The sequence below is a fragment of the Rhodococcus sp. KRD197 genome (assembly GCF_017168235.1).
Classification (GTDB): domain Bacteria; phylum Actinomycetota; class Actinomycetes; order Mycobacteriales; family Mycobacteriaceae; genus Rhodococcoides.
Window position 1 is genome coordinate 467,153 of record NZ_JABFAO010000011.1, and the last position, 57,671, is coordinate 524,823.

53 protein-coding genes and 2 tRNA genes (2 of these 55 running past the window's edge) are annotated in these 57,671 nt (G+C 64.5%); 17 read left to right on the forward strand and 38 right to left on the reverse strand.

All coding sequences use genetic code 11. The annotated features are described in order from the left end of the window. The 14 genes from smc to J1M86_RS18060 form a co-directional block, all read right to left on the reverse strand. Positions 1-2,920: the 5' portion of a chromosome segregation protein SMC gene (gene smc, locus J1M86_RS17995; RefSeq protein WP_206510853.1), read on the reverse strand. The gene continues 713 nt to the left of window position 1, outside the view; only the first 2,920 of its 3,633 coding nucleotides appear in the window; its start codon is at positions 2,918-2,920; the stop codon falls past the left edge of the window. A 50-nt stretch (positions 2,921-2,970) separates the two neighbouring features. Further along, positions 2,971-3,246 carry an acylphosphatase gene (locus tag J1M86_RS18000; protein WP_075840131.1) on the reverse strand — a complete coding sequence of 92 codons (276 nt, stop codon included), beginning with the start codon at positions 3,244-3,246 and terminating at the stop codon, positions 2,971-2,973. Continuing rightward, positions 3,243-4,154: an SMP-30/gluconolactonase/LRE family protein gene (locus tag J1M86_RS18005; protein ID WP_307786672.1), complete on the reverse strand. Its 912-nt coding sequence runs from the start codon at positions 4,152-4,154 to the stop codon at positions 3,243-3,245. Before J1M86_RS18005 ends, J1M86_RS18000 begins: the two co-directional genes overlap by 4 nt. Position 4,155: 1 nt before the next feature. Continuing rightward, positions 4,156-4,602, reverse strand: coding sequence for an OsmC family protein (locus J1M86_RS18010; protein ID WP_075840133.1), 447 nt, complete (start codon positions 4,600-4,602; stop codon positions 4,156-4,158). A gap of 37 nt (positions 4,603-4,639) precedes the next feature. Continuing rightward, complete coding sequence (gene mutM / locus J1M86_RS18015) at positions 4,640-5,506, reverse strand: bifunctional DNA-formamidopyrimidine glycosylase/DNA-(apurinic or apyrimidinic site) lyase (protein ID WP_075840134.1); 867 nt, start codon at positions 5,504-5,506, stop codon at positions 4,640-4,642. Beyond that, positions 5,499-6,272 carry a ribonuclease III gene (rnc, locus tag J1M86_RS18020; protein WP_075840135.1) on the reverse strand — a complete coding sequence of 258 codons (774 nt, stop codon included), beginning with the start codon at positions 6,270-6,272 and terminating at the stop codon, positions 5,499-5,501. The genes mutM and rnc overlap by 8 nt, the downstream gene beginning before the upstream one ends. Before the next feature lie 31 nt (positions 6,273-6,303). Further along, positions 6,304-6,486: a 50S ribosomal protein L32 gene (gene rpmF / locus J1M86_RS18025; protein WP_075840136.1), complete on the reverse strand. Its 183-nt coding sequence runs from the start codon at positions 6,484-6,486 to the stop codon at positions 6,304-6,306. 2 nt (positions 6,487-6,488) lie between these two features. After that, the gene (locus tag J1M86_RS18030; RefSeq protein WP_230554977.1) at positions 6,489-7,097 is read right to left on the reverse strand and encodes a DUF177 domain-containing protein; all 609 of its coding nucleotides are present in this window, start codon (positions 7,095-7,097) and stop codon (positions 6,489-6,491) included. A 118-nt stretch (positions 7,098-7,215) separates the two neighbouring features. Beyond that, on the reverse strand, positions 7,216-7,983 hold the full coding sequence (locus tag J1M86_RS18035) for a DivIVA domain-containing protein (RefSeq protein ID WP_206511112.1): 768 nt from the start codon (positions 7,981-7,983) through the stop codon (positions 7,216-7,218). Positions 7,984-8,103: 120 nt separating this feature from the next. Next, positions 8,104-8,592 carry a pantetheine-phosphate adenylyltransferase gene (coaD, locus tag J1M86_RS18040; RefSeq protein ID WP_206510854.1) on the reverse strand — a complete coding sequence of 163 codons (489 nt, stop codon included), beginning with the start codon at positions 8,590-8,592 and terminating at the stop codon, positions 8,104-8,106. A gap of 39 nt (positions 8,593-8,631) precedes the next feature. Next, entirely contained in the window at positions 8,632-9,204 is a 573-nt protein-coding gene (rsmD, locus tag J1M86_RS18045) for a 16S rRNA (guanine(966)-N(2))-methyltransferase RsmD (RefSeq protein WP_075840138.1), read from the reverse strand. Positions 9,205-9,228: 24 nt separating this feature from the next. Continuing rightward, a complete protein-coding gene (locus J1M86_RS18050; protein ID WP_206510855.1) occupies positions 9,229-12,636 on the reverse strand; it encodes a pyruvate carboxylase in 3,408 nt (1,135 codons plus the stop codon). Positions 12,637-12,747: 111 nt separating this feature from the next. After that, positions 12,748-15,024 carry an ATP-dependent DNA helicase RecG gene (gene recG, locus J1M86_RS18055; RefSeq protein WP_206510856.1) on the reverse strand — a complete coding sequence of 759 codons (2,277 nt, stop codon included), beginning with the start codon at positions 15,022-15,024 and terminating at the stop codon, positions 12,748-12,750. Positions 15,025-15,067: 43 nt separating this feature from the next. After that, positions 15,068-16,843 (reverse strand): DAK2 domain-containing protein, encoded by a 1,776-nt coding sequence (locus J1M86_RS18060; RefSeq protein ID WP_075840140.1) that lies wholly within the window; start codon positions 16,841-16,843, stop codon positions 15,068-15,070. A 222-nt stretch (positions 16,844-17,065) separates the two neighbouring features. Here J1M86_RS18060 and rpmB point away from each other — a divergent pair, with 222 nt between their 5' ends. Beyond that, complete coding sequence (gene rpmB, locus J1M86_RS18065; protein ID WP_008717389.1) at positions 17,066-17,257, forward strand: 50S ribosomal protein L28; 192 nt, start codon at positions 17,066-17,068, stop codon at positions 17,255-17,257. Positions 17,258-17,363: 106 nt separating this feature from the next. Then, the gene (locus J1M86_RS18070) at positions 17,364-18,152 is read left to right on the forward strand and encodes an enoyl-CoA hydratase/isomerase family protein (protein ID WP_206510857.1); all 789 of its coding nucleotides are present in this window, start codon (positions 17,364-17,366) and stop codon (positions 18,150-18,152) included. A gap of 13 nt (positions 18,153-18,165) precedes the next feature. Here the strand turns inward: J1M86_RS18070 and J1M86_RS18075 are convergent, their stop codons facing one another. Then, complete coding sequence (locus J1M86_RS18075) at positions 18,166-18,858, reverse strand: uracil-DNA glycosylase (RefSeq protein ID WP_075840141.1); 693 nt, start codon at positions 18,856-18,858, stop codon at positions 18,166-18,168. A 48-nt stretch (positions 18,859-18,906) separates the two neighbouring features. Continuing rightward, complete coding sequence (locus J1M86_RS18080) at positions 18,907-19,893, reverse strand: thiamine-phosphate kinase (RefSeq protein ID WP_206511113.1); 987 nt, start codon at positions 19,891-19,893, stop codon at positions 18,907-18,909. Between the two features lie 170 nt (positions 19,894-20,063). Between J1M86_RS18080 and J1M86_RS18085 the strand changes: the two genes are divergently transcribed. After that, a complete protein-coding gene (locus J1M86_RS18085) occupies positions 20,064-20,309 on the forward strand; it encodes an Lrp/AsnC ligand binding domain-containing protein (protein WP_075840143.1) in 246 nt (81 codons plus the stop codon). Positions 20,310-20,332: 23 nt separating this feature from the next. Next, positions 20,333-20,977, forward strand: coding sequence for a DUF3515 domain-containing protein (locus J1M86_RS18090; RefSeq protein ID WP_206510858.1), 645 nt, complete (start codon positions 20,333-20,335; stop codon positions 20,975-20,977). A gap of 11 nt (positions 20,978-20,988) precedes the next feature. On the opposite strand, the gene J1M86_RS18095 is transcribed toward J1M86_RS18090, so the two are convergent. Together J1M86_RS18095 and J1M86_RS18100 are read right to left on the reverse strand one after the other, a co-directional pair. Continuing rightward, the gene (locus tag J1M86_RS18095; RefSeq protein WP_206510859.1) at positions 20,989-22,095 is read right to left on the reverse strand and encodes a D-alanine--D-alanine ligase family protein; all 1,107 of its coding nucleotides are present in this window, start codon (positions 22,093-22,095) and stop codon (positions 20,989-20,991) included. A 33-nt stretch (positions 22,096-22,128) separates the two neighbouring features. Beyond that, on the reverse strand, positions 22,129-23,127 hold the full coding sequence (locus tag J1M86_RS18100) for an NAD(P)H-dependent glycerol-3-phosphate dehydrogenase (protein WP_206510860.1): 999 nt from the start codon (positions 23,125-23,127) through the stop codon (positions 22,129-22,131). A 136-nt stretch (positions 23,128-23,263) separates the two neighbouring features. On the opposite strand from J1M86_RS18100, the gene cofC reads away from it, so the two are divergent. The 3 genes from cofC to J1M86_RS18115 all read left to right on the forward strand — a co-directional run bounded on the left by cofC (position 23,264) and on the right by J1M86_RS18115 (position 27,144). Next, entirely contained in the window at positions 23,264-23,914 is a 651-nt protein-coding gene (cofC, locus tag J1M86_RS18105; RefSeq protein ID WP_307786673.1) for a 2-phospho-L-lactate guanylyltransferase, read from the forward strand. 81 nt (positions 23,915-23,995) lie between these two features. Continuing rightward, positions 23,996-26,215: an RNA degradosome polyphosphate kinase gene (locus tag J1M86_RS18110; protein ID WP_206510862.1), complete on the forward strand. Its 2,220-nt coding sequence runs from the start codon at positions 23,996-23,998 to the stop codon at positions 26,213-26,215. Further along, positions 26,215-27,144, forward strand: a complete 930-nt coding sequence (locus J1M86_RS18115) for a bifunctional NUDIX hydrolase/histidine phosphatase family protein (RefSeq protein ID WP_206510863.1) — start codon at positions 26,215-26,217, stop codon at positions 27,142-27,144. The genes J1M86_RS18110 and J1M86_RS18115 overlap by 1 nt, the downstream gene beginning before the upstream one ends. Before the next feature lie 109 nt (positions 27,145-27,253). Here J1M86_RS18115 and J1M86_RS18120 read toward each other — a convergent pair whose 3' ends face one another. The 3 genes from J1M86_RS18120 to leuC form a co-directional block, all read right to left on the reverse strand. Further along, positions 27,254-27,952: an HU family DNA-binding protein gene (locus tag J1M86_RS18120; protein ID WP_075840146.1), complete on the reverse strand. Its 699-nt coding sequence runs from the start codon at positions 27,950-27,952 to the stop codon at positions 27,254-27,256. Between the two features lie 149 nt (positions 27,953-28,101). Further along, on the reverse strand, positions 28,102-28,719 hold the full coding sequence (leuD, locus tag J1M86_RS18125) for a 3-isopropylmalate dehydratase small subunit (RefSeq protein ID WP_075840147.1): 618 nt from the start codon (positions 28,717-28,719) through the stop codon (positions 28,102-28,104). 70 nt (positions 28,720-28,789) lie between these two features. Then, positions 28,790-30,214: a 3-isopropylmalate dehydratase large subunit gene (gene leuC / locus J1M86_RS18130; protein WP_075840148.1), complete on the reverse strand. Its 1,425-nt coding sequence runs from the start codon at positions 30,212-30,214 to the stop codon at positions 28,790-28,792. 147 nt (positions 30,215-30,361) lie between these two features. On the opposite strand from leuC, the gene J1M86_RS18135 reads away from it, so the two are divergent. The 3 genes from J1M86_RS18135 (at position 30,362) to J1M86_RS18145 (ending at position 31,918) form a co-directional block, all read left to right on the forward strand. Continuing rightward, positions 30,362-31,063, forward strand: a complete 702-nt coding sequence (locus tag J1M86_RS18135) for an IclR family transcriptional regulator (protein WP_075840149.1) — start codon at positions 30,362-30,364, stop codon at positions 31,061-31,063. Between the two features lie 68 nt (positions 31,064-31,131). After that, entirely contained in the window at positions 31,132-31,635 is a 504-nt protein-coding gene (locus tag J1M86_RS18140) for a pyridoxamine 5'-phosphate oxidase family protein (protein ID WP_075840150.1), read from the forward strand. Positions 31,636-31,720: 85 nt separating this feature from the next. Continuing rightward, the gene (locus J1M86_RS18145; protein ID WP_075840235.1) at positions 31,721-31,918 is read left to right on the forward strand and encodes a DUF5302 domain-containing protein; all 198 of its coding nucleotides are present in this window, start codon (positions 31,721-31,723) and stop codon (positions 31,916-31,918) included. Between the two features lie 66 nt (positions 31,919-31,984). On the opposite strand, the gene J1M86_RS18150 is transcribed toward J1M86_RS18145, so the two are convergent. The 5 genes from J1M86_RS18150 to J1M86_RS18170 form a co-directional block, all read right to left on the reverse strand. Continuing rightward, positions 31,985-32,057: transfer RNA gene (locus J1M86_RS18150), tRNA-Glu, on the reverse strand. Positions 32,058-32,178: 121 nt separating this feature from the next. Next, positions 32,179-32,250 (reverse strand) — tRNA-Gln (locus J1M86_RS18155). 106 nt (positions 32,251-32,356) lie between these two features. After that, entirely contained in the window at positions 32,357-33,340 is a 984-nt protein-coding gene (locus tag J1M86_RS18160) for a YihY/virulence factor BrkB family protein (RefSeq protein ID WP_187346796.1), read from the reverse strand. Between the two features lie 13 nt (positions 33,341-33,353). Next, positions 33,354-34,826: a glutamate--tRNA ligase gene (gltX, locus tag J1M86_RS18165; RefSeq protein ID WP_075840151.1), complete on the reverse strand. Its 1,473-nt coding sequence runs from the start codon at positions 34,824-34,826 to the stop codon at positions 33,354-33,356. A gap of 61 nt (positions 34,827-34,887) precedes the next feature. Next, positions 34,888-35,661 (reverse strand): fumarylacetoacetate hydrolase family protein, encoded by a 774-nt coding sequence (locus J1M86_RS18170; RefSeq protein ID WP_075840152.1) that lies wholly within the window; start codon positions 35,659-35,661, stop codon positions 34,888-34,890. Between the two features lie 130 nt (positions 35,662-35,791). Here J1M86_RS18170 and J1M86_RS18175 point away from each other — a divergent pair, with 130 nt between their 5' ends. After that, positions 35,792-36,988, forward strand: a complete 1,197-nt coding sequence (locus J1M86_RS18175) for an MFS transporter (protein WP_206510864.1) — start codon at positions 35,792-35,794, stop codon at positions 36,986-36,988. Between the two features lie 91 nt (positions 36,989-37,079). On the opposite strand, the gene J1M86_RS18180 is transcribed toward J1M86_RS18175, so the two are convergent. The 5 genes from J1M86_RS18180 to J1M86_RS18200 all read right to left on the reverse strand — a co-directional run bounded on the left by J1M86_RS18180 (position 37,080) and on the right by J1M86_RS18200 (position 43,449). Then, positions 37,080-38,090, reverse strand: coding sequence for a 3-isopropylmalate dehydrogenase (locus J1M86_RS18180; protein ID WP_206510865.1), 1,011 nt, complete (start codon positions 38,088-38,090; stop codon positions 37,080-37,082). A 44-nt stretch (positions 38,091-38,134) separates the two neighbouring features. Beyond that, positions 38,135-39,730 carry a phosphoglycerate dehydrogenase gene (gene serA / locus J1M86_RS18185; protein ID WP_206510866.1) on the reverse strand — a complete coding sequence of 532 codons (1,596 nt, stop codon included), beginning with the start codon at positions 39,728-39,730 and terminating at the stop codon, positions 38,135-38,137. Positions 39,731-39,892: 162 nt separating this feature from the next. After that, entirely contained in the window at positions 39,893-40,894 is a 1,002-nt protein-coding gene (ilvC, locus tag J1M86_RS18190) for a ketol-acid reductoisomerase (RefSeq protein WP_206511114.1), read from the reverse strand. Positions 40,895-40,984: 90 nt separating this feature from the next. Then, positions 40,985-41,488 carry an acetolactate synthase small subunit gene (gene ilvN / locus J1M86_RS18195; RefSeq protein WP_075840154.1) on the reverse strand — a complete coding sequence of 168 codons (504 nt, stop codon included), beginning with the start codon at positions 41,486-41,488 and terminating at the stop codon, positions 40,985-40,987. Next, on the reverse strand, positions 41,485-43,449 hold the full coding sequence (locus J1M86_RS18200; protein ID WP_206510867.1) for an acetolactate synthase large subunit: 1,965 nt from the start codon (positions 43,447-43,449) through the stop codon (positions 41,485-41,487). Before J1M86_RS18200 ends, ilvN begins: the two co-directional genes overlap by 4 nt. Before the next feature lie 256 nt (positions 43,450-43,705). On the opposite strand from J1M86_RS18200, the gene J1M86_RS26450 reads away from it, so the two are divergent. Together J1M86_RS26450 and ilvD are read left to right on the forward strand one after the other, a co-directional pair. Then, a complete protein-coding gene (locus tag J1M86_RS26450) occupies positions 43,706-44,200 on the forward strand; it encodes a PH domain-containing protein (protein ID WP_187346797.1) in 495 nt (164 codons plus the stop codon). A 57-nt stretch (positions 44,201-44,257) separates the two neighbouring features. After that, complete coding sequence (gene ilvD, locus J1M86_RS18210) at positions 44,258-46,099, forward strand: dihydroxy-acid dehydratase (RefSeq protein ID WP_075840155.1); 1,842 nt, start codon at positions 44,258-44,260, stop codon at positions 46,097-46,099. A 71-nt stretch (positions 46,100-46,170) separates the two neighbouring features. Here the strand turns inward: ilvD and J1M86_RS18215 are convergent, their stop codons facing one another. Then, a complete protein-coding gene (locus J1M86_RS18215; RefSeq protein WP_206510868.1) occupies positions 46,171-47,037 on the reverse strand; it encodes a DoxX family protein in 867 nt (288 codons plus the stop codon). Between the two features lie 116 nt (positions 47,038-47,153). On the opposite strand from J1M86_RS18215, the gene J1M86_RS18220 reads away from it, so the two are divergent. Beyond that, positions 47,154-48,293: a sorbosone dehydrogenase family protein gene (locus tag J1M86_RS18220; RefSeq protein WP_075840156.1), complete on the forward strand. Its 1,140-nt coding sequence runs from the start codon at positions 47,154-47,156 to the stop codon at positions 48,291-48,293. Here J1M86_RS18220 and J1M86_RS18225 read toward each other — a convergent pair. Beyond that, a complete protein-coding gene (locus tag J1M86_RS18225; protein WP_075840157.1) occupies positions 48,253-49,467 on the reverse strand; it encodes a cation:proton antiporter in 1,215 nt (404 codons plus the stop codon). The genes J1M86_RS18220 and J1M86_RS18225 overlap by 41 nt on opposite strands. A gap of 14 nt (positions 49,468-49,481) precedes the next feature. Continuing rightward, the gene (gene gatB / locus J1M86_RS18230) at positions 49,482-50,978 is read right to left on the reverse strand and encodes an Asp-tRNA(Asn)/Glu-tRNA(Gln) amidotransferase subunit GatB (RefSeq protein ID WP_206510869.1); all 1,497 of its coding nucleotides are present in this window, start codon (positions 50,976-50,978) and stop codon (positions 49,482-49,484) included. A gap of 94 nt (positions 50,979-51,072) precedes the next feature. Here gatB and J1M86_RS18235 point away from each other — a divergent pair, with 94 nt between their 5' ends. Next, positions 51,073-51,579: an acyl-CoA thioesterase gene (locus J1M86_RS18235; protein ID WP_187346806.1), complete on the forward strand. Its 507-nt coding sequence runs from the start codon at positions 51,073-51,075 to the stop codon at positions 51,577-51,579. On the opposite strand, the gene J1M86_RS18240 is transcribed toward J1M86_RS18235, so the two are convergent. The 3 genes from J1M86_RS18240 to J1M86_RS18250 all read right to left on the reverse strand — a co-directional run bounded on the left by J1M86_RS18240 (position 51,576) and on the right by J1M86_RS18250 (position 54,650). Beyond that, positions 51,576-52,607 (reverse strand): ATP-dependent 6-phosphofructokinase, encoded by a 1,032-nt coding sequence (locus J1M86_RS18240; protein WP_206511115.1) that lies wholly within the window; start codon positions 52,605-52,607, stop codon positions 51,576-51,578. The two genes, J1M86_RS18235 and J1M86_RS18240, sit on opposite strands and share 4 nt — an antisense overlap. A gap of 79 nt (positions 52,608-52,686) precedes the next feature. Then, entirely contained in the window at positions 52,687-53,349 is a 663-nt protein-coding gene (locus tag J1M86_RS18245) for a response regulator transcription factor (protein WP_206510870.1), read from the reverse strand. A gap of 11 nt (positions 53,350-53,360) precedes the next feature. Beyond that, positions 53,361-54,650: a sensor histidine kinase gene (locus tag J1M86_RS18250; protein ID WP_206510871.1), complete on the reverse strand. Its 1,290-nt coding sequence runs from the start codon at positions 54,648-54,650 to the stop codon at positions 53,361-53,363. A gap of 130 nt (positions 54,651-54,780) precedes the next feature. Here J1M86_RS18250 and J1M86_RS18255 point away from each other — a divergent pair, with 130 nt between their 5' ends. Together J1M86_RS18255 and J1M86_RS18260 are read left to right on the forward strand one after the other, a co-directional pair. Then, the gene (locus tag J1M86_RS18255) at positions 54,781-55,392 is read left to right on the forward strand and encodes a hypothetical protein (RefSeq protein WP_206510872.1); all 612 of its coding nucleotides are present in this window, start codon (positions 54,781-54,783) and stop codon (positions 55,390-55,392) included. After that, positions 55,389-56,774, forward strand: coding sequence for an alpha/beta-hydrolase family protein (locus J1M86_RS18260; RefSeq protein WP_206510873.1), 1,386 nt, complete (start codon positions 55,389-55,391; stop codon positions 56,772-56,774). The genes J1M86_RS18255 and J1M86_RS18260 overlap by 4 nt, the downstream gene beginning before the upstream one ends. Here the strand turns inward: J1M86_RS18260 and gatA are convergent. After that, a protein-coding gene (gene gatA / locus J1M86_RS18265) for an Asp-tRNA(Asn)/Glu-tRNA(Gln) amidotransferase subunit GatA (RefSeq protein ID WP_206510874.1) crosses the window boundary here: on the reverse strand, positions 56,771-57,671 show its 3' portion. 572 nt of this gene lie beyond the right edge of the window; the window shows 901 of its 1,473 coding nt (coding positions 573-1,473); the start codon falls outside the window, past its right edge; it ends in the stop codon at positions 56,771-56,773. The genes J1M86_RS18260 and gatA overlap by 4 nt on opposite strands.

The window sequence follows — 57,671 nt, forward strand, 5'->3', positions numbered from 1 at the left end:
GGGCGATCACCTGTTCGCCGCGCTCCTTGGCAGCTTCGTACTCCGACATTTCAAGTTCGCTCGGCGGCAATGCGATATCGGGACCGTATTCGGCGATCAAGTCGTCGAGACCGATACCGTGCTGCTCGAGAATCGTCGTTTCGAGCTGCTCTATCCGCAGCGCAGCCTGAGCCCGCGCGACCTCGTCGCGGTGAACGGCGTCGGTGATCGAGGCCAGCTGTGCGGTAAGTGCCCTGACCTGTTCTTTCACCCGATCGAGTTCAGCGTTGGTGTTCGAACGCTGTTCAGAGAGTTCATCGCGACGCGCGGCAGCGGCCGACACGACCGAGGCCAGCCGCACCGCGATGCGCTCGCCTGCCGATACGACCGATTCGGCGACTGCTGCTGCGTGCCGACGCGCGACCATCTCACGTTCGGCTCTGACACGCGCCTCGCGCTCGGCTCGGGCAGCTCGTCGAAGCGAATCGGCGCGGCCACGAAGTGCCTGCGCACGCTCCTCCGCAGTGCGCACGTTCAGCCGCGCCTCCACCTCGACCGAACGCACCTCCGACAGCGCGGCAGCGGCGCTCTCGCGGGCGAGAGTCGAGTCCTCAGGGTCCGTGGCGCCGCCGGACCCTGATTGTTCGTCCTCGGCCAATCTCAACCGTTCCTGCAGATCGGCGAGAGCGGCGAGAGCTTCTTCTCGTCCGTGCTCGGCCGCGGTGCGTTGCTCGCTCAGTCGGCTCGATTCGGCGTGCGCCGAGCGCGCCAGTTGCCCCAAGCGTCCCAACTGCTCGTACACCGCCGACATGGCGGCGTCGGATTCGTTGAGCGCGGCCAGCGCTTGTTCGGCGGATTCGCGGCGATCGTGCTGCTCGGCGAGAGCACCGGACAACGCTGCCTCCAACTCCGAGGCTCGGCGCTCGGCAGCGGCTAGTTCGACGGTGGAGGTATCGATCGCAGCCTGCACCTCGAGAGTGCTCGGTCGACGGTCGGAGCCGCCGGACAACCACCCTGCGTCGACGTAGTCGCCGGCCGTGGTGACCGCCCGCACGCCCGGGGTCGATCGAACGAGCGACTGCGCGTCGTCGAGCGAGTCGACGATGACGATGTCGCCCAACAGGGCATGCATCGAAGCTGACAGAGACTGCGGAAACTCCACCACGTCGACGGCCCAGCGGGCCCTCTCCGGGAGCACGACCGTCCGCGATCGCACAGCCGCCTCATCGCCTGAATCGTCGAACACGATCGCCGCGCGGCCACCGTCGGCGTCGCGGAGCGCACGCACTGCTTGGCGGGCACTGGCGAACGACTCGGCGTGTGCAGCGTCCGCTGCAGGCCCCATGGCCACGGCTACGGCAACGTCGAAGCCGGCGGCCACAGTAATCTGCTCGGCAACCAACCCGGACACCCCGGCAACGTTGTTCTCCAGAAGCCAACCCGCCCCGTCCTTGCGCTCGAGGCCCATCGTCAACGCTTCGATGCGCGCCTGGAACGAAGCCACCCTCTTGCCCGCGACCCGCTCCTCGCTCTGCAGTTCGCTCACGCGCGCATCCGCACTGCGCAGAGCCGCCACCGCGCGTTCGTAATGTGTGTCGAGGCTCAGTTCGCTCGCATCCAAGCCCGAGATCTGGTCCTGGACGCTCTCGAATTCCGCCTGCGCGACGTCACCGCGCTCCCGTGCTTCCTCGATCGCGACGGACAACCGTGCAACTTCCGCGTCCACGGACTCGACCTTGGTTCGGTACGTGTCGACCTGGCCGGAGAGGCGCGCAAACCCCTCACGGCGATCGGCCACAGCTCGCACAGCCGCCATGTGGGCGCGCTCCGCTTCCGCGGCCGCAGCCTCCCGCTCGACCAACTTCTCACGCGCCACCTCGAGGGTTTCGCGTGCCATCTCTACCGCCTCGACGAGTTCCGCTTCCTCCTCGGCGACGCGCTCGGCTTGCTGTTCCAGCTCATCGGGGTCCTGGCCACGGCCACCGGACGGTGCTGTGTCGAGGTGACGCGCCCGTTCCCTACCGATTCGTACGGTCGCGTTGACGCGTTCGGCGAGCGCGGACAGCGCAAACCAGGTCTGCGCTGCCGCCTCGGCACTCGGCGTCAGCCTTGCCACGGATTGTTCCAGCTCCCCGAGAGCGACGTTTCCGGCCGCCAACGCATCCTGCACAGCGGCGTACTGTTCGCGCGCGGCAGCCTCGTCCTGCGTCTGGCTGGCGAACTCCTCGCGCCGTGTGACCAAATCGTCGGCAGCGAGACGGAGTCGGGCGTCGCGAAGATCTGCCTGCACGGTTTGCGCACGTCGCGCTACCTCTGCCTGCCTGCCGAGCGGTTTGAGCTGGCGCCGCAGTTCGGTGGTGAGATCGGTCAACCGCGCCAGGTTGGCCTGCATCGCATCGAGTTTGCGTACCGCCTTCTCCTTGCGCTTCCGATGCTTGAGGACGCCCGCAGCTTCCTCGATGAAGGCGCGTCGATCCTCCGGACGCGATTCGAGGATGGCTGCGAGCCTCCCCTGCCCGACGATGACGTGCATCTCACGACCGATGCCTGAATCGCTGAGCAACTCCTGTACATCCATGAGCCGACACGAGCTGCCGTTGATCTCGTACTCTCCGGCACCGTCGCGGAACATCCGACGAGTGATCGACACCTCGCTGTAGTCGATCGGCAGCGCGCCGTCCGAGTTGTCGATCGTCAACGTCACCTCGGCGCGTCCGAGGGGGGCACGGCCCGACGTCCCCGCGAAGATGACGTCTTCCATTTTTCCGCCACGCAGCGCTTTCGCGCCCTGCTCCCCCATGACCCAGGTGAGGGCGTCGACGACGTTCGACTTGCCCGAGCCGTTCGGCCCGACGACGCAGGTGATACCTGGCTCGAATCGAAGAGTCGTCGCCGATGCAAAGGACTTGAAGCCCTTCAGCGTCAGACTCTTGAGATACATGGCCGTTCAGAGTACCGGGTGTACGGCCGCGTACTGCGCGCACACTCGCTTCAACGCTCGACGAATCCGGAGAGTCCGCCGCGTGGACGATCCCAGCTCTCGACGACGAGCGTCACCGAACCCGGCGTGGTTCCTCCGCGCAACAATTCCAACAGCTTTTCGAGCCGGTCCCTGGCGCCTTCGGCGACTACCAGCACACGCCCGTCGGGGTGATTGGTGGCCGATCCTAGAAGGCCGAGTTCCAATGCGCGAGAACGTGTCCACCATCGAAAGCCGACACCCTGCACCTGCCCGTGGACCCAGGCCGTCAAACGCTCGTCTGTCATGGCGGGCTCAACTTCCGCACGGTGCCGTCGAAGCTGGTGGCGTACAGCGACTCGCGATCCCATCCGAATCCGCCGAATGCGACGGAGGTGGTCAAGGGCATCCCGGTGCCGATCACGCACCAGGAAGCGGATTCGGGATCGATGCGCAGTACGCGGCCCGCCAGGTTCTGCGAGAGGTAGATCTGGCCGTCCGCTCCGACAGTCATGTCATCCGAGGCGGTGACAGGACCGAATCCGTCCACCGGAATCCTGCGAGCGGGGCCGTCGAGGTCACTCACATCGAGCACCGATATCTCGAGTTCGGGCTCGAAAGTATTGGCGACGTACAAGGTTTCGCCGTCGATCGCGATGCCGTTCGCAGTTCCGAGATCGTTGCGTATCACCGATGGCTCATGTGGGGCCTCGGCACCCACCGACGTGAGACCCGTTGCGCTACCGAGGTTTCGAGTCGCAAATAGTTCACCGCTCGCTGCCCGCGCAAGACCGTTGGGCATCACCAAGCCGCGCGAGTAGGTGGACCGAACACCGGACACGAGATCGAGAGCGTCGACGGTTCCATCAGGAGTGCCGAAAAGCCCTGCAGCAGTGCCGTTTCCCGTTGTGAAGTACATCGTGTCACCGTCGACGACGATGCCGCCCGGCGAGGACACGTCCGCAACCGCGACTGTTCGTGCGGTGTCGGGCGTCATCCGCGCGATAGCGCCCGGTCCGAGAGGCGAGGTCTGCGAGAGATACATCGATCCACTGTCATCGAACGCGATGTTCTCGAGCATCCCGAATCCCGACGCGACGGTGGTCACACTCCATGGGGCACAACTCGGCGTCGCCGACGCACTCGGCACACCCACGAGTAGCCCCGGGGTCACTGCTGCAGTCACGACGGTCGCGAGGACCGACCAGACCCTCACCTCAGCCGTCCACGGCAATGTCGAGGCCGACCTTGGTTCCCGCTTTCAAGGTGCGCCCCACGGTGCACACCTTGTCGACTGCGCGTTCGACGACAGTGAGAAGCCGTTGTTGCGCGTCCGCATCGAGCTCGCTCAAATCGATTCTCAGCACCTCGGCGAGTGCAGGGTAGAGCTCGTTCTCACGATCCGCCGCTCCGGAGACCTCGATGGTGGCGTCGTAGTTGTCCCCGAGCCGACGCGAGAGCGGAAGGTCCGAGCTCATCCCTGTGCAGGCCGCGAGCGCGATCTTGAGCAATTCCCCGGGAGTGAAGACGCCGTCGACCGACTCGGATCCGATGAGTACTTCGGCTCCGCGTGAACTCTTGCCGATGTAGCGGCGGGTTCCGGTGCGTTCCACCCAGAGCTTCGTCGAAGGGCTCTGGTCAGTCGGGGTGCTCTCGTCGGTCATGATCGGATTCTAGAGACTCGCGTGTTCGGGCAATGGGTCAGGATCGGGATATTCGAGGTCGAGGTTGGCACCTGGGGCAGCTGTACGAGGACCGGTTCATGAATTTCTCCCGCCGGATGGGGCTGCCGCAACGCGAACACGGCAGGCCCTCCTGCCCGTAGGCGTCGAGCGACCGGTCGAAGTAGCCGGATTCTCCGTTGACGTTGACGTACAGCGCGTCGAACGACGTGCCACCCTGCGCCAGGGCCTCGCCCATGACGGCATGCACTGCCGTCAACAGCCGACGAAGTGCCGGCCTCGAGAGCGTCTCAGCGATGCGATTGCCGTGAATCTTCGCGCGCCAGAGAGCTTCGTCGGCGTAGATGTTGCCGACCCCTGACAACACCGTCTGATCGAGTAGAGCTCGCTTGATCTCGGTGTGCTTGGCGCGCAGCACGTTCACCACCGTCTCGGCGTCGAACAGCGGGTCGACTGGATCGCGTGCGATGTGGGCTACGGGCTCCGGCACCGACTCACCGTCGACGGTGAGCAACGGCGCTAGGGCCCACCCCCCGAACGTCCGCTGATCGACGAAACGCAGGTCCGCGCCGTTGTCCAACCGCGCACGGATGCGTAGATGCTTCTCGTCCGGCACGGTCGGCGGCTGCACCAGCATCTGACCGCTCATCCCAAGATGGACCACGATGGCACGGTCACGAGATTCGAGCGGGAGCCACAGATATTTTCCGCGCCGCTGGGCCGCCGCGATGGTGCAACCACGTAGCTGCCCTTCGAGGTCTTTGCCACCGGCGATGTGTCGCCGCACGGCCCGAGGATGAAGCACCTCGACGGACTCGATCGTGGTTCCGACGATGTGCGACTCGAGACCCCGGCGAACCACCTCGACTTCGGGAAGCTCAGGCATCCACGCTGCCGGTAGGCGAGAGCGCATTCCAGGCGGTACTCGCGGCCTTTTGCTCGGCTTCCTTCTTCGACCGACCGATCCCCACGCCCAGAGCACGTCCGCTGACCACCACGGTCGCGGTGAACTCCTTGTCGTGGTCCGGCCCGGTGGACGAGATCTCGTAAGCGGGCACGCCGAGCGACTTCACTGCCGTCAGTTCTTGCAGGCTCGTCTTCCAGTCCAAGCCCGCCCCCAGACGCGGAGCGCGGTCCAGCAGATCGTCGAACAAGGCGAGCACGACGCGGCGAGCGGTATCGATCCCGTGCTGCAGATGGATCGCGCCCAGCAGCGACTCCATACCGTCGGCCAGGATGCTCGGCTTGTCGCGTCCCCCGGTCTGCTCCTCGCCCTTACCCAGGAGCAGATGCCTACCGAGCCCGCCCTCACCGAGTCCGCGCGCCACTTCGGCCAGGGCGTGCATGTTGACCACACTTGCGCGGATCTTCGCGAGCTCGCCCTCCGACTTGGTCGGGTGTACTACGTAGAGGCGTTCGGTGATGGTGAGCCCGAGAACAGAATCGCCCAGAAATTCCAGACGCTCGTTGGTGGGAAGTCCGCCCCGCTCGTACGCGTAGGAGCGATGCGTCAGCGCCAGGGTGAGGAGCGGATCCTCCAGCTCAACGCCAAGAGCGGCGAGGAGCGACGTTCTGTCGTCCCCGCCGCTGTCGGCTGCACTGCTGTTTTTTGCACTGCTGTATTTGGAAGCAGGAGTGCTCTTGTTCGTCACTGTGTGTCCGCTACCGGAACTGATCGGAAGATCAGACTGCAGCAGTGACCTGACGGCCCTTGTAGGTGCCGCACGAGGGGCACGCAATGTGGGGCAGCGTCTTCTCGCCGCAGCCACGGTTGGGGCACGTTACGAGAGTGGGCGCAGTGGTTTTCCACTGTGCACGCCGCGACCTCGTGTTGGAACGCGACATTTTGCGCTTCGGGACAGCCACTTCTACTTCTCCTCGGCTTCGTTGTTCACAAGTTTGTTGCTCGGTTCTGATTCCACGCCAAATTTGGCTGCAAGACCAGCCCAGCGAGGATCCAGTATGTCATGACCATGGCCGGATTCGGCAATCGCCAGGCGAACGCCACATTCGGGGCACAATCCCTCGCAGTCTTCACGGCACAGAGGGTGGAGCGGGAGCTCCAGTCCGACGGCGTCCACGAGGACTGGTTCGAGGTCGATGCAATCGTCGACGATACGGTGAATCTCGTCCTCGTCGGTGGTCTCTTCCGTGACGCTCGCGGGGTAGGCGAACAGCTCGGTGAGATACACATCCACCGCTCCGCTCACCGGCTCGAGACACCGCGTGCACTCCCCCGACGTGGCGGCCTGCACGCTGCCGGTCACCAGCACACCCTCCGAAACCGCTTCGAGTCGAAGATCGAGTTCCACGGGCGAGCCGGTTTCGATTCCGATCGCGTCGAGACCTATACGCGAAGGTGCCGCCACCGTCCGCTGGACCTGCTTCATCGAACCGGGCCGACGGCCCAGGGTGTCGATGTACAGAACGAAACCCGTTTCCGACTCGGGACGGGGGGTACTGCGACGGGTAGACACAACTGTTCTTTCTGCTCGATGACGAAATGCGATCATGGTCGAACCCTGAAGGTTCTTGCCAAGGTCAACCACTCAACGATACGCATCCGCGCATATGTGAGCAAATCCCTGTCGGCGGCTATCGACGGAAGCGACCCGTGTCCTCGCCCGATTCGGATCCGTAGTCGGGCACGCCCGAACCGGTTCTGAGCTGCTGACGCCCACGCCCCACAGATCGAATCGTGCCCGACAGAAACTCCTCGAACTCCGCGAGCTTGGTGTCGACGTAGACGTCGCACTCACCTCGCATGCGATCCGATTCCGCGTGCGCGGCGTCGATGACCCGGGCAGACTCCGCGCGGGCAGCCTGAACCACCTCGGTCTGCGCGACCAGCCTGGCCTGCTCCTCGACACCATCTGCAATCGACCGGTCGTAGGACGTTTGTCCGGCTTCGACCATACGATCGGCTTCGCTCCGAGCTCTCGTGGTCAATGCCTCGTACTCCAGCCGACCCGCTTCCACCGCTCGTTCGGCGGAATCGGTTGCGTCGTCGACGAGCTGATCGGCGTGCGCCTTCGCCTCCGCCACCATGCGGTCGGCTTGCGCCTTCGCATCGGCCAGGATTCGGTCGGCGGAGTCGCGCGCATTCTCTACGGTGTCCTGCGCCTCGGCATTCGCGGAGGTGACGGTCTTGTCGGCAGTCGCCCTGGCGTCACCGACCAGTTTGTCCCTGTGGTCGAGCACATCCTGTGCGTCGTCCAGCTCGCCCGGGATCGAATCTCGGACGTCGTCCAGCAGTTCCAGTACGTCGCCACGAGGTACGACGCAGCCCGCTGTCATCGGGACACCGCGCGCCTCCTCGACAATGGCAACGAGCTCGTCGAGAGCCTCGAATACGCGGTACACCGGTAACCCCAATCGTCGAACCTACGAAGTAATGCTGGCTTACCCAGTTTGCCTGGTGATCGGCGTCCGTGCGTGACCGGCGGACCTCGGTGTGTCGCTGCATGCGACACACCGGGCCGACTACTCGGCCTTGCGTTCTGCGATCCGCGCGAGCAGGCGCCCGTGAACGCATGCGGGAACCATGTCTTCGACATCGCCTCCGAACGTCGCGACCTCCTTCACCAGCGAGCTCGACAGGAAGCTGTACGTCGGGTTCGCCGGTACGAAGAGCGTGTCGACGCCGGAGAGCTTCTGGTTCATCTGAGCCATCTGCAACTCGTAGTCGAAGTCGTTCGCCCCCCGCAAACCTTTGACGATCGCGGTAAAGCCCACCTGCTTCGCATAGTCCACGAGCAGACCGTGCCACGAGGAGATGCGAACGTTGGGCAGATGGGACGTTGCCTCGCCCAGCATGTCGATTCGCTCGTCCACGGTGAACAGCCCGCGCTTGCTCTTGTTGATCATCACCGTGACGATGATCTCGTCGAACTGCGCTGCCGCCCTGCTGATGACGTCGAGATGACCTCTGGTCACGGGGTCGAAGGATCCAGGACAGAGTGCTCCAGTCATGGCTGCACGCTATCACCGGCACCCGTCCGTTCGGCCCGGTCAGATATCGGTGTTCTGCGACACGAGCTCGGCGATCTCGATTCGGGTCTCGCCGTATTTCTTGACCTTTGCCGGCGTCAGACCTTCGGGCCACACCGTTTCCGGCGATCGGGCCGACCGTTCCAGGACAACGACCGCATCCGGTGCCAGCCAGCCACCCGAAACCAATGCCGTCAGCATCTGGTGCACCGCCAACTCCGTCACCGCGTACGGCGGATCTGCGAGTACGAGGTCGTACTCGGTCTCCGCCGCGCCCGCCAACACCGATGCCACCGGAGCGCACCGCACCGACGCCCCGGGCACACCGACCGTCGCAACGTTCTCTCGCGCCACCGCAGCCGCTCGCGCGTCGGATTCGACGAGCAGCACCGACGCCGCTCCCCGCGAAAGCGCCTCCAGACCAAGCGCTCCCGAGCCCGCGTACAGGTCGAGCACTGCTGTACCGTCCAGGTCCAACCGAGCCTGCAGCGCACTGAACACCGCCTCGCGGACACGTTCGGATGTCGGACGTGTGCCGCGAGGCGGAACCTTCAGCTTTCGGCCTCCCGCGATACCGGCGACGATGCGTGTCATTTACGCAATTTTACTCATCGACGCTCAGGACTGGTTCTCGGTCGATTCGCCGCCGATCACCACGAGCAGGTCACCGCCCTCGACCTGCTGGACCGCGCCGATGGCGAGGCGCGAGATCGTTCCACCCTTGGGTGCGGTGATCGCAGCTTCCATCTTCATCGCCTCGATCGTCGCAACGACGTCTCCGGCCGCAACCTTGTCGCCTTCGGCCACCGACAGCGTGACGACGCCGGCGAACGGTGCCGGCAGGTGCCCGGGGTTCGTGCGATCGGCTTTCTCCACTGTCGGTGCTTCATTGGCGATCGATCGATCTCGGACCGACACCGGCCGGAGCTGGCCGTTGAGAATGCACATCACCGTACGCATTCCGCGCTCGTCGGCGTCGGAGATCGCCTCCAACCCGATCAGCAGCTCGACCCCCTTCTCGAGCTTGACTCGGTGCTCGTCGCCCTGGCGCAGACCGTAGAAGAACTGATTGGCCGAGAGCCGGGAAGTATCGCCGTACTTCTCCCGGTGTTCTGCCAGTTCCGCGGTGGGTCCCGGAAACAGTAGGCGGTTGAGCGCATCTCGACGTTGCGGCGATGTTCCGTCGAGCGCTTTCTCGTCGTCCGAGGACAGCTCCGCTTCCGGTTTGGCCTCGCCGCGTCCCTCCAGGGCCCTGGTGCGAAGTGGCTCAGGCCATCCGCCCGCCGGAGTGCCCAGTTCGCCCCGCAGGAAGCCGATGACCGAATCGGGGATGTCGAACTTGGCCGGGTTCTCTGCGAACTCCTCGGCGGACGCTCCGGCACCCACCAGCGAGAGCGCCAGATCGCCGACTACCTTCGACGAGGGAGTCACCTTCACCAAGCGCCCCAGCATCCGGTCTGCTGCAGCGTAGTTCGCCTCGACGGTCTCGAATTGGTCCTCCAGACCCAACGCGATCGCCTGTTGGCGCAGATTGGACAGCTGCCCGCCGGGAATCTCGTGCGTGTAAACCCGGCCGGTTGGAGCTGGGATACCGGATTCGAACGGCGCGTAGACCTTTCGCATCGCCTCCCAGTACGGTTCGAGATCGCAGACAGCCTGCAGATCGAGGCCGGTGTCCCGCTCGGTGTGCGCCGCGGCGGCGACGATAGCCGACAGCGCAGGCTGGCTCGTCGTGCCCGCCATCGGCGCGCTCGCACCGTCGACGGCGTCGGCGCCGGCCTCCCACGCCGCAAGGTACGTCGCCAACTGACCACCCGGAGTGTCGTGCGTGTGCACGTGCACCGGGAGATCGAAGTTACTTCGCAGTGCCGTCACCAGCGTTTTCGCAGCCGGAGCGCGAAGCAGACCAGCCATGTCCTTGATCGCCAGCACATGTGCGCCCGCGTCGACGATCTGCTCGGCGAGCCCGAGGTAGTAGTCGAGGGTGTACAGCTTCTCGTTCGGATTGCTCAGGTCCCCGGTGTAGCTCATCGCGACCTCGGCGATCGCAGTACCCGTTTCCCGAACCGCGTCGATCGCGGGGCGCATCTGATCGACATTGTTGAGGGCGTCGAAGATGCGAAATATGTCGATACCCGTGTCGGTCGCCTCGGCGACGAAACTGCGGGTGACCTTCTCCGGGTAGGGGGTGTAGCCGACGGTGTTGCGGCCTCGGAGCAGCATCTGCAACGCGATGTTCGGTACGGCTTCACGGAGCGCGGCAAGGCGTTCCCACGGATCCTCGTGCAGGAACCGCAGTGCCACATCGTATGTCGCGCCGCCCCACGCCTCGATCGACAGCAACTCGGGCGTCGTCCGTGCCACGTAGGGTGCGACCATCAGTAGACCGGAAGTGCGAACGCGGGTGGCCAGCAACGATTGATGCGCGTCGCGGAAAGTCGTATCGGTGACCGCGAGGACCTTCTGATTGCGGAGATCGCGGGCGAACCCTTCCGGGCCGAGCGCGAGAAGACGTTGACGACTGCCGTCGGGAATCGGCGCGGAGAAGTCGACGGGAGGTAGCTTGTCCTGCGGGTACACCGTGGACGGGCGTTCCCCGTGCGGCTTGTTCACCGTGACATCGGCCAAGTAGGTCAGAATCTTGGTGCCGCGGTCGCCAGAGCTCCGTGAAGTCAGCAGCTCAGGGCGTTCCTCGATGAACGACGTCGTCACCCGTCCCTGCGTGAAGTCCGGATCGACGAGAACCGCCTGCAGGAACGGAATGTTGGTGGCCACGCCCCGAATACGGAACTCGGCGACGGCTCGGCGTGCGCGCGCGACAGCAGTGTCGAAATCACGTCCGCGGCAGGTCAACTTCACCAGCATCGAGTCGAAGTAGGCACCCACCTCCGCACCGAGCGTCGTGCCGCCGTCGAGACGAACACCCGCACCGCCCGGGGTTCGGTAGGCGGTGATCCGGCCGGTGTCGGGCCGGAATCCGTTGGCTGGGTCCTCGGTGGTGATGCGACACTGCAGCGCCGCACCCCGAAGCACGATGTTGTCCTGGCTCAACCCCAGATCTGCCAACGTTTCGCCCGAGGCGATGCGCAGCTGCGACTGAACCAGGTCGACATCGGTTACCTCTTCGGTAACCGTGTGCTCGACCTGGATGCGCGGATTCATCTCGATGAAGACGTGGTTGCCTCGCGTGTCGAGGAGGAACTCAACGGTACCCGCGCACGAGTAGCCGATCTCCTTCGCGAAGGCGACAGCGTCGGCGCAGATCTTCTCCCGCACGCCCTCCGGAAGATTCGGCGCCGGAGCGAGCTCGATCACCTTCTGGTGCCGACGCTGGACCGAGCAGTCACGCTCGAACAGGTGCACCACATTGCCCTGCCCATCGGCCAGGATCTGCACCTCGATGTGCCGCGGGTCGATTACGGCCTGCTCCAGGAAGACCGTCGAGTCGCCGAACGCGGACTCGGCCTCACGCGCAGCCGCTTCGATCGACTCACGCAGTTGCGCGGGTTCGGCGACCCGGCGCATACCGCGGCCGCCGCCACCGGCAACCGCTTTGACGAACAACGGAAACGTCATCGACTCGGACGCGGCCACCAGTTCTTCGATATCGCTCGACGGCTCCGACGACGCCAGCACCGGCAGACCGGCACGTTTGGCCGCCGCGATCGCGCGCGCTTTGTTTCCTGTCAGCTGCAGAACATCGGCGGACGGACCGACGAACGTGACACCGGCCTCGGCGCACGCGGCCGCCAGCTCCGGATTCTCCGACAGGAAGCCGTACCCGGGATAGACCGCGTCGGCCCCCGACCGCTTCGCCGCAGCGACGATCTCCGCGACAGAAAGGTATGCCCGCACGGGGTGACCCTTCTCGCCGATCTCGTAGGCCTCGTCGGCCTTGGTCCGATGGACAGAGTTGCGGTCCTCGAACGGAAAGACGGCCACGGTAGCGGCGCCCAACTCGTATGAGGCGCGGAACGCGCGGATGGCGATCTCACCGCGATTGGCAACCAACACTTTGGAAAACATTTGCCAAACCTACCGCCGAACGGGGTGCTCGTTGCGGTCCCTGTCCCGAAATGTGGGACTCAACGACCGAATTCTCGTTCTGAAACGGTTTAGTTGTTACGGCCTCGTAGGTCAGGACTTCTCCAGATACTCGGCTCGGTCCGAACGCCACGCCGATTTCATCATCGTCGCGATTCCTGGGTGGCTCGACATTTCGGGATCGATCTCGAACAGTCGACGAGCACACAGGTGGGCATCGGCGATGATCGGTTCGTCGTCGATGAGCGAGAGCAAACGCATACTGCTCACCGTTCCGGACTGCGCCGCCCCGAGGACGTCGCCCTCTCGCCGGGTTCTGAGATCGAGCTTGGCCAACTCGAAGCCGTCGTTGGTCGCGGCGACCGCTTCCAGCCGCGCAAACGAGGGTCCATTGGAACTGAGCTGACTGATCATGATGCACAGTCCCTGGTGCCCACCTCGCCCGATGCGACCGCGGAGCTGATGTAGCTGGCTGATGCCGAACCGATCGGCATCGATGATGACCATGACCGTGGCGTTGGGAACGTCGACGCCCACCTCGACCACCGTCGTGCACACCAGGACGTCGATGGCGCCGGCATTGAAGTCCTGCATCGACGCGTCCTTCTCGTCCGGATGCATTCGCCCATGGAGGAGTCCGACCCGTACATCTGCGAGCGGACCTGCGCTGAGCATCTCGAACATCTCGAGCGCCGCCTTGGTTTCGGGCAGGTTCTTCTCGTCGTCGTGGGCCGCGGTGCGGGTACGCGGTTTCTTCGTCTCCTCGTCATCGTCCCCGCCTATCCGGGAACACACGACGTAGGCCTGCCGACCTGCGGCAACCTCCTCGCGGATGCGCGCCCAGGCGCGGTCGACCCAGCCGGGCTTGTCCCGCGCCGACACCACCTTGCTGATGATGGGGGCACGCCCGCGCGGCAATTCGGTGAGCGTCGAGGTTTCGAGATCGCCCAGAGAAGCCATCGCGATGGTGCGTGGAATCGGCGTCGCAGTCATGACGAGGAGGTGCGGACTCGTTCCGTCTCGCGCTTTCGATCGCAGCGCATCTCGTTGCTCGACGCCGAATCGATGCTGTTCGTCGACGACAACCATGCCGAGATCGAAGAATTCGACGCGGTCCTGGATGAGTGCGTGCGTGCCGATCACGATGCCGGCGTCGCCGGTGACCGCATCGAGCAGCGCTGCCCTCTTCGCTGCGGTACCCATCGACCCGGTCAACAGTGTGACCTTCGTGGCCAGGTCGTCGGCGCCGAGCTCACCGGCGCCGGCAAGTGTTCCCAGCATCGCCGAAATGGAGCGTGCATGCTGCGCGGCCAGAACCTCGGTCGGGGCGAGCAGAGCGCACTGGTGGCCTGCATCGATGACCTGCAGCATGGCACGTAGGGCGACGATGGTCTTGCCGGAGCCGACCTCACCCTGCAGTAGCCGCGACATCGGATGCCCGCGAGTGAGATCGGCCGAGATTTCCTCGGCCACCACCATCTGTCCGGCAGTGAGTGTGAAGGGTAGACGTCGTTCGAATTCGGCGGCGATCCCGTCCGGACGCGGAGGGCACGACGGTGCGCTCCGCGTCGAGACGTCCCGCCGGCGCGATGCGAGCACCAGTTGAACGGCGAGCGCCTCGTCGAACTTGAGCCGAGCGCGCGCCTGCTCCTTCTGTTCGATCGATTCCGGAAAGTGGATCCAATGCAATGCGTTGTCGAGTGAGATCAGTCCGCGCTCGGCGAGAACGTCGGCCGGCACCGGATCGGTGATGGCGTCGAGCTGGTCCAGCACTTGACGGACCCCACGCATGAAGGTCCAGCTCTCCACGTCCTTCGACGCCGGATACAGCGGAACATAAGCGCGGTCGAACACCGACATGTCGACACTGCCGGTCGCGTCGACGGAGCCCCGGGCGACACCTGCCAGTGCGCCGCCACCGACAATTCGACCGGACGGCACGATCGCGCCGTCGTCCTCGTCCCCGCCGAGAATCACGTAACCGGGGTGGGTGAGGTTCCAGCGACGGCCGAAGTACTTGACCTTGCCCGAGAACATTCCGCGTTTGCCGGGGGTGAGTACGCGCTTGAGCTTGTGCGGGCTGAAGAACGTCGCCTCGATCTGCTGTCCCTCCGCCGCCAGCGAAAGTGCGAGGTACTGCCCCTTCCTCGACTTCATGTCCTTCACCGTGGCGGACGTGATGGTCGCCACGATCGTGATGTGCTCACCCTCGGCAGGTTCCTTCTCGGTCAGCTCCGCGCCCTGCGTCATATAGCGGTGCGGGTAGTACCGCAGCAGATCCTCGACAGTGTGGATACCGAACTGCTCGGCCAGCGGCTCCGACACCTTCTTACCGAGAGCGAAGTCGAGTCGATCCGATACGGCGACCATCTTTGTGCCTGCCCTCTCGTGAAGTCTCGTCGCGCTACGACAGTTACTCGACACCCAGCTGGACGGCGTCGCCTGGCTGGCCACCGTCGTAGACCAAGACCTCGACTTCCGGGTGACGTTCGGCGACGTAGAGCGCAAGCCTCCCCGCCACGTCCAGTTCGTCACGGCTGTGTGTTCCGCCGACGCGGGTGCTCGATGCGTGTTCTCCACGCAACATCGTCACCATCTCACCACCTACCGACAGCAGTTGGTCGAGCAGGTCACATCCCGCCGCGAACACATCCGGCCCGATCACCACGACCTCCCGACCGACCAGTCCGAGACCGTCGCCGGGTTCGCACGTTCCGACCCACGTGAGTGATCGCTCCTCCGCCACTCGCAGTGAGGCCCACCGGGTACCGGCGGCGGCCTCGGACATCGCGAACGCGTCGTCGACCGCTGCGCGTGTCGGATCGTGCACTGCCAACGCTGCCAGACCCTGCACCATCGACGACGATGGCAACATCAGGACGTCTTTGCCCGCGGTGCGCGAGGCGATGGACACCGACACGAGCTCGTGCGCCGACAGTGCACCGTTGGGTAGCACCAGCACCTCGGTGTGCTCCGAGGCGACGATCGCCGCGCACAGCTCGGCCGTACCGACGTCTGTGGTGTCGCATCTGAGTACGGTGGCGCCTTCGCCGAGGTAGAGGTCCTCGGCACCGTCGCCTGCCACCACGGCCAGAATGTCTCGCTCTGCGACCTCGCTGCTCGACGACGTCGCCGCCTGCGGGGCACAGTCCTCGTCGGCGGCGAACGCCGAAATACGCACGTCGTGAATTCGGCCGATGTCGAGGCCCGCCTCGACTGCCAGTCCGGCATTGATCGTGTGTACGTGCGCCGACCACGTGCCGGCGCCATCACCCGCAACGACCACAGAGTCACCGAGATCGGACAGCACGCGGCGCAGAGTGACGACATCGCTGTCATCGACCGAAGTGATCCGGAAGAGGACCTCGTAGCCGAGCACGCCGCCCGCGTCCGAGGAGGTCGAGCCGGCCGACCCCACCCCGACCCGCGGCGCTTCCGCACGAACGATGGACGAGCTGGTACGAACCCCCGGTCCGACGCTCCGGTGGTAGCGGGGGCGATTCGGAGATGATCCGGTGACCACGAAGCACAACGCGTCGAGCATGACGAGAAGACCGAGAGCTCCCGCGTCGACCACACCCGCGGCGTCGAGAACCGGCAACTGTGTGCGTGTGCGCCCCAGGGCATCGGCGGCGGCCTCGACCGCACACGTGACGACAACCGGGAGATCAGCCTCGGGGCCCAGAGCGCCGACGGCCACCGCTGCTTCCTCGACGACGGTCACGATCGTTCCCTCGACGGGAACACTGATGACCTCGCGCACCAGCGCCGATGCCCTACCAAGAAGGCTCGCGACGGCGGGCCCGTCGAGGACACCGTGGGCGGATTGCTCGTCGAGTGCGCGCATCACCTGCGAGATGATCACCCCTGAGTTGCCACGGGCACCCGCTGTCGCGCCGCGGGCAAGGGCCCCCGTCAGGGTGGTCAGATCAGCGTCCGGACCTGCACCGCGCATACTTTCGACGGCGGCACGGACAGTGAAGACGAGGTTGGTTCCGGTGTCGGAGTCCGGTATCGGGAAGACATTGAGTTCGTTGATCTCGTCGCAACGGTCGGTGAGACGATCTACGCAGCGGTAAACCCATTGCCGAATCTCGTCCGGACCGAGGATGCTCGCATCCGGAGCGCGATGTGGTCGCCATCGCGGTGGTGACGCAGCCTCGGTTCCATCATCGACCGCCTCGCCCATGCTCGCAGGCTCCCCATTCCCTCGCGCCAGTTCGGCCAGCCTAGACTGCTCCCTGTCCGGACGCCGCTCGGCCTTCTTGTCAGGTGGCGGTTTGGTGAATTCGGAGTGCGCCGCTATTCTTGCAGGGTTGCCCGATGAGGCGCGGCGCAGATTGTGTGTCGCTCTCCCCCGAGCAACCGCCCTCATGTTAACGATCAATCATCTATCAAGGAGTTCGCGACTATGGCTGCCGTCTGCGACGTATGCGCCAAAGGGCCCGGCTTCGGTAAGTCGGTCTCGCACTCGCACCGACGGACCAACCGTCGTTGGAACCCGAACATTCAGACCGTTCACGCTCAGGTTGCCCCCGGCAACTCCAAGCGCATGAACGTCTGCACCTCATGCCTGAAGGCCGGCAAGGTGGTTCGGGGCTGACCGAAGCCCCCCCAAGATCGACTTGTGCCCCGCGGCCTGTGCCGCGGGGCACAGTTGTTTCCGGGCACAGTCATTTCTGGGCGAGGACGCAAGTTACAGTGCGGGTGTGAGCAATTTCGAGAGTACGGGTTCCGTCGAACTCGTCGACGGCGTCCTGAAAATCATCGTGGCAACCGAAGCTGCCGGCACCTCGCTGAGCGGCGCCGGAATGAGAGAGGGCACGGCCGCCCTGCACTCGCTGAACACCGGCGAACTGCAAGCCGGGTGCATCCTCCTCGCCGGTTCGGGTGCGAATTTCTGCGCGGGCGGCAACGTACGCGCATTCGCTGGTGCGCCCGACCGGGGGCAGTACGTTCGCGACGTCGCCGACGAGTTCCACGGATTTGTCTCCGCACTCGCTGCAGCCACAGTTCCGGTCGTGGCAGCAGTTCATGGATGGGCGGCCGGGGCAGGAATGAGCCTGGTCTGCCATTCGGATGTGGCGATCGGTGGACGCGGAACCAAACTCCGCCCGGCGTATCCCGGCATCGGGTTCACTCCCGACGGGGGCTTGACCTGGACGCTCCCTCGAATCGTCGGTTCGGCGCGTGCTCGCGACATCTTGCTCAACGACTCGATCCTCAACAGCGAGGAAGCAGTGCGCCTCGGCCTTCTGAGCAGGCTGGTCGAAGACGAGATCATCGCGACCGAGGCCGAGCGTCTCGCTCGAACGTTCGCCGCCGGACCGACCTCGGCTTACCAGGGCGCGAAAGCGTTGCTCTTCGCGTCGGAGACCCGCACTCTCGCCGAGCAACTGGAGGCCGAAGCTGTCTCCATCGCCGAGGCGGCCAACGGTCCCACCGGCCGAGAAGGTGTCGATGCATTCGTAGAGAAGCGTCGCCCAGATTTCTCCTAGGAACTCGGCACGGCTACGGCAAGCGCCAGCTGACGGGTTCGTGACCGTCGGCGACGAGTAGTTCGTTCGCGCGGCTGAACGGCGCAGAGCCGAAGAAGCCGCGCGAGGCCGATAGTGGTGACGGGTGAGCCGACTCGATGCACGGCGTCGCTCCGAGCATCGGCTTCACAGTCGCAGCATCACGGCCCCAGAGGATTGCCACCAATCCGGCCGAGTTCTCCTCTGTGCGTCGTTCGACCAATGCTCTGATGGCTCGCTCCGTCACCACCTCCCACCCCTTTTTCCGATGTGACCCGGACAGTCCGGGTTGCACGGTGAGCACGCGATTGAGTAGCAGTACACCCTGATCGGCCCAGGGCGAAAGGTCGCCGTTCTCGGGCGTCGGGTAGCCCAGGTCGTCGCAATACTCTTTGAAGATGTTTGCCAGGCTTCGCGGAACCGGCGACACGTGCGGCGCGACCGAGAAGCTGAGGCCGACAGCATGCCCCGGCGTGGGGTACGGATCCTGCCCGAGGATCAGGACGCGAACCTCGGAGAAGGGGCGAGTGAAGGCACGCAGAACGTTCTCCCCGGAGGGAAGATAGTCACGCCCGTCGGCGAGTTCGGCGCGCAGCATCTCGCCCATCGCAGCTATCTGCTCTTCGACGGGCTTCAACGCTGCGGCCCAACCGCTTTCGACGATATTCTCCAGGGGTTGCGCTCTCATGCCGTGAACCTTTCGTACTCGTAGCTCATCTGCTGCAACATAGCCGAGCTACTGAAAACTGGTCCATCCCGCGGGCCCGCTGTAGGACCGACTGTCGACGGTCACCGTGGGTGCGCCTCGCGGGTCCGTCGTTCGGCCGATCACGGTCCACCCGTTCGGAAGATCCGCTGCGGACGCGAATGTTCCGGCCAGTGCGTGATCTTCACCGCCCGTCAACATCCACGACAATGGTGACACACCCAGTTCTTCTGCAGCCGAGTTCATTTCGTCGCTCATGCTGAAACTTCCACTGTCGAGGTCGATGTCGACCGAAGAGGCCACCGCGATGTGACCCAGATCTGCGAGAAGTCCATCCGAGACGTCGGTGAGGGCGGTGGCACCGGCGAGCGCAGCCTGAACGCCCTGCTCGTACTCCGGCCTCGGCACCCGGTGCGCGCCCACGAGCTTCGGGTGCCCCGATATGCCGGACTGCAGGACGGCAAGACCTCCCGCCGACCACCCCAGCACACCGGCCACCGCCACCACGTCACCTGCTCTCGCTCCCGATCGCAGAACCGGGCCTCGGCCGTCGAGGTCACCCAATGCGGTGACCGAAATCACGAGGGCCGTGGACTCGACGAGATCCCCGCCGACCACGGACGCGCCGGCCCTGCCCGCCTCACGCCACATACCCTCGAAGATGCCGTCGGTGACGTTCACGGGAGTGTCGGCCGGGCAGCCGAGTGCCACGACGAACCCGGTACACCGAGCCCCCATCGCCGCGATGTCCGCGCCGTTCTGCGCGATCGCCTTGCGACCGATGTCGACCGGACTGGACCAATCGAGGCGAAAATGCCTGCCGTGCACCAACATATCTGTCGTCACCACAACGCGCCCGTCCGGCGCAGCGACAAGAGCGGCATCGTCACCGGGGCCGAGGATCGTGCTTTCCGACTGAGTCCGGCCCTTCGTGGCACGGTCGATCACGCCGAACTCACCGACTTCACCGACGGTGAGACTGGACGGTGGAATACGGTTCTCGCCGGCGTCGATGATCGTCCTCTTTCTCTCGCGATGTCTGTAGCTCGTTCTCGCGCGGACCGTCGCATATGTCTGCGGTACCTTTTACCGGCAACAGAGCAGACAGGGAAAGACTCGATCACGAGCGAGAACCTCCGCGAGACTACCTTCGGAGGTTGCGCGAGGATCCGGAAAGGGGCCTTACGATGCAGGCATTCGTCCTCGTGCAGACCGAGGTAGGCCGCGCGATGCTGGTAGCGGCAGCGCTGAGCGAGGTCGACGGCGTGGAGTCGGCCGAGGCGGTGCTCGGCCCCTACGACGTGGTGGTACGAGTCAACGGTGCAGACAGGTCCGCGATCGCCGAGATCATCGGGCGGGTACAGAAGACCGATTCGATCACCCGCACGCTCACGTGCGAGATCGCCGAGACCCCCGCTGCCGCGGACCGTTGATCGAGACTTCACACTGAACATCGATGAGTAACGATCGCGAACCGAACACCCCAGAGATCACCCGGCCGGACTCCGCCGAGGTCGCCGACGCCGCTGAGGCCGCTGAGGCCCCGGAGGCCGATGACGCCCAGGAGAGGCGGCATCCCGCGGTAATCGCGACTGCTCTCGCGCTGCCTATTGCCTTGCTCGTCGGTGTCATCGTCGCTGCGGTCACGGTAATCGGCGAATCGACGCGGCCGCCCGAGGCCCTTGGCCCGGTGGATGCGCCTGCGGCCGACACTGCCGACTGTTCGGCCGTTCTCGCCGGGTTGCCCGACGAGCTGGGTGACTACTCTCGCGCCGAGCTGATCGAACCTGCTCCGGTCGGGGTGCGCGCCTGGGCTCCCGACGACGCCACAGCCGATGCAATCGTGCTCCGCTGCGGCCTGCCTCGGCCGATAGGTTTCGACGTGGCCTCGGCGCTGCAGGTGATCAACGGGGTGCAGTGGTTCGAGGTATCCGGTGCGGATTCCGGTATCGACGCCAGCACCTGGTACACAGTCGATCGCCCCGTCTACGTGGCGTTGACTGTGCCTGGCGGCTCAGGTCCGACACCCCTGCAGGATGCGTCCGACGCGATTTCGGCGTCGCTGCCGCAGACACCTCTCGACCCCGCACCCCTGCAGTAGCGCCGCTCGGCTTATCGGAGCCCGGTGCCGCGGGCGATGGCTGTCTCGATGAGCGTGTCGATCAACGTTCGGTAATCGACGCCCGCCGCGTCCCACATCTTCGGGAACATGGAGATCGAGGTGAAGCCGGGCATGGTGTTGATCTCGTTGATCACCGGTCCGTCTTCGGTGACGAACAGGTCCACGCGCGCGAGCCCCTGGCAGTCGAGTGCGTGGAACGCATCGACTGCGATACGCCGGATATCCTCGCTCACGTTCGCCGACAGCGCTGCCGGGACATCGAATTCGCATACGTCGTCGAGATACTTGCTGTCGAAATCGTAGAATGCGTGATCGTCCGCGGGGGCGTCCGGCATGCGGATCTCCGCGACCACGCTGGCTCGGACGGATCCATCTGGGAACTCGAGCACCCCGCACTCGACCTCGCGCCCGTGTATCGCGCCTTCCACGATCACCTTGGGATCGTGCTGCCGAGCATGGTCCACCGCGCGCGGCAGCTGATCCCAGCTGGTGATACGCGTGATGCCGATCGACGAGCCTCCGCGCGCTGGTTTGACGAAGGCGGGAAGGCCGAGAAAGTCCTGCTGTTCGGCCATCAGCGCATCGACTCCCCGCCGAAGCACAACCTGACGGCCGACCGGAAGTCCTTCGGCGGCCAACAACTTCTTGGTGAACTCCTTGTCCATGCCCGCGGCACTGGCGAGCACGCCCGGGCCGACGTAGGGCACACCTGCGAGTTCGAGCAGACCCTGGAGCGTGCCGTCCTCGCCGTATGGGCCGTGGAGAAGCGGAAACACGACGTCGACAGAGGCGAGGACCGTTCCGGCGTCGCTGCCGTCGAGCGAGACGAGCGCGCCGGCTCGAGTCGGGTCCGCCGACAGTGTCAACGCGGTCGAGTTCTTGTCGACGCTGGGCAGTACTCGACCGGTGATGGCGAGTTCGTCCAGATCGGCGGCTCCGAGAACCCATGCGCCCTCGGAAGTGATACCGACGGGCACGACGTCGTAGCGCTCCGAGTCGATGTGCTTCAGCACACTTCCTGCAGAAACGCAGGAGACAGAATGCTCGTTGCTTTTTCCGCCGAAGATGACGGCGACTTTGGTGCGCGTTTGACTCACGGTGCTCAACCGTACCGTGAGCCTCCGTTCGGTCTACTCGGGCTTGATTCTCCGCCCCAGCAGATGCCCGACGGCGTCCGGTACGGACAGTCCTTCGTGGCATACACGGTGCACAGCATCGGTCAGCGGCATCTCCACGTCGTAGCTCTCGGCCAGTGCGCGCACCGATGTGCACGACTTGACGCCTTCGGCGACCTGACCGTGCGCTGCCTCCTGGGCGCTCTCCAGCGAACCGCCCGAACCGAGACGTTCACCGAAGGTACGGTTTCGTGAGAGCGGCGAGGTACAGGTCGCGACCAGATCACCGACACCGGCAAGTCCGGCCAGCGTTGCGGGCTTGGCGCCGAGGGCAGTACCGAGTCGGATGATCTCGGCGAGTCCCCTCGTCATGATCGAGGCCAACGTGTTGTCCCCGTATCCGACGCCGCTGGCCATTCCACATGCCAGCGCGATCACATTCTTGCAGGCGCCACCGATCTCACAACCGATGACGTCGGAGTTGGTATACGGCCGAAAGTAGCCTGTAGCACAACTCTTTTGAACCTCGAGTGCGCGCCTGGAATCCGAGCAGGCGATGACGGTCGCCGCCGGCTGACCCTCGGCGATCGGACGCGCGAGGTTCGGCCCGGACAGCGATGCGATCCGACTGGGGTCGGCACCGGTGACCTGTCCGATCACCTGGCTCATGCGCAGCAGCGTCCCGGTTTCGATGCCCTTGGCGAGGCTCAGCAGCGTCGCGTCACGAGGAATGAATTCAGTCCATTCGATGAGATTGGCCCGGAGCGACTGAGACGGTACGGCGAGGACAACGATGTCGGCGCCGGCGAGAGCACGCTCCGGATCGCTGGTCGCCGAAATCGTCGGTGGGAGCGAAATGCCCGGCAGATAGTCCGGGTTCTCGTGCCGATCGGAGATGGCCTCGGCGAGTTCGGCGCGCCGAGCCCACATCGTCACGTCGGTTCCTGCTTCCGCCAACACCTTGGCGAACGCCGTTCCCCACGATCCGGAACCGAGTACCGCTGCTTTGGTCATCGAAAGCCACCTTCTTGGGTCTGTGAGTGATCACGCCTGCCGCTCGGCACCGTACCGCCGCCCCACACTAACGTTCGGCGACCGGTGGCGAGGTCGAACGGCAGCTGATCGACGGTCGCTGGCAGGATCAATGGTCATGAGTACCGCGCACGTGGTGATCGCTGTGAAGGATCTCGCCGCCGCCAAGACACGCTTGGCCGATGCATTCGCCGACGCCGATCGTGCACGCCTGGTCGTTGCCATGTTCCGCGACACCGTCGTTGCAGCGTGGGCAGTCGAGGCCGTCGGCGCCGTCACCGTCGTAACACCGGATTCCGCGGTCTCCGACGCCGCCGCCGAACTCGGCGCGCGGGTCATCCAGGAGCCGTGCGACAGGTCGCCGCAGGACTCGGTGGCACGATTGAACTCGGCTTTCACTGCGGCGGCGTCCCTTGTACGCGACGAGGGAGACGATGACATCATCGCGTTGCAGGCAGACCTGCCCGCATTGCGTAGCCGAGAGCTGGCCCAGGCCTACCGACTCGCACCGGCCGACACACGATCGGTGGTGAGCGACCATCACGGGACGGGCACCGCCGCACTCATCCTGAAAGGACACACCGAGGAGTTCGCACCGCTGTTCGGACCTGCTTCCGCCCGACGTCACCGGGAGTCGGGAGCGAACGACCTGGACGGGTTCTGGCCCGGGCTCCGACTCGATGTCGACACCATCGACGATGTTCGAGCTGCGCACGCGCTGGGTGTCGGCGACGCCACCGCCGCTGTTCTCCGCTCGCTCGGCTGGTGACCGGATCCGCGCGAGCGACCAGCGCGAGACAATTCTCCGATCCGAGTTTCAGCGACCGCGCAAATGGGGGATGATCAGGACGTGAGCAACAGCGAATCCAAGGCCCCCGACGTCGGATCGATTGCCCAGCACAACGGCAGCGACGGCAACCCGGCCACCTCCCCGTCCGTACTCGGCAGCGCAAGCAGTCCCACTGCACTCCCCGCTGCGACCGAACCCCACGCCCCTGATGCGCGCGGTGCATTGCCTGAAAACCGTTACCTCAATCGCGAATTGAGCTGGCTGGACTTCAATTCACGTGTCCTCGCGCTCGCCGAGGATGCCTCACTCCCGCTCTTGGAGCGAGCCAAGTTCCTCGCCATATTCGCCTCGAACCTCGACGAGTTCTACATGGTCCGAGTCGCCGGACTCAAGCGCCGCGACGAAACAGGACTCTCGGTTCGTTCCGCCGACGGTCTCACCCCGCGCGAACAGCTGGTCCTGATCGGGGAGCGCACTCAGGAACTGGCCCGACGACACGCCCGGGTGCTGCTCGATTCGATCCTGCCTGAACTCACCGCTGTCGGAATCGAGATCATCCGGTGGTCCGATCTCGACGCCGATGAACGAGAGCGACTTTCGGCCTACTTCCACGAACAGGTCTTTCCGGTTCTCACTCCCCTGGCAGTGGATCCGGCTCATCCGTTCCCGTACATCAGCGGGCTCAGCCTCAATCTTGCTGTGACGGTGAAGGATTACGCCACCTCGGGTGAGCACTTCGCCCGAGTCAAGGTGCCGGACAACGTCGACCGCTTCGTGCGGGTTCGGCGTGGCGACGGTAGCCACCGGATCGATGCGTTCCTGTCGATGGAGGAAGTGATCTCGGCGCACCTCGATGTGCTCTTCCCGGGCATGGACGTCGTGGAGAGCCACGCCTTCCGCATCACCCGCAACGCAGACTTCGAGGTGGAAGAGGACCGCGACGAGGACCTCCTTCAAGCTCTCGAACGGGAGTTGGCGCGCCGACGCTTCGGATCGCCCGTCAGGTTGGAAATCGCCGACGACATGACCGAGCACATGTTGGAGTTGTTGCTGCGTGAACTCGACGTCGACCCGAGCGATGTCATCCAGGTTCCAGGTTTGTTGGACCTGTCCTGCCTGTGGCAGGTCTACGGCGTAGACCGTCCCGCCCTCAAGGACGCCCCATTCGTGCCCGCCACGCATCCGGCCTTCGGCGAACGTGAAACCCCGAAGAGCGTGTTCTCGACGCTGCGCGACGGAGATGTACTCGTTCATCATCCGTACGATTCGTTCTCCACGAGCGTGCAGCGCTTCATCGAACAGGCGGCGGCCGACCCGCAAGTCCTGGCGATCAAACAGACCCTGTACCGAACGTCCGGTGACTCCCCGATCGTCAACGCCCTCGTAGATGCTGCCGGCGCGGGCAAGCAGGTTGTCGCTCTCGTGGAGATCAAGGCTCGCTTCGACGAGCAGGCCAACATCGAATGGGCACGCAAGCTGGAGAAGGCCGGCGTGCACGTCGTCTACGGCCTGGTTGGACTGAAGACCCACTGCAAGACCTGCCTGGTGGTACGCCGAGAAGGGTCGGTCATCAGGCGGTACTGCCACATCGGCACCGGAAACTACAACCCCAAGACAGCACGGATCTACGAGGACGTCGGCTTGCTGACCTCCTCGCCGGAGATCGGTGCCGACTTGACCGACTTGTTCAACTCGCTCACCGGGTATTCGCGCAAGACCAGTTATCGCAACCTTCTGGTCGCGCCCTACGGTGTGCGACGAGGAATCGTCGAGCGCATCGAAGGCGAGGTCGAGCATCAGCAAGCCGGCCGGCCCGCCGGGATCCGCCTCAAAGCCAACGCACTCGTCGACGAACAAGTCATCGATGCGCTCTACCGGGCATCGGCGGCAGGGGTGCCCGTCGAAATCGTCGTTCGAGGCATTTGCGCTCTCAAGCCCGGCGTGCCCGGTCTGAGCGAAAACATCGAGGTGCGTTCGATTCTCGGTCGCTTCCTGGAACACTCCCGAGTGCTGCACTTCCGAGGCGCGGGTGAGTTCTGGATCGGCAGTGCGGACATGATGCACCGAAATCTCGACCGCCGCGTCGAGGTCATGGCGCAGGTGAAGGATCCACGACTGACCGACCAGCTCGACGACATCTTCGAATCCGCACTCGACCCGACCACCCGCTGCTGGATCCTGCGCGCAGACGGTGGTTGGGCCGCATCGCCGGCCCAGGGCGAGAGCGTCCGCGAACATCAGGTGGAGCTGATGCGTAGCCGTCGGAGCCAGGGCTCCTGATGTCCCGCAGCAAACCGTTGCGAGCAAACATATTCGCAGCTGGCGCCGTGCTGTGGCGCAAGTCCAGCGACGATCCGGGCGGCATAGAGGTCGCTCTGGTTCATCGACCGAAATACGACGATTGGTCGTTTCCCAAAGGGAAGATCGATCCCGGTGAGACCGTCGTCGAAGCCGCCGTTCGGGAAGTCACCGAGGAAACAGGGTTCGAAGCCACACTCGGACGCCACCTGTCCAAGGTGACCTACCCGGTCCCCGGTCATCAGAAGGTGAAGAAGGTCGATTACTGGGCAGCGGAGGCCAAGGACGGGAAGTTCGAGCCCAACGAAGAGGTGGACGTACTACGTTGGGTCTCCACTGACGAGGCAGCGGACCAGCTGTCGTATCGAATGGACCACAAGGTACTCGATCGATTCACCCAACATCCGGCGCACACCCAGACTGTGCTACTCGTTCGGCACGCCAGGGCCGGTCAACGTTCGCGATACAAAGGCGACGATGCCCTTCGTCCGCTCGATGCAGTCGGGCGAACTCAAGCGGCTGCGCTCGTGCCGCAACTGCTGGCGTTCGGGGCGGAGTCGATACACGCCGCAAACCGTCGCCGATGCGTTCAGACGGTTCAGCCGTTGGCAGAGACCATTTCGGAGCAGATCACGCTCGAACCGATGCTCTCCGAGGAGGGGTACTGGGACGACCCAGAAGCAGGTCGACAGCGAGCGGTAGATATCGCTTCTGCAGGCGGCGTTCGCACGATCTGCAGTCAAGGCAAAGTCATTCCCGACCTGTTGCAGTGGTGGGCGGGCAAGGACGGTGTGACGCTGCCACCGAATCGAAATCGCAAGGGCAGTGTGTGGGTGCTGTCACTGGTGGGTGGAACCCTCGTCGCCGCAGACCATATTGCCAGTCCCCTACCACCGCGTTCCGGCGGCTGACTGAAGCTTGGTACTCCGGTTCGGAACGTTGCGCAAAAAACTCAGGGCCCCGGCGAATATCGCCGGGGCCCTGAGTTCGCTCGGTGCGCAGTGCTATCTGCGCAGTGAGCTACTTGCGCGCGGTGCGCTTGGCCGGAGCCTTCTTTGCGGTGGTCTTCTTTGCCGCGGTCTTGGCCGGAGCCTTCTTGGCTGCAGCCGCAGTGGTCTTCTTCGCTGCAGTCTTGGCCGGAGCCTTCTTGGCCGCAGCCGCAGTGGTCTTCTTCGCTGCAGTCTTGGCCGGAGCCTTCTTCGCGGCGGTCTTGCGCGCCGTGGTTTTCGCGGGCGCGGCCTTCTTGGCTGCGGTCTTCGCCGGAGCAGCCTTGCGTGCCGTGGTCTTTGCCGGCGCTGCCTTCTTCGCCGCGGCCGTCGTCTTACGTGCAGTTGTCTTGACGGCGGCCTTCTTCGCAGCCGTCTTCTTCGCGGCAGCAGTCTTCTTCGCCGGAGTCGACGCAGATCCGCGCTTGACGGCAGGACCGGTGGCGGGGAGCTTCTGGCCGCCGGCGATGACAGCCTTGAACTGTGCACCGGGGCGGAATGCGGGGACATTGGTCGGCTTTACCCGAACGGTCTCGCCGGTACGGGGATTACGCGCGACGCGAGCTGCACGACGACGCTGCTCGAAAACGCCGAATCCGGTAATGGTGACGCTTTCGCCGCGGTGGACTGCGCGCACGATGGTGTCGACGATGTTCTCGACAGCCTCTGTGGCGCTCCGCCTGTCAGACCCCAACTTCTCGGTCAGGGCGTCGATCAGCTCTGCCTTGTTCATGGATTTCCTCCGCAATATTGTGGCCCATCGTCGGACCGACTACTACAACGGTAAACCCCCAGGCGTCAAGAGTCTATGAGCCACGCCAATTCTCATCCGGCGTGGCGGAATGATTTACCGCCACAATGCGTGTCGGAGGGCCGAAATCGTCACCCGTCGGAGGGCTCTTCGATCCGCGCCGGAAGCGTTGCAGGTTTCCATGACGGCCTTGACCTTTCATACTCCGCAATGGCGTCTACCTGGCGTAATGTCAATCCGATGTCGTCGAGACCTTCCAGCAGACGCCATCTCGTGTAGTCATCAATGGCAAAGCGCACCACCAAGGTTCCAGCGGTCACGGTCTTCTCGGCGAGATCGACGATTATTTCGAGACCGGGCTGCTCTTCGAGCGCCTTCCAGATCAATTCGACGTCGCTCTGATCCACTTCGGCTGCCAGCAATCCCGCCTTTCCGGCGTTGCCGCGGAAAATATCGGCGAACCGGGAAGCGATCACGACACGAAATCCGAAATCCGACAGCGCCCACACCGCGTGCTCGCGTGAGGAGCCGGTTCCGAAATCCGGTCCGGCGACGAGTACCGAACCCTTGTCGTAGGGCGCGACGTTGAGCACGAATTCCGGGTCGTTTCGCCAAGCCGAAAACAGCCCGTCCTCGAATCCGGTGCGCGTCACCCTTTTCAGATACGCGGACGGAATGATCTGATCGGTGTCGACGTTCGACCGACGCAGCGGTACGCCGATCCCCTTGTGCCTAGTGAATGGTTCCATCGAAAACTCTCCTACGATTGACAGGTACCGATACGTCTTCGGACTTCGGGACGGACTACGTGCGCGAAGTTCAGTCCAGGTCGGCGGGAGAGGACAGTGTCCCCCGTACCGCCGTAGCGGCCGCGACCAACGGCGAAACCAGATGTGTCCTACTGCCCTTACCCTGTCGTCCTTCGAAATTCCGGTTCGAGGTCGACGCCGACCGTTCCCCCACCGCAAGTTGATCGGGGTTCATGCCCAAGCACATCGAGCAGCCCGCCTGCCGCCACTCCGCTCCCGCGGCAGTGAAGATCTCACCGAGTCCTTCTTTCTCTGCCTGTGCACGCACGCGCATCGAACCCGGGACGATCAGCATGCGAACACTGTCCGCGACCTTCCTGCCGTCCAGAACCTCCGCTACCGCACGCAGATCCTCGATACGTCCGTTGGTGCACGAGCCGACGAAAACCGTGTCGACTGCGATCTCGCGCAGTGCCGTCCCAGGCTCGAGATCCATGTACTGAAGCGCCTTCTCGGCGGAGGTTCGCTCGCTTTCGTCGACCATGTCCGCCGGATTCGGCACCCGATCTCCGAGTGGGGCCCCCTGCCCCGGGTTGGTTCCCCACGTGACGAACGGAGTCAACGCGGACGCGTCGATACGAACTTCGTTGTCGAACACCGCATCGGGATCGGTCTTCAATTCCTCCCATGCCGCCACTGCCGCGTCCCAGTCGGCGCCGCGCGGAGCGTGCGGCCTGCCCTTGATGTACTCGTACGTAGTCTCGTCGGGCGCGATCATTCCCGCGCGTGCACCCGCCTCGATCGACATATTGCAGATCGTCATTCGAGCTTCCATGGACAGCTTCCGAATGGCCTCCCCGCGGTACTCGAGAACGTAGCCCTGCCCGCCACCGGTTCCGATCTTCGCGATGACGGCCAGGATGAGGTCCTTGCTGCTGACTCCTGGTGCGAGTTCGCCGTCGACTGTGATCGCCATGGTCTTGAACGGACGCAATGACAACGTCTGCGTTGCCATCACGTGCTCGACTTCACTGGTGCCGATACCCATCGCCAGCGCCCCGAACGCGCCGTGTGTGGAGGTATGACTGTCGCCACAGACCACCGTCATGCCGGGCTGAGTGAGACCGAGTTGCGGGCCGATGATGTGGACGATCCCCTGATCGAGATCCCCCATGGGGTACAGCCGAACTCCGAATTCCGCGCAGTTGCGCCGAAGTGTGTCCACCTGAGTACGCGAAACCAAATCTTCGATGGGCGAGAAGATGTCGGCTGTGGGGACGTTGTGGTCCTCGGTGGCGATCGTCAGATCCGGTCGGCGGAGCGGTCGATCCGCAAGACGCAGGCCATCGAAGGCCTGCGGGCTGGTGACCTCGTGCACGAGGTGCAGATCTATGAAGATGAGATCAGGTTCGCGCGCCCCACCTTCGCCACCACCGCGAACCACGACGTGCTGATCCCATACTTTCTCAGCCAGAGTGCGTGCTGTGCCGGCCATGCTTCATCACCAACCATTCTTCGAGTGCGTCGCGCCGGTGGACTACGGGCTGGCCCACGTCGCGTCATGTCGTCGATACCGGCTACCCCGAAGCGGCGCGCACGCCCTAACGTGCGTTCCCACTATGCGAGACGTTAATATCGACCTATGAGACAGCATAGCGGCATCGGCGTCCTCGACAAAGCGATGGGTGTTCTGTACGCGGTTGCCGAAGAACCCTGCACTCTCAGTGATCTCTGCGAACGCACCGGCCTGCCGCGTGCGACAGCGCACCGGTTGGCCGTCGGCCTCGAGATTCACCGACTGCTCACCCGCGATACCGGCGGCGTGTGGCGCCCCGGGCCTGGCCTGGCCGAGCTCGCCGCGAGCGCCTCCGACACCTTGGTCGACGCTGCGGCGGCAGTTCTACCGCGGCTACGCGAGATCACCGGAGAAAGCGTCCAGGTCTATCGCTGCGAGGGCACCGTCCGCGTGTGCGTCGCCTCGATGGAACCACCCGCGGGGCTTCGTGACACGGTGCTCGTAGGGGCCCGCTTGCCCATGACTGCCGGCTCCGGGGCCAAGGTCCTGCTCGCGTGGGCCGACCCACAGACTCAGCATGCACTACTGCCGGACGCAGAATTCGGGGAACGGGCTCTGGCCGAAGTTCGTCGCCGCGGATGGGCGCAGAGTGCCGGTGAACGCGAACCCGGCGTCGCCAGCGTCGCAGCGCCCGTACGCGACGCTGTCGGCAAAGTAGTTGCGGCCGTGTCTGTTTCCGGTCCGATAGACCGCATCGGCCGGAGACCAGGGGCACGGTGGGCCGCCGACTTGCTCGCCGCTGCCGAAGCAATCCACAAGCGCCTCTGAGATCCACAACGTAGCCGCGAAGGTGACGCAGTCACCATATCGGCCGAAGTTCTGCTAGAGAGTAGAGCGTGGGAACCAACCAGCGCACACAGATCACCATGACAGACGCCGAAACGACGACGTTTCTCGAACGCAGCCGCATCGCGAATCTCGCGACCCTGGGACGCGACGGCACACCTCACCTCGTGGCCATGTGGTACGGACTGATCGACGGAGAAATCTGGTTCGAGACCAAGGCGAAGTCGCAGAAGGCAGTCAACCTCCGCAGGGATCCGAGACTGACCGTGCTCATCGAGGACGGCCACACCTACGACACGCTTCGTGGGGTGTCCATCGAGGGTCACGCGGAGATCGTCGACGATGCGGAATCGATCTCGAAAGTCGGCATCAGCGTATGGGAGCGGTACACCGGCCCGTACTCCGAAGAAGTCAAGCCACTCGTGGATCAGATGATGAACAAGAGAATTGCGGTGCGCGTCGCCGTGGATCGCGTCAGATCGTGGGACCACCGCAAGCTCGGCCTGCCCGAGATGCCACTGTCCGGCACCACAGCGCGTTACCTCGAGCAATAGGCCACCGAGGCACACCGAAAAACCGGGTGATGCAATTTCGCAGGTGAGGTACGTTTTATTCGTCACCGACGTGCGAGGAGCGATCATGACCCCAACAAGCAAGAACCCATCCAGCAAGAACCCGCCGAGCGACGACGATATGAAGAAGAAGTTCCGCGAGGCACTCGACAAGAAGAACCACAGGGCCACGCCGACCACCGAACACAAGGACGGCGGTCCGAAAGTGAACAACGTTCACGGGCCGGCCGATCACCAGAAAATGTTTCGGCGCAAGAGCGTCTGAGCAAGGCCACGGTACGAACAGAAAAGCACCCTCCAAGCCAAATGGCTTGGAGGGTGCTTTGTTTTGTAGCCCCGACGGGATTCGAACCCGCGCTACCGCCTTGAGAGGGCGGCGTCCTAGGCCGCTAGACGACGGGGCCAGGAACTTTCATGGTAGCTGCGCTACCTGCACTGCTTTCTACCTGCACTGCTTGCTTCGATGAGAAGCTCGGTCAGTTTAACCGACCCGCGTTCGGCAACAAAATCGCTGCCGCTCGCTTGCTGGGGTACCAGGACTCGAACCTAGAATGGCGGTACCAGAAACCGCTGTGTTGCCAATTACACCATACCCCAATGGCTTTGTTCGAGATCCACATCTCGTCCGATGTGGACCGCGTTTCGGGCCGGGATAGAGACTATCAAACGACACCGGTGTTTCTCCAAATCGCCTGGTCAAGCGCTATGGAGAACGCTGTTCCTCGTCCGGGCGAGGGCCATCGAACGTCACTTCTATTTCCTCGAACCCCTTGCTGCGCTGCGCCTCGGCCTGCCCGGTGTACGTGAGCTCGTCGCCCTCGGTCAGTTCCACGTCGTCGGTGAACGGCGTGAGCAACGACCTCGGGTAGAGCCTCCTGACTCTGACGGCGTTGATTTCGACCGAGATCACGACGACCGCCGCCGCGATGTACATGAAGGCCAACACCCCGAGTACCACCGCAAACACTCCGTTGGTGATCGACGCGCGCGTGACGACGTACTTGATGTAGGCGCCGCCGAAGGCCTGCAACAGTTGCCACACCACACCGGCCACCATCGCGCCCGGCAGGACGTCGGTGAGGGACAGCGCTCGCGCCGTGGCAAGCCGGAAGGCGACCGTGAACACCACGGTGTTCAGCAGGACCATCGCCACGAACACGACGACGCCCGTGACGGGACCGAAGTACCCCGCCGAGCTGACGACGTTCACCGCGGTGATCGCGAGGACCGCCAGTCCGACGGTGCTGAGCAGAGCGAGACCGCGTACTCGCGCGAAAATGGGATCCGGTCTCAGATTCTTCGGAATCGCCCACGCAATGTTGGTGGCATTCTGAAGGGCCACGGCGACTCCGAGGCCGCCGTACAGGGACCCGAGAAACCCCACGATCAACCCGATGACTCCGCCGCCGATGTTCTGCGGCTCACCCAGATCCGTTCCGAGAATCGGGATCTGCTCGAGCGCCGACTCCAGGATTTCCTGCTGCAGTTCGGGATTGCCCGCGAGGACGAGGCCGAGAATCGTCGAGCCCAGCAGCAACAGCGGGAACAGCGACACGAAGGCGTAGTAGGCGATCAGGGCGGCAAGATAGCCGCCCTGATCGTCGACGAACTTGTAGATCACGGCGATGGGAAAGCCGAGCGCAGGATGCCTGCGCTGGGTCCGGTCCAACCAGCCGGAGAAACTCATCGGGCTTCGGCTGTCAACCGATGGTGGCGCGCGCAGCGCGCAGCCGAGCCAGTGTCTTCTCCCGACCGAGCAGTTCCATCGATTCGTACAACGGCGGGCTGACGTGTGATCCGGTCACTGCCACTCGTACGGGTGCGAACGCCTTGCGCGGTTTGAGCTCCATTCGCTCCACCAAGGCGGCCTTGAGCGCTTCTTCCAGATCGGCGGTGCGCCACTGCGCCAGCTCGGTCAGCGCGTCGATCGTGGCGTCGAGAACCGGGCCCGCGTCGGCGCCCAGGTTCTTCGACGCGGCGGCCGGATCGATTTCGAAGTCGGCGTCGTCGACGTACAGGAACTTCAGCAAGTCCCATGCATCGGCCAAGACCACGATTCGCGTCTGCACGAGATCCGCCGCAACCGCGAACTTCGTCTCGTCGATTTCGGCCGGCAGATGACCATGCTCGGTGAGAAATGCGCGGAGCCGCCCAGCGAAGTCTTCCGGCGACAGCAACCGAATGTGCTCGGCGTTGATGGCGTCGGCCTTCTTCTGGTCGAAACGCGCAGGGTTCGAGTTGACCGAGGAGATGTCGAACGCGGCCACCATCTGATCGAGAGTGAAGACATCGTGGTCGTCGGAGATGCCCCACCCGAGCAACGCCAGGTAGTTGAGCAGTCCCTCGGGTACGAACCCTCGGTCGCGGTGGATGAACAGATTCGACTCGGGGTCACGCTTGGAGAGCTTCTTGTTGCCCTGACCCATCACGAACGGCAGATGCCCGAACTCCGGCGCACGCTCGGCGACACCGATCCGCACGAGAGCCTCGTACAGTGCCAGTTGCCTCGGCGTGGAGGAAAGCAGATCCTCACCGCGCAGCACGTGCGTGATCTTCATCAAGGCATCGTCGACAGGATTGACCAAGGTGTACAACGGAATTCCGTTGCCGCGAGTCAACGCGAAGTCCGGCACGGTTCCGGCCTTGAAGGTGGTTTCGCCGCGCACCAGGTCGGTCCAGGTCAGGTCGTGATCCGGCATACGCAGGCGGACAACGGGCTTGCGACCCTCGTCCAGGAAGGCCTGCTTCTGCGCATCGGTCAAATCGCGGTCGAAGTTGTCGTAGCCCAGCTTCGGGTCACGCCCTGCGGCGCGGTGCCGCGCTTCCACCTCCTCAGGCGTGGAGAAAGACTCGTAGGCCTCCCCGGCCTCGCGGAGCTTCCGAACGACCTCGAGATGCTGATCGCGCCGAAGCGACTGACGGTACGGCTCGTACGGGCCACCGACCTCAGGGCCCTCGTCCCAGGACAGACCCAGCCACCGCAACGCGTCGAGGATGGCGGCGTAGGACTCCTCGGAGTCTCTGGCTGCGTCGGTGTCCTCGATGCGGAAGACGAAACTCCCGCCGTGATGGCGGGCGAACGCCCAGTTGAACAGCGCCGTGCGGATCAAACCGACGTGCGGCGTTCCGGTCGGCGACGGACAGAATCGGACTCGTACTTCAGTGGAGGTCATGTCTCACTCATCGTCGAGGGGTTGAATTCGCCTTGGGTCGTGCTCAGCTTTGTGCGGCGCTCTACTTCTTTGCGGCGACCGGGTTCGTGAGGGTTCCGATACCTTCTACGGTGACGGACACCGACTGGCCCGACGTGATCGGACCGACGCCCTCGGGGGTACCGGTGAGAATGACGTCGCCGGGAAGCAAGGTCATCACCGCCGAGACCCACTCGATGATGTCGGGGATGTCGTGCAGCAGCAGCGAGGTTCGACTGCGCTGCTTGACCTCACCGTCCACCTCGGTCCTGATCTCGACATCCGAGGGATCGAGGGCGGTCTCGATCCAGGGCCCGAGCGGACAGAACGTGTCGTGCCCCTTCGCCCTCGTCCACTGCCCGTCCTGCCGCTGATGATCGCGCGCGGAGACATCGTTGGCGACCGTGTATCCGAGCACCACATCGAGCGCCTTCGACGCAGGAACATCCTTGCAGGGCCGTCCGATGATCACTGCGAGCTCGCCCTCGTAGTGCACCTCGGAGGAGGTGGGGGGCAGCACGATCGGGGCGCCGGGGCCGACGATCGATGTGTTCGGCTTGAGGAAGATGACCGGCGAGTCCGGGGCTTCGCTACCCATCTCAGCGGCGTGCGCGGCATAGTTCTTGCCGATTGCAATCACTTTGCTCGCGAGAATTGGTGCGAGCAGACGTACGTCGGCGAGTGGCCACGACCGACCGGTGAACGTCGGTGTGCCGAAGGGATGTTCGGCAATCTCCCGCGCCGTCCGCTCTTCACCCTCTCCCTCGATACTCACGAATGCCACACCATCAGGACTTGCAATTCGACCCAGACGCATGTCGGAAGTCTATCGACCTTCGACGCGCAGTGACGACGGCCGTCCTCACCCGCGACGGTGAAGGTGTGTAAAGTTCGCTTCGATGTTCATATTTCAAGATTCAGTGTTCACTATGTGAGATCGGAATGGAATGACCACCGCGAACCATGTGCAACGCACCGGTGGCGCACGCAAGTGGGTCATGCTCGCTCTCGGGATGCTCGCGCAGACTGCGGGCGCTGTCTTCATCAACGGCGCCGCCTTTCTCATTCCCGCCTTGCTAGACGACCGCGGTCTCAGCCTTGCTGCCGCAGGACTTCTCGTCGCAATGCCGACAGTCGGAATCATGCTCACCCTCATCGCCTGGGGAATGCTGGTGGACCGGATCGGTGAGCGCCTCGTCCTGTGCATCGGGCTGGCACTGACAGCCGCCGCCAGCGCCACCGCCGTCTTCACCACCTCGTTGCCTCTGCTGGGCCTGTGCCTGCTGATCGGCGGAATGGCTGCAGCAAGCGCGAACAGCGCCAGCGGACGCGTGGTCGTGGGATGGTTTCCGCCGCAACGCCGCGGTCTCGCCATGGGGATACGCCAAATGTCCGTACCGCTCGGTGTGGCCATCGCCGCGATGACGGTGCCCCCTATCGCCCGAGATCACGGGGTGTCCGCGGCGCTGCTCGTGCCGGCATCGATCTGCGCCGTCGGTGCACTGCTGTGCCTCGGGGTGCTCGACCCCCCGCGGCCCGACCGTGCTGCGGCCGAACACATGGGCTTGCTCAGCAATCCCTACCGCGCCGGATCACAGCTGTGGCGAATTCACTCGACGTCGATTCTGCTCGTCGTTCCGCAGTACGTCGTATGGACCTACTCGCTGGTCTGGCTCATGACCGACCGCGCATGGTCGGCGGCGTCCGCAGGAGTTCTCGTCACCGTCACACAGATCCTCGGGGCCCTGGGGCGCATGGGGGTTGGCGCGCTGTCCGACAGGGTCGGCAGTCGTATGCGCCCGCTGCGCTGGGTGTCGGCCGCGGCTGCGCTGAGCATGCTCGGATTGGCCCTGACGGACTGGCTGGACTCACCACTGTCCGTCGCGTTTCTGATCGCAGCGTCCATTGCCACGGTTGCGCCGAACGGGCTCGCGTTCACTGCAGTCGCCGAGTTCTCCGGCCCCTACTGGAGCGGACGTGCACTCGGGGTTCAGAACACCGGCCAGTATGTCGCCGCGTCGCTGGTACCACCGGGATTCGGTGTGCTGGCAGCGGTGAGTTTCCCGGTGGCCTTCCTCGTATCGGCGGTGTTCCCCGCCCTCGCCATGCCGGTGATCCCGGACGATCACCGATCGCCCGGGTAAGACGGTCACCCCGCGGTGACCGAATGTCACAGTTGGTCACTCTGAGTGACCAACTGTGACATTCGCTCCATACAACGCGCCGAAAAGACCCCTACAGCCTTGCGGCAATCCGATCGCCGACAGCGCTGGTGCTCGCAACACCGGCTCCGCGGTCGGCGAGGTCCGCGGCAACGGCAGCCTCGACGCGCTCCGCGTTCGCCGTGTCACCGAGATGCGCGAGCAGCAACGACACCGACAGGATCGCCGCTGTCGGGTCGGCCTTGCCTTGGCCCGCGATGTCCGGCGCACTGCCGTGCACCGGCTCGAACATGCTCGGGTTGGTCCGCGTGGCATCGATGTTGCCGCTGGCTGCCAGACCGATCCCGCCGCTCACCGCCGCGGAGAGGTCGGTGACGATATCGCCGAACAAGTTGTCGGTGACGATGACATCGAAACGACCGGGATCGGTGACGAGGTGGATCATCGCGGCGTCGATGTGCTGGTAGGCCACCTCGACATCCGGAAATTCCTTCGACACGGCGTCGACCGTGCGCGACCAGAGGCTGCCGGCGAAGGTCAACACATTGGTCTTGTGCAGCAGGGTGACGTGCTTGCGCCGACCCATTGCCCGTGCGAACCCGTCCCGGACGACCCGTTCCACTCCGTAGCGCGTGTTGACGCTCACTTCGGTGGCCACCTCGTGGGGGGTGTTCACCCGCAGCGCGCCTCCGTTTCCGGTGTACGGCCCCTCGGTTCCCTCCCGAACCACAACGACGTCGATGTCCTTGTTCCCATCGAGCGGACCGACGACCCCTGGGTACAGCTTCGCCGGCCTGAGGTTGATGTGGTGATCGAGCTCGAACCGCGCACGCAGCAAGAGTCCACGTTCGAGGATCCCGCTCGGCACGGACGGATCGCCGATCGCGCCGAGCAGGATGGCGTCGTGCCCACGAAGCTCGTCGAGCACCGAGTCCGGGAGAAGCTCACCGGTGGCGTTGTAGCGGCGCGCACCGAGGTCGTACTCGGTCTTCTCGACCCCTGGGACGACGATATCGAGCACTTTGAGTGCCTCGTCGACGACCTCTGGGCCGATTCCATCTCCGGCGATGACGGCGAGCTTCATGGACTCCTCGTTCTTCTCAGGCGCTTGCTTGGACGGTGACGCGATCAGGACAGGTCGACGAGCTCGATCGTCGACGCGCCCACCGACTCGGCGATGCTCGCCCTCAATTCGGCCGATACATCTTTGTCGACGCGCAGCAGGATGGTCGCGCCGCTGCCCTCGGAGTCCTGACTGAGTGCAGCTGCCTGGATGTCGATTCCGGCGTCACCGAGCAGCGTGCCGATACGGCCGAGGCTTCCGGGCTGATCGGCGTAGTTGACGATGAGGTTCTTGCCCTCGGCACGGAGCTCGAAGTTGCGGCCGTTGATGTTGACGATCTTCTCGACCTGCTGCGTGCCGGTGAGCGTGCCCGCGACATTGAGCACCGAACCGTCCCCGTAGACAGCGCGCACGTCGACGACGCTTCGGTGATTCTCGCTCTCGCTGGCCTTCGTCACCTCGGCGCTGACGCCCCGCTCCTGCGCGAGCGACGGCGCGTTGACGAAGGTGACCGAATCCTCGATGACAGCTGAGAACAATCCGCGCAGTGCCGAGAGCTTCAGAATCTCGACCTCTTCGGCAGCGAGTTCTCCGCGGACATCGACCGACAGGGACGTAGGGAGCTCGTCCGACAGCGCACCCAGGAGCACGCCCTGCTTGCGGACGATCTCGAGCCAAGGCGAGACCTCTTCGCCGACGGCCCCGCCCTTGACGTTGACTGCGTCGGGAACGAACTCGCCTGCCAGAGCCAGCAGAACGGACTTCGCGACATCGGTGCCGGCCCGGTCCTGCGCTTCGGTGGTGGAGGCGCCGAGGTGCGGGGTGACGACGACCTGCGGGAGCTCGAAGAGCGGGCTGTCGGTGCAGGGTTCGGTGGCATACACATCGATGCCCGCTGCGAACACGTGACCGCTGACAATCGCGTCGGCGAGGGCTTGCTCGTCCACCAGGCCACCGCGTGCGGCGTTGACGACGATGACGCCCGGCTTGGTTTTGGCCAGCGCTTCCTTGCCGATGATGCCCTTGGTCTCGGGCGTCTTGGGCAGGTGGACGGAGAACATGTCGGCGCGAGTCAACAGTTCGTCGAGAGTTACCAGCTCGATTCCGAGCTGCGCGGCGCGGGCGGCGGAGACGTAGGGGTCGTAGGCGATGACGTGGGTCTCGAACGCGGCGACACGCTGCGCGAACAGCTGTCCGATACGTCCGAGGCCCACGACACCGACCGTCTTGCCGAACAACTCGACGCCGTTGAACTTGCTGCGCTTCCACTCGTGCTGACGGAGGGTGGCGTCGGCCGCGGGGATCTGCCGGGCCGCGGCGAGCAGCAGCGTGACGGCGTGTTCTGCCGCGGTGTGAATGTTCGAGGTCGGCGCGTTCACGACGAGTACTCCGCGCTCGGTGGCGGCGGGCACGTCGACGTTGTCCAGGCCGACGCCCGCACGCGCGACGATCTTCAGTTTGGTTCCGGCCGCGAGGACCTCGGCGTCGACCGTGGTGGCCGAGCGAACGAGGATGGCGTCGGCTTCTGGAACAGCGGCCAACAGAGCCGGGCGGTCCGGGCCGTCGACCCAACGGACCTCGACGCCGTCGCCGAGTGCCTCGACTGTGGACTGCGCAAGTTTGTCGGCGATCAGAACGACAGGACGGCCTGGCTGGCTCACGTGGAAAACTCCCTATGTAGGTCGTGATGAATCTTTGGGCGAGCTGAAGTGCATGTGTGCAGGACGAGTTTAAGCGTCGCCTTGCGACCGAAGGGCACCCGACCCGCGCCTGGCAGCGCGTGCCGGGCGCCCTTCGGTGGTACTACCGACGATTCGCCGGAATCAAGCCGTTTCGGTGATCGGCCGGTCGACCCAGCTCATCAGGTCGCGCAGCTTCTTGCCGGTGACCTCGATGGGGTGCTCGGCGTTCTCCTTGCGCAGGCCTTCGAGTTCGGTGTTTCCGTTCTCGACGTTGGCGACGAGACGGCGGGTGAACTCACCGGACTGGATGTCGGCGAGAATCGCCTTCATACGCTCCTTGGTGCCGGCGTCGATCACGCGCGGCCCGGACAGGTAACCGCCGAACTCTGCGGTGTCGGACACCGAGTAGTTCATGCGGGCGATGCCGCCCTCGTACATGAGGTCGACGATGAGCTTGAGCTCGTGCAGCACCTCGAAGTACGCCATCTCGGGGGCGTAGCCGGCCTCGACCATGACCTCGAAGCCCGTCTTGACGAGCTCCTCGGTGCCGCCGCACAGCACGGCCTGCTCGCCGAAGAGATCGGTCTCGGTCTCTTCCTTGAAGGTGGTCTTGATGACGCCTGCGCGCGTTCCACCGATGCCCTTGGCCCAGGACAGCGCGAGCGCCTGACCCTCACCCTTGGGATCCTGATCGACGGCGATGAGGGCGGGAACGCCCTTACCGTCGACGAACTGACGACGCACCAGGTGGCCCGGTCCCTTGGGCGCGACCATCGCGACGGTGACGAACTCCGGAGCCTTGATCAGGTCGAAGTGGATGTTGAGTCCGTGTCCGAAGAAGAGCGCGTCGCCGTCCTTCAGGTTCGGCTCGATCTCCTCGGTGAAGATCGCTGCCTGCGCGGTGTCGGGTGCGAGCACCATGATGACGTCGGCCCAGGCCGAGACCTCGGCCGGAGTTCCGACCGTCAGGCCCTGCTCCTGTGCCTTGGCGCGGGACTTGCTGCCTTCCTTGAGGCCGATCCGGACCTCGACGCCAGAATCGCGCAGGCTCAGCGAGTGCGCGTGGCCCTGGCTTCCGTAGCCGATGACGGCGACCTTGCGGCCCTGGATGATCGACAGATCAGCATCGTCGTCGTAGAACATCTCGACTGCCACTGGTTAGTACCTTTCCTCTGGGGTCTGTTCAACTCTTCGGCGGCGCGCTGGCGCGACGCCGTCATCGCGGGCGTCTCGCTAGCGAGACGCCGTGATCGATTTGGGTCCACGTCCGACGGCAACGACTCCCGACTGGACAATTTCTCGAATTCCGTAGGGATCCAACATTTTCAACAGCGCATCGAGTTTCGACCGTGTTCCCGTCGCCTCGACGGTGACAGCCTCGGGCGAGACATCGATGACCTTGGCGCGGAAAAGATTGACGGTCTCGATGACCTCACTGCGCACACTTGCATCGGCGCGAACCTTGATGAGCACGAGTTCGCGGGCCACCGACGAATCATCGTCCTGCTCGACGATCTTGATGACGTTGATGAGCTTGTTGAGCTGCTTCGTCACCTGCTCGAGCGGGAATTCGTCGACCGTCACCACGATCGTCATTCGGGAAATTCCAGGAACCTCGGTTCCGCCGACCGCGAGCGAGGAGATGTTGAATCCCCGCCGCGAGAACAACGCCGCGACGCGTGCCAGAACACCTGGCGTGTCCTCGACGAGAACGCTGAGGGTATGGCTGGTGCTCACTTGTCGGCGCCTTTCGCCTCGTCGGTACCGGCGTGCTCGCCGAGTGCCTGCTCGCGTTCCATCGACTCTGCGATGCCGGGCACGTGGCCATCGGCCTCGTCATCGTCGAACAGCGGGCGGATTCCGCGCGCAGCCATGATTTCGTCGTTTCCGGTGCCCGCGGCAACCATCGGCCACACCTGAGCATCCGCACCGACGATGAAGTCGATGACAACCGGACGGTCATTGATGGCACGAGCCTCGGCGATCACCGCATCGACGTCTTCCTCGCGTTCGCAGCGCAGGCCGACGCAACCCAATGCCTCGGCCAACTTCACGAAGTCGGGGATCCGGACGGCACCGTGGGTGCCGAGGTTGGTGTTGGAGTAACGCTCCTCGTAGAACAGTGTCTGCCACTGCCGCACCATGCCGAGGTTGCCGTTGTTGATCAGCGCGACCTTGATCGGGATGCCCTCGACAGCACACGTCGCGAGTTCCTGATTGGTCATCTGGAAGCACCCGTCACCGTCGATCGCCCACACCTCGGCGTCGGGCAGACCCATCTTCGCACCCATCGCGGCGGGCACCGCGTAACCCATGGTGCCCAGACCGCCGGAGTTGAGCCACGTCCGCGGCTTCTCGTAGTCGATGAACTGTGCGGCCCACATCTGGTGCTGGCCGACGCCGGCACAGTAGATCGCGTCGGGTCCGGCGAACTTTCCGACCGAGGAGATGACGAACTCGGGTGACATGCTGCCGTCGCTGGGACGGTCGTAGCTGAGCGGGTAGGTCCTGCGAATGCCGTTCAGATACACCCACCAGTCCTCCAAATCGAGGGTGGTGCCGGTGGCGCGGTCGGCGCGGATGGCTTCGATCAGTTCGGTGATGACCTCTTTGCAGTCACCGACGATCGGGACGTCCGCATACCTGTTCTTGCCGATCTCTGCCGGATCGATGTCCGCGTGAATCACCTTGGCACCCGGCGCGAACGAGGACAGCTGACCGGTGACACGGTCGTCGAACCGCGCGCCGAGGGTGATGAGGAGATCGCTTCGCTGCAGGCCGGCAACTGCGGCGACCGTTCCGTGCATTCCGGGCATGCCCAGGTTCAAGTTGTGGCTGTCAGGGAAGGCGCCGCGAGCCATCAGCGTCGTGACGACGGGGATTCCGGTGAGCTCGGCCAGCTCCATCAGCTCGGCCGAGGCGTTCGCCTTGATGACGCCGCCACCGACGTAGAGCACAGGCTGCTTGGCGTCGGCGATGTAACGCGCTGCTTCACGAACCTGCTTGCCGTGCGGCTTCGTCACCGGCCGGTAGCCGGGCAGGCGCATCTCCGGCGGCCACGAGAACGTGGTCTGCGCCTGCAGCACGTCCTTGGGGATGTCGACGAGCACGGCGCCGGGCCGACCCGAGGAGGCGAGGTAGAAGGCCTCGGCCATGATTCGCGGGATGTCGGCGCCGTCGGTGATCAGGAAGTTGTGCTTGGTGATCGGCATCGTGATGCCGGAGATGTCGGCTTCCTGGAATCCGTCGGTGCCGATCAAGCTGCGAGCGACCTGGCCGGTGATCGCGACGACCGGGACCGAGTCCATCTGCGCGTCGGCGAGCGGGGTGACGAGGTTGGTGGCACCGGGACCCGACGTTGCCATGCAGACCCCGACGCGTCCGGTTGCCTGCGCGTAGCCGGTGGCGGCGTGACCTGCACCCTGCTCGTGGCGCACTAGGACGTGCCGGACCTTCTTCGAGTCGAAGAGTGGGTCGTACACCGGGAGCACGGCTCCACCCGGAATGCCGAATACCGTGTCGACCTCGAGCTCTTCGAGAGCCCGGACGACGGACTGTGCGCCGGTCACCTTTTCGGGGGCGACATGGCGACGCGACCCGTCGATGGTGACTGCGGCCGTTGTCTCCGGCACGGACGAGCTGTTGGCTGCCCCCGACTTACGTGTCGCGGGCCCTGGGCGTGCGGTTGGTGCGCTCACTGCTGCTTCCTCAGGATTTTCGGTTGCTGGACGATCTCTGGGCAAGAAAAAACCCCCGTCAGCCGAGGCTGGACGAGGGTGGCGCGTCGATGCGAGTAGGGATTAACCGGCTCAGGCGACGACGCGCCGGCCGATTACGAGTATCCATGTTCGCTTCACGCGCTCGACGTTAGGCGCGCAGGTAGCGAACAGTCAAACTCCTCACGACGCAATCCCATTATGTGAGATCACGTAGATGCAATGCGAAGATGAAGGGGTGTCACCTTCGCAGCAGTCCGAACCACCGGACACATCATCCCATACTCCTGCTCCGTCTCCGCAGGTCATCCGTCTCCCCCGCTTGGCGCTGGTCGGCGTGGGGATGCTCCTGTTCGGAGTGTCCTTCGCCGCGGCCAGCTGGCCGCTGGCCCTCGGGTGGCTGTTCGCCCTCCCCGTCGTCGCGGCCGTCTGGGTACTTCGCGTGCGCACGGTGGTGAGCACGGACGGGCTCGCCATGCGCCGTTTCGTGGGCTCCGATTTCGTGTCCTGGGACAACGTTCGCGGAATCCACTTCCCGGACCGACGGTGGGCACGAGTGGTCCTCGAGGACGACTCGGAGAAGTCCCTGCCGCTGGTGCGGTTCGATCGCCTACCTCAGCTGGCGGCCGCGAGTGGCGGACGCATCACCGACCCCTATGCGGCCGCCGCTGCTGACGTGGCAGTGGACGAGGAGCGGGACGAGGAGCCCACGCCGCACACGGAGAACTCGTAGCGCGGGAGTAACCTTTTCCGCGCGACAATCGCACACGCCGAATCGAGGAACCTACACATGCCGCCGCTACGGTCACGAGTCACCACTGTCGGACGAGGCGCTGCCGGCGCACGCTCGCTCTGGCGCGCAACCGGAATGACCGATTCCGACTTCGGCAAACCGATTGTCGCGATCGCGAATTCGTACACCCAGTTCGTACCCGGCCACGTGCATCTGAAGAACGTCGGCGAGATCGTTGCCGATGCCGTCCGCGCCGCAGGCGGCGTTCCCCGTGAATTCCACACGATCGCCGTCGACGACGGGATCGCGATGGGCCACGGCGGCATGCTCTACTCGCTGCCCAGTCGCGAAATCATCGCCGACTCCGTCGAATACATGGCCAACGCCCACACCGCCGACGCCCTGGTCTGCATTTCCAACTGCGACAAGATCACTCCCGGAATGCTCAATGCGGCCATGCGGCTCAACATTCCATCCGTCTTCGTCTCGGGCGGGCCGATGGAAGCAGGCAAGGCTGTTGTCGTCGGTGGCGTCGCGCAGGCACCGACCGACCTCATCACCGCGATCTCGGCGAGTGCAAACGACGCAGTGTCCGAGGACGGACTGGACGAGGTCGAGCGCAGCGCGTGCCCGACGTGCGGATCATGTTCGGGCATGTTCACCGCCAACTCCATGAACTGCCTCACCGAGGCTCTCGGCTTGGCGCTGCCCGGCAACGGCTCTACGCTCGCCACCCACAAGGCCAGGTACGCGCTGTTCCAGCGTGCGGGTACCACCGTCGTCGAGGCCGCACTCAAGTACTACCGCGACGAGGACGAGTCCGTTCTGCCGCGCAACATCGCGACGCCTGCCGCCTTCCGCAACGCGATGGCACTCGATGTGGCCATGGGGGGGTCCACCAACACCGTGCTGCACACCCTCGCAGCCGCGCAGGAGGGCGAGGTCGACTTCGATCTCGACACCATCGACGCCATCAGCCGTAAGGTGCCGTGCCTGTCCAAGGTCTCTCCCAACTCGGATTACCACATGGAAGATGTGCACCGGGCCGGCGGAATCCCGGCTCTGCTCGGCGAGCTTCGTCGTGCGAATCTGCTGGAAACCGACGTGTCGACCGTGCACACGAAGAGCTTCGACGAGTGGCTGGACACGTGGGACATTCGCTCCGGCAAGGCCTCGGACGAAGCACTCGAGCTCTTCCACGCTGCTCCCGGCGGAGTTCGCACCATCGAACCGTTCTCGACGGAGAACCGGTGGTCCTCGCTCGACACCGACGCCGCCGGAGGTTGCATCCGCGACAAGGAACACGCGTACACCGTCGAGGGCGGCCTGGTTGTGCTGCGCGGGAACATCGCACTCGACGGAGCGATTCTCAAGACGGCAGGAATCGACGAGGATCTGTTCAGCTTTCAGGGCCCGGCGCTCGTCGTCGAGTCACAAGAAGAGGCCGTCTCGGCGATTCTGCAGAAGAAGATCAAGGCGGGCGACGTGCTCGTCGTGCGCTACGAGGGGCCCAAGGGCGGCCCCGGCATGCAGGAGATGTTGCACCCGACCGCGTTCCTCAAAGGCGCTGGTCTCGGGAAGGTCTGCGCCTTGATCACCGACGGTCGATTCTCCGGCGGAACATCGGGACTGTCCATCGGCCACATCTCCCCCGAGGCGGCCGCGGGCGGAGTCATCGGTCTCGTCGAGAACGGTGATCAGGTCCGCATCGATGTCGCTTCGCGCACGCTCGAGATCCTCGTCGACGACGCGACGCTGCAGACCCGTCGCGCAAAGATGGATGCCTCCGAGCGGCCCTGGCAGCCGGTGGATCGTCAGCGCACCGTCACCACGGCACTGCGCGCTTACGCCGCCCTGGCCACCTCGGCAGACAAGGGCGCAGTGCGCTATGTGCCCTGAGGCGGCTTCGCCGCATGTGAGTGGAAATACGTGCTCTGGCACGTATTTCCACGCACATGACGCGGAGCGTCCTACTGGACCAACGGATTGGCGCCGTTGAGGAAGATCCACATGCATACTCCGCCTGCAATACCGGCGGCGAGCGCGAGGAACGAACCGTAGCTCGGGCGGGTCGCCCAGCCTCGGCGCCCGTCGAACGCGATCTTGCCGGGACCGGTAAGGATGATCGCAGCAGCCGCGACGGCCAACAATGTCTCGTACTCGATGCCATCAGGGGCGAAAAACTGCAAGCCCGGTTCGGCGGCCTGCTTGAAGCACCATGCGTTGATGATGACGGCCAGCACGGCCGCGCCGGCGAACGGAGTTGCCAGTCCCATGATCAGCAGCGCACCGCCTGCGGTCTCACCGACGGCTCCGGCTATGGCGAGCAGATTTGCCTGCTCGTAGCCAGATTCCTCGAGCAACGATCGGAAACCGTCGAGACCGGGGCCGTTCCAGATGCCGGTGAGCTTCTGCAGGCCGTGCACGAGAAAGATCCCACCAACGACCAGTCGTAGCAAGAACAGCCCTACATCGGTGGTGCCGCGACGTGCCGGAACCTCCACGGTTTCGGTGCGTATCACCGGTTCGGGCGCATCTACTGTCGCCGAGGTTGCCGCGGCGGACGCCGGGGCCCCGGTCTTCAGATGGTCGGAGTCCAAGAACTCGGTGGGCTGATCGGAATAGGCGCCGCGGCTGTCGGGCGCGATGGGCTCATCGAACTGCGACGGCCGGTACGACGGGATCTGCTCCGTCGGGTACGAGCCCGAACCGGCTCGCCCGAAGTCGAGTTCATCCTCGGTCTTCGGCTGCAGCTGCTCGGTCGGCTGGTCGTACGGACTCGATGCGGGTTCGTAGCTGGGATCGGGTTGTTCAGGGTCTCGAGGCTTGTCGGTCACAATGTCAACAGTAAGGCGAAGACGTGTTCATTCGGCTGCATTGCATTTTGGCGCGGCGCGGGAGAGACATACACCGAATGGCGAACCCCGGCGCGCTTTCCGTAACGTCGGAGTACATGAAGCCGGTGCGAGTGTCCTGGAGAACTGCAACCGTAGGTGCCGCACTCGGCCTGACAGTGTTGCTGACCGGGAGTTGCGCACGCTTCGACGATTCGACCACAACGCCGTTCAGCCCCGAACCGTCGTTCGGCGCAGCGGAAATCGCGCCACGCGACCCCGATGCGGCACCGACGACCACACCCGAGGACCTGGACAGGCCGGATGGGCCGTGTATCGACCCGGACCCCAACGTGATCGCGACCTGCCTCGACACCACCGGCGGGCTGGTGATGCTTCCGGACGGGATGTCCGCCTTGGTGGCCGAGCGCCGCACCGGCCGCATCATGCAGGTCGCGCCAGGGCAGACGCCCGTCGAGGTCGCCACCATCGATGTCGATGCAGGCGCGGACGGCGGGCTACTCGACCTTGCGTTGTCCCCCAGTTATCTCGAGGACGGACTCCTCTACGCCTACATCACCACCGCCTCGGACAATCGCGTCGTACGCATCGCCCCCGGTGACACACCCAAGAACATCCTCACCGGCATTCCGAAGGGCACCCAGGGCAATCGCGGCGCACTCGACTTCTACAGCCCGAACCAACTTCTGGTGCTCACCGGGGATGCGGGCAGTCCGGCTTCGGCCACGGATCCTTCCTCCCTGGCCGGTAAACTCCTCCGAGTCGAGTCGCTCGTACCCGCGCAAAGCGGACCTGCGCCGCAAGTCGCCCTGAGTGGAATCGGCACGGCCGGTGACGTCTGCATCGATCCGACGGGTGGCATCTGGGTCACCGATCGCACAGCGGTGGAGGATCGTCTACAGCGCATCGACCCGCTCGGTACCGTCATCTCACCCGTCTGGACCTGGCCGGACCGACCCGGCGTCGCGGGTTGCGGGGCAGGTCCAGGTGCCGTGGCGATCTCACTGACAGGCGGTCAGGCGGTCGCAGTGCTCGTGACCGACCCGGAGAGCGGCGCGGTATCAGCAGCGCCGACCCTGCTGGTTGAGGGTCGATACGGACAGCTGAACGGTGCCGCGCTCGCACCGGACGGCCAGATCTGGGCCGGTACCGTCAACAAGAACGGCGACGCGCCCGGACCCAACGACGACCGTGTGGTCAAGATTCCTGTTCCCGCGGGGGGCGGTGGGTTCGACTAGCCTCACTCGCTTCGTCACCGCCGAGGACCGTGGCCAGCATCGGCAATGCCAATACTGTGATCGCGCCGGCCGCGACGAGTATCGACGCGTTGGCCGAGGACATCTCCCCGGCTTCGACGGCGACTCCGGTGACGGCGACGATCAGCGGCAGCCCGGTCGTCGCATAGAGAGCCACTCGCATCTGTTCTCGGGTGGAGAAATTGTCTACCCGGTCCAACCTGGTCGCCACGAAAACCGGAACGCCGCGAACCAGCAGCAGCAACACCAGGAACGCCACGAGCGCGCCGGGTGCCGAGAGCACGGCCGCGATGTCGATGGACATGCCGGAGGTGACGAAAAAGATCGGGATCAGGAAGCCGAAGGCCAGCCCACCCAGTTTCGTCTCCAGCTGCTCGTCCCCCTCGGGCATCACCCGGCGAAGAATGAATCCGGCGGCGAAGGCACCGAGAATGATGTCCAAACCGAATGCAGTTGCGACGGCGGTCAACGTGATGAGCAACAGCATCGTCAGCCGTACGGTCGTCTGCGCGGTCGTGTCGGACCCCCGCTGCACGACCGCGAGTACTCGCGATCCCTCGCGGAAGACCCACAGCGGCACCATACCCACCGCGACCGCGACCACCACGAACAGAGCGAGGACCACCACGGATTCGATATCGCCGCGCGAACCCAACAGCACCGCCATGGCGACAACCGGACCCAATTCGCCGATCGCACCGTGATTCATCACCGTTCGCCCGAGCGCAGTGTTCTGTAGTCCACTGTCTTTCAGAATGGGCAGCAGCGTCCCGAGTGCAGTCGAGGTCAACGCAATCGCAACGGCGATCTCGGCCGTGATGGCGCCGGTGTGCCCGAGCAAGAGCACAGCGGCGAAGGCCGCGCCCAGGCTGAAGAGCCAGGTCACCAGGGCTCGGCGACCACCACGGCCGGTGATCTCCTCGACGTCGATTTCGAAGCCGGCGAGCAGAAACAACATTCCCAAGCCCAGTTCGCGCAGCAGGTCCACTTCGCTACCGTCGACGGCCCAGTTGAGCACGTTTGGTCCGACGACCATCCCGAGCACGAGCAGCAGGACGACCTCCGGCACGAGCCTGCGCGGAACGAAGCCGGCCAACAACGGTGCCAGAACAGCGATCACCGCTATCCAGAAGAGCGACGCTTCCGACGATGGCATCGAATGACTCCAGCTCAGCTACATGCCGCCAGCACCAGTTCTTTGACTCGGGCTGCATCCGCCTGTCCGCGAGTGGCTTTCATGACGGCACCGACTATGGCACCGGCCGCCGCAACCTTGCCTGCGCGGATCTTTTCTGCCACACCGGGATTGGCAGCGAGCGCCTCGTCCACTGCAGCCTGGAGCTTGGTGTCGTCCTTCTCCACGACGAGACCGCGGGCCGCCATGACCTCGGCCGGCTCACCTTCACCGGCCAGCACACCGTCGACGATTTGGCGGGCTCCGTTGTTGTTGACTTTGCCACCCGATACGAGCTCGACGACCTCGGCGACCTGCGCCGGAGTGATGGCGAGCTCGGTGAGCTCGACACCGGCGATGTTCGCCTGTTGCGCCAGGTAGGACACCCACCAGGAGCGGGCGGACTGTGCGGAGGCACCGGCGTCGACCGTCGCTGCGACGAGATCGAGCGCCCCCGAGTTGACGAGGTCACGCATCTCTTCGTCGGAAACACCCCAGTCGGCCTGGATACGCGCCCGGCGAAGCCACGGTAGCTCCGGCAGAGTCGCGCGCAGTTCTTCGATCCATGCTGCGTCGGGCGCAACCGGCGCCAGGTCGGGCTCGGGGAAGTAGCGGTAGTCCTCGGCGGTCTCCTTCTTTCGTCCCGGCGTGGTGGTGCCGTCGGACTCCTGGAAGTGACGCGTCTCCTGTGTGATCTCGCCGCCGGACTGCAGAACCGCTGCCTGCCTGCGCATCTCGTAGCGCACGGCAACCTCGACACTCTTGAGCGAATTGACGTTCTTGGTTTCGGTGCGGGTGCCGAATTCCGTGGCGGACTTCTCCATGAGCGAGACGTTGGCGTCGCAGCGCAACGAACCCTGATCCATGCGGACATCGGAGACGTTCAGTGCCTTCAGCAGGTCACGGAGTGCAGTGACGTAGGCGCGGGCGACCTCGGGTGCACGTTCACCTGTTCCGGTGATGGGTTTGGTGACGATCTCGACGAGCGGGACACCCGCTCTGTTGTAGTCCAGCAGCGAATGGCTGGCGCCCTCGATGCGGCCCGTCGCGCCGCCCACGTGGGTGGACTTCCCGGTGTCCTCCTCCATATGGGCGCGCTCGATCTGCACACGGAAGGTGCTGCCGTCGTCGAGCAGCACGTCCAGGTAGCCCTCGGTGGCGATCGGCTCGTCGTACTGCGAGATCTGGTAGTTCTTCGGCTGATCCGGGTAGAAGTAGTTCTTCCGCGCGAACCGCCCCCACGGGGTGATCGAGCAGTTCAGCGCGAGGCCGATGCGTATCGCCGACTCGACGGCGGCGGCGTTGACCACCGGCAGCGCTCCAGGCAGAGACAGGCACACTGGGCACACCTGAGTGTTCGGTTCGGCCCCGAAGGCCGTCGGGCAACCGCAGAACATCTTCGTGGCCGTGCCCAACTCGACGTGGACCTCCATACCCAGAACGGGGTCGAAGCGGGTCAGAACGTCGTCGTAATCGACCATGGCGGCAGTCATGCAGGGAAGTTTATGCGCTGCGTGCAACGCGCGAGTAACCCCGGGTGCTCGCTAAGCTCGGGAGGTGACGGACTCCGCGAAACAGACACTGTCCATGACCGTGCTCATGACACCGGACATGGCCAATTTCTCCGGCAACGTGCACGGCGGCACCATACTGAAGTTTCTCGATCAGGTCGCCTACGCCTGCGCGAGCCGGTACGCGCGGGCATACGTGGTCACGCTCTCGGTCGATCGCGTCGTATTTCGAGAGCCGATTCACGTCGGCGAGCTCGTCACCTTCTGCGCGTCGGTCAACTACACCGGACGGACGTCGATGGAAGTCGGTATCCGCGTCGAGACCGAGAACATCCAGCGCGGCGACACCAGGCACACCAACAGCTGCTATTTCACGATGGTGGCCGTGGACGACGCGGGCGCACCGCTCGAGTTGCCGCCGTTGACGCCGACGAGCGAACTCGGCCGACAACGTTTCCAAGCCGCCGAACGACGGCGTGAGCTGCGGCGTGAGACCGAGCGGCGCGAATCGGAAATCCAGCGAGGAACCGAGAACGTCCCACTGACGGACCGACGTGCTGACAGTGAAGTCGAGGCGAACTAGCCGAAGAAGGCTGCTGCGTCCACGTACCGACTCTCCGGTACCCGTTTGAGCTTGGTCACCGCCTCAGCCAGAGACACCAGGCCGATCTCGGCGCCCCGGAGAGAGACCATCTTTCCGAAATCGCCGGCATGCGCGGCGTCGACGGCGTTGACACCGAACCGCGTGGCCAGGACCCGGTCGTACGGCGTCGGGGTACCGCCCCTCTGCACGTGTCCGAGGACGGTCGTCCGCACTTCCTTGTTGATCCGACGCTCGATCTCCTGGCCGAGTTGGTGTGCGACGCCGGTGAACTTCACATGCCCGAACTCGTCGATGCCGCCGTCGAGCAGCGACATCGAGCCCTCCTTGGGCATGGCCCCCTCCGCGACGACACAGATGAAGTGCGAGTCGCCTCGCTGAAATCTCTTGCGCACCATGTCGCAGACCTCGTCGACGTCGAACGGCTGCTCGGGAATGAGCGTCATGTGCGAGCCCGACGCCAGCCCCGCATGCAAGGCAATCCACCCGGCGTGACGGCCCATCACCTCGACGAGCATGACGCGCTGATGCGATTCGGCGGTGCTGTGCAGACGGTCGATCGCGTCGGTTGCGATGGTCAGTGCGGTGTCGAAGCCGAACGTGACGTCGGTGCAATCGATGTCGTTGTCGATGGTCTTGGGGACACCGACAACCGGAACGCCCTCCTCGGACAGCCAGTGCGCCGCCGTGAGTGTGCCCTCACCGCCGATCGGAATCAACACATCGATGCCGTTGTCCTCGAGAGTCTGCTCGATCCGGCTCAATCCAGCGCGCAGCACCTCGGGATTGGTGCGTGCCGTACCGAGCATGGTTCCGCCCTTGGTGAGCAGACGGTCGTTGCGGTCGTCGTTGCGCAACTGGATGCGGCGGTCTTCGAGCAGCCCTCGCCACCCGTCTTGGAAGCCGACAACGGCCGATCCGTACCGAGCATCGGCAGTGCGAACGACAGCCCTGATCACCGCATTGAGGCCGGGGCAGTCGCCACCGCCGGTAAGAACTCCGATGCGCATCGATTTCTCGCTTCTCGTCGACTCCATGACCATTACCGTAATCTTGCCGCCTCGCACCTGTGTCGGCAGTGCGAGCCGATCACCCGGGCCCGACAACTCCGGTTTCGTACGCGAGCACCACCGCTTGCGCGCGGTCACGAAGGCCGAGCTTCCCCAGCACTTTCCCGACATGAGTCTTGACGGTCTGCTCGGCAACGAAGAGGGCAGCGGCGATCTCGAGATTGGACATTCCCTTGGCTATGAGCTCGAGCACTTCGCGTTCACGTGGGGTGAGCGAGGTCAGAGCAGAGGGGCGCGTGCGGACCCGCCCACGCCGCGAAGTCACATCGGCGATCAACCGACGCGTCACCGACGGGGCAAGCAAGGCCTCACCGGCCGCTACGACGCGCACTCCCCGGATCAGTTCCTCCGCGGGGGCATCCTTGAGCATGAAGCCGCTCGCGCCCAGAGTGAGAGCCTCGTAGACGTAGTCGTCGATGTCGAAGGTGGTCAACATCAAGATGCGTACAGGCGGATCGAGCGCGGCGCCGAGGATGGCTCGCGCTGCATCGAGTCCGTTCATCTGCGGCATCCGTACATCCATGAGAACCACGTCCGGGTGCAGGCGCTTCACCTCGTCGACTGCGGTCGCGCCGTTGTCGGCGTCGCCGATCACACTGATGTCGTGCTGAGCTGTCAGCAGTGCGCCGAATCCCTGCCGAACCATCGCCTGATCGTCGGCGATGAATACCGTGATAGCCACGAACAGAGACCTTATGCGGTGAAGGCGGTTGTGTGGTCGGACACGACGTGCGCTGACGGGGTGGTCGGTAGCCGAGCCACCACTTCGAATCCCCCGTCCGGACGAACTCTGGCGTCGAGCCACCCGGACACGCCCAAGGCGCGCTCACGCATACCGCGGAGGCCGTGCCCTCCGGTTCCCATCTGCACAGGAACGTCACCGTTGCCTGGCGTCTTTCCGTTGACGACCTCGACATAGACGACGTCGAGTCCGTAATCCAGTCGCACCCGAACGTCGGTATCCGGTGCGTGCCGAGAGGCATTGGACAGCGACTCCTGCAGTATGCGATAGAGCGCGAGCCCGGTCGTGGCGGAGATTGCCGCCGGGCTGCCCGTCGATTCCCAGCTCAATCGAACCCCGGCGCGCGCACTGCTCTCGAGCAATGCAGGCACGTCGGCCGTACCCGGTTGCGGTGAGTTCTCAGCGAGAACTCCGTCACTGCGCAGCACACCGAGCATTCCCCGAATCTCGTTCAGCGCCTCGCGAGCGGTGGCTCCGATGGCCTCGAATTCTGCTGCTGCGCTGGGTGACACATCCTCGATTCGGTAGGGCGCGCTCTGCGCCTGTACGACGACGAGGGACATGTGATGGGCGACGACGTCGTGTAGATCGCGCGCGATCCTCGCCTTCTCCTCCAGGACGGTGCGCCGCGCACGCTCCAGTTCGCTGACTTCTTCCTGCTTGGCCAGTTCGCGCCTGGACAGCACGAGCCAACGGATCAACAGGGCGAACAAGACGATCGCGCTCAGTCCCACCGCCCAACCGACCCCGTCGTTACCCGGGGTGAAACCCAGAAACAGCAGAACTGTCGAGAGCCAGACGACGACGACCACCGGGAAAGCACAACGCAGGCTCACCGTCGACACGAGTACCAACAACACGATGAGATGGGTGACCTGCCAAGGAAAGTCGTATCCAGGAAGCCGATCGAAAGCCACCGGGACCACCACTGCCGATGCAGCTGAAATCGCCCACCCGAGAGCAGGGTTGGCACGCACGAGCACAAGTGGGAACACTGCGAGCGCAGACACGATCGGCATGATCGGGATCGGTACGTCGTGCGTGAGTTGGAGCGTCGGCCACGCCACTGAATACAGGATCGCAGTCACGACGAATATCGTGATGTCGATTCTGCGGCCAGGCGGGATTGCGCGGGCAGCCCGCGTCACGACTCCCCCTGGCCTGCCGACCGGAGCCTTGTTCCTGGTTCTGCTTCTGATACCCACCCTCAGAACACTAGGAACCCAGCGCCGAAAAGTCATCGTACCCAGGAGTGAGATCGCGGCGCCCCTTCGGTATCAGTGCCGAGCGTCGGCAGCACCGAGAAGGCAGGGAGGATCGGCACCGCAGACCGATTACCTGCACCGCAGGTCATTCATAGCGTCGGTCACCATGAAGAACAGGACTGGGATATTCGGGACGGGGACACGCGCAGCGCAAGTGGGCATCGGGACGCTAGCCGTCGGCGCCGTTCTCGGGATCGGTGCCACCATCACACCGCCGACAGCGGTCGCCGACGTACCGGCCGGCCGAGCCTCCGCGGCCGTACCCGCCGGATTCACCGAGCGGTTCTACGTCCCCTCTGTCGAGAACGGGGTGTTGGTCGATCCTGACGGAGACTGCTCGTCGCCGATTCCGCTTCCATCCGAGTTCGACGGGCCATGCAAAGCACACGATCTGGGATACGACCTACTCCGCTTCGGCGGGGCATCCGAGTCTACGGCGACCGCTCGCCAGGAACTCGACACGCAACTCGGCGAGAGAATGAACGAAAGCTGTAGCGCGCGTTCGGGAATCCGGTCTCGCACCTCGTGCCAGGTCATGGCCGAGATAGCAACCACGGCCGTCCGGTTCAATTCGTGGCGTCAGCACTACGGCACGCCAGAGCCAGAACCCGCGCTTCCGTACCTCCTCGCAATCGGCATCGGCGGCGTCATCGCGGCAATTGGCGCGTCCGCCATGTCGATCACAGCTCCTCTACGACTGCGTGGGGTGCAAGCATGAGCGCCGAGATTCTCGACGCCCCAGTGATCCTCGGCCCGCCGACCACTCGATCGGCCCGTCCTGCAGTACCCCGAACTGCCACCTCGATCATCCTCTCGATGACGGTAATCGCATCACTGGCACCAGGATTGCTGCCACGATCCTCGTTGACACAGGCACTCGTCACCGGAATCGCGGCCGCCCTCGGGCTCGCATTGTCCGCGATTGCTCACCGCATCGTCTCCCGTGTATTCATTCCGTCCGTTCACCCGGTGGCTCGTCGCATTGCACTCTGCGGCAGCGTGACTGCGATCTTCGCTGCGGCTGTGAGCGAAGCCGGATGGCAGAACGATCTCCGCTCAGCGATGGGCACCGAACCGACGCCACCGATGCACTGGGTCGAGGTGTGGTGCGGAGCAATCTCGATCTGCGCGATCTCGGTGGTGATCGGGGTGGGACTCAGGCGCGGCGGAAGAAGGCTCGGCCGCACCCGAACCGTCTGCGTGATTCTGGTGACAGGACTCGCCGGATATCTCGTCGTACTGCCCGCTGTGTGGGCGTCGTTGACGGATCGTTTCGCAGCATCCAATGCGATGATCGATTCATCGCTGACCACTCCTCTGACACCCAGCAAGTCCGGAAGCATCGGATCACTCGTCGGGTGGGACGATCTCGGCCGAGAGGGACGCAAGTTCGTCTCCGGTGGCACCGACGCCGACGCTGTACGCACCTACGTCGCACTCGACGCCGCGTCGAGCGCCACGGCACGCGCACAGATCGCCGTCGACGAACTCGAACACTCGGGCGGTCTCACGAAATCGCATGTCGTGGTGGCTGTTCCGACCGGATCCGGGTGGGTCGACGAGAACGCGACGAGCGGAATCGAGGATCGCTTCCAAGGAGACGTCGCCACGGTGGCACTTCAGTACTCATACCGACCGAGTTGGGCTACGTTCCTACTCGCGAGGACAGAGGCCGAGGACTCGGCGACGGCACTGCTCGACGCCGTACGCACACGTATCGCAGCGCTGCCTGCCGCATCGAGGCCCGACCTGTACGTCTACGGTCAAAGCCTCGGTGCCATCGGCGGCAGCGCGGCGGTGGCGGCGAATCCGGAGGGGATCTGCGGGACTCTGTGGGCCGGTCCGCCCGCCGGAGAGGTCGAATCGGGTTCGGCAGTGGTGCTCGCGAACACGTCGGACCCGGTTGTTCGATGGTCGACCGAGCTCCTTACGTCACCGCCGAAGCTCGACGACACCCAGGCGGATGCGCCCATGCCGCAGTGGATCCCAGTCGTCAGCTATCTGCAGACCACCGTCGACCTGATGTCGGCTCTGAATGCTCCCACCGGACACGGGCACCGCTACGGTGCCGATCAAGGATCTCTGCTACCGGAGTGCTAGCGAAGCGGCCCGCGAGCCGACTCGTACGCCGCTCCGACACGGTAGAGACGGTCATCGGCAAATGCCGGTGCCATGATCTGCAATCCGACGGGAAGTGCGTCCTCCGAGGCGAGACCGGACGGAACCGACATTGCACAGTGCCCGGCCAGGTTCGTCGGCAACGTGCACAGGTCGTTGAGATACATCGCGATGGGATCGTCGACCTTGTCCCCCAATGGGAACGCAGTGGTCGGGGTAGTCGGCGAGACCAACACGTCCACCTGCTCGTATGCACGGTCGAAGTCGCGGGCAATGAGTGTACGAACCTTGAGCGCCTGACCGTAGTACTCGTCGTAGTATCCGGCCGAGAGTGCGTAGGTTCCGATCATGATGCGGCGCTTGACTTCTGCGCCGAATCCCTCGGCGCGCGTGATGGCCATGACCTGGTCGGCGCTGTGGGTGCCGTCGTCCCCGGCGCGTGCGCCGTACCGCATGCCGTCGAATCGCGCGAGATTGGACGACACCTCGGACGGAAGGATCAGGTAGTACGCCGCCAGGGCGTGCACGAAGTTGGGGCACGAGACCTCCACGACCTCTGCACCCAGCGACGTCAACGTGGCGACGGCGGCGTCGAAGGACGAGATGACGCCGGGCTGATAGCTGTCGGAATGCAGTTCCTTGACGATTCCTACCCGTACCCCGGTCAGATCACCGTTCGCGCCCGCTCGGGCGGCGGCGACCATCGAGGCCACTTCCACATCGACCGACGTCGAGTCGCGCGGGTCGTGCCCGGCGATGACATCGTGCAGCAGAGCTGTGTCGAGCACGGTGCGGCCACACGGCCCGCCCTGATCGAGGGAGGACGCGCATGCGATGAGGCCGTAGCGGGACACGGTCCCATAGGTCGGCTTGGTGCCG

Bases quoted from the DNA above. Each gene is read 5' to 3' on its own strand.
- J1M86_RS18000 (WP_075840131.1), bottom strand. From the start codon at position 3,246: ATGACAGACGAGCGTTTGACGGCCTGGGTCCACGGGCAGGTGCAGGGT.
- J1M86_RS18010 (WP_075840133.1), bottom strand. From the start codon at position 4,602: ATGACCGACGAGAGCACCCCGACTGACCAGAGCCCTTCGACGAAGCTC.
- mutM (WP_075840134.1), bottom strand. From the start codon at position 5,506: ATGCCTGAGCTTCCCGAAGTCGAGGTGGTTCGCCGGGGTCTCGAGTCG.
- coaD (WP_206510854.1), bottom strand. From the start codon at position 8,592: ATGACTGGAGCACTCTGTCCTGGATCCTTCGACCCCGTGACCAGAGGT.
- rsmD (WP_075840138.1), bottom strand. From the start codon at position 9,204: ATGACACGCATCGTCGCCGGTATCGCGGGAGGCCGAAAGCTGAAGGTT.
- J1M86_RS18050 (WP_206510855.1), bottom strand. From the start codon at position 12,636: ATGTTTTCCAAAGTGTTGGTTGCCAATCGCGGTGAGATCGCCATCCGC.
- recG (WP_206510856.1), bottom strand. From the start codon at position 15,024: ATGGTCGCCGTATCGGATCGACTCGACTTCGCTCTCGGTAAGAAGGTG.
- J1M86_RS18060 (WP_075840140.1), bottom strand. From the start codon at position 16,843: ATGGGCGAGGCGGTCGATGATGGAACCGAGGCTGCGTCACCACCGCGA.
- rpmB (WP_008717389.1), top strand. From the start codon at position 17,066: ATGGCTGCCGTCTGCGACGTATGCGCCAAAGGGCCCGGCTTCGGTAAG.
- J1M86_RS18075 (WP_075840141.1), bottom strand. From the start codon at position 18,858: ATGAGAGCGCAACCCCTGGAGAATATCGTCGAAAGCGGTTGGGCCGCA.
- J1M86_RS18085 (WP_075840143.1), top strand. From the start codon at position 20,064: ATGCAGGCATTCGTCCTCGTGCAGACCGAGGTAGGCCGCGCGATGCTG.
- J1M86_RS18090 (WP_206510858.1), top strand. From the start codon at position 20,333: ATGAGTAACGATCGCGAACCGAACACCCCAGAGATCACCCGGCCGGAC.
- J1M86_RS18100 (WP_206510860.1), bottom strand. From the start codon at position 23,127: ATGACCAAAGCAGCGGTACTCGGTTCCGGATCGTGGGGAACGGCGTTC.
- cofC (WP_307786673.1), top strand. From the start codon at position 23,264: ATGAGTACCGCGCACGTGGTGATCGCTGTGAAGGATCTCGCCGCCGCC.
- J1M86_RS18115 (WP_206510863.1), top strand. From the start codon at position 26,215: ATGTCCCGCAGCAAACCGTTGCGAGCAAACATATTCGCAGCTGGCGCC.
- J1M86_RS18120 (WP_075840146.1), bottom strand. From the start codon at position 27,952: ATGAACAAGGCAGAGCTGATCGACGCCCTGACCGAGAAGTTGGGGTCT.
- leuD (WP_075840147.1), bottom strand. From the start codon at position 28,719: ATGGAACCATTCACTAGGCACAAGGGGATCGGCGTACCGCTGCGTCGG.
- leuC (WP_075840148.1), bottom strand. From the start codon at position 30,214: ATGGCCGGCACAGCACGCACTCTGGCTGAGAAAGTATGGGATCAGCAC.
- J1M86_RS18135 (WP_075840149.1), top strand. From the start codon at position 30,362: ATGAGACAGCATAGCGGCATCGGCGTCCTCGACAAAGCGATGGGTGTT.
- J1M86_RS18145 (WP_075840235.1), top strand. From the start codon at position 31,721: ATGACCCCAACAAGCAAGAACCCATCCAGCAAGAACCCGCCGAGCGAC.
- J1M86_RS18160 (WP_187346796.1), bottom strand. From the start codon at position 33,340: ATGAGTTTCTCCGGCTGGTTGGACCGGACCCAGCGCAGGCATCCTGCG.
- gltX (WP_075840151.1), bottom strand. From the start codon at position 34,826: ATGACCTCCACTGAAGTACGAGTCCGATTCTGTCCGTCGCCGACCGGA.
- J1M86_RS18170 (WP_075840152.1), bottom strand. From the start codon at position 35,661: ATGCGTCTGGGTCGAATTGCAAGTCCTGATGGTGTGGCATTCGTGAGT.
- J1M86_RS18175 (WP_206510864.1), top strand. From the start codon at position 35,792: ATGACCACCGCGAACCATGTGCAACGCACCGGTGGCGCACGCAAGTGG.
- J1M86_RS18180 (WP_206510865.1), bottom strand. From the start codon at position 38,090: ATGAAGCTCGCCGTCATCGCCGGAGATGGAATCGGCCCAGAGGTCGTC.
- ilvC (WP_206511114.1), bottom strand. From the start codon at position 40,894: ATGTTCTACGACGACGATGCTGATCTGTCGATCATCCAGGGCCGCAAG.
- ilvD (WP_075840155.1), top strand. From the start codon at position 44,258: ATGCCGCCGCTACGGTCACGAGTCACCACTGTCGGACGAGGCGCTGCC.
- J1M86_RS18220 (WP_075840156.1), top strand. From the start codon at position 47,154: ATGAAGCCGGTGCGAGTGTCCTGGAGAACTGCAACCGTAGGTGCCGCA.
- J1M86_RS18225 (WP_075840157.1), bottom strand. From the start codon at position 49,467: ATGCCATCGTCGGAAGCGTCGCTCTTCTGGATAGCGGTGATCGCTGTT.
- gatB (WP_206510869.1), bottom strand. From the start codon at position 50,978: ATGACTGCCGCCATGGTCGATTACGACGACGTTCTGACCCGCTTCGAC.
- J1M86_RS18235 (WP_187346806.1), top strand. From the start codon at position 51,073: ATGACCGTGCTCATGACACCGGACATGGCCAATTTCTCCGGCAACGTG.
- J1M86_RS18240 (WP_206511115.1), bottom strand. From the start codon at position 52,607: ATGCGCATCGGAGTTCTTACCGGCGGTGGCGACTGCCCCGGCCTCAAT.
- J1M86_RS18250 (WP_206510871.1), bottom strand. From the start codon at position 54,650: ATGACTTTTCGGCGCTGGGTTCCTAGTGTTCTGAGGGTGGGTATCAGA.
- J1M86_RS18255 (WP_206510872.1), top strand. From the start codon at position 54,781: ATGAAGAACAGGACTGGGATATTCGGGACGGGGACACGCGCAGCGCAA.
- J1M86_RS18260 (WP_206510873.1), top strand. From the start codon at position 55,389: ATGAGCGCCGAGATTCTCGACGCCCCAGTGATCCTCGGCCCGCCGACC.